The sequence below is a fragment of the Bacillus sp. AR8-1 genome (genome assembly GCF_008042345.1).
GTDB lineage: Bacteria > Bacillota > Bacilli > Bacillales > Bacillaceae_G > Bacillus_A > Bacillus_A cereus.
Genome location: NZ_QNUB01000009.1, coordinates 1 through 57671, shown reverse-complemented (window position 1 = coordinate 57671; position 57671 = coordinate 1). Strand labels below are relative to the sequence as shown.

The window sequence follows — 57671 nt, the reverse complement described above, 5'->3', positions numbered from 1 at the left end:
TAGCAGTATTCACCATGCGTTTATTTAGCTTTGTTGACTTAGATATAGGAGAATTCTATTTTAGTAATGTTGTTTTATTTGGAGCAGCGGCTCTCGCTATTGTGGCTGCATACTTAGTATCAATGAATCTTAAGCTTGCTAAAAATATTACACCATACATATCTAAAATTTTTAGTCCTCTCGTCCTGATCACGTTGCTTATCTATCTTATAACGGTAATTTGGGTCGGGAAAAATCCGTTCTTGGATCGCAATTTCCTAATGGCCTTCAACGGAATCCTCCTTGGTGTATTGGCTGTTACCATATTTTCTATCGTTGAAAGTGACTCGGACGAGAAAAAGAATATTTCAGATTATATAAATTTTTCCTTAATTGTTCTGGCGCTTATTATTGACACTGTCGCATTGTCAGCCATAGTATTTAGACTTTCTTCTTACGGGATTACACCTAATAGACTTGCTGTTTTAGGAGTAAACATACTGATTTGGGCAAATCTCATTTGGATTATGTTTGCCTATATGCGTTTCTTGCAAAATAAATCAGGACCAAAAGCTATCCAAGATGCCGTTACGAAGTATTTGCCAATATACGGACTTTGGGCAGCTTTCGTCATATTTACGTTTCCTATCATTTTTAATTAGAAAGGATCTGTTAATGCGGGAGTGGTGAGGGCTAATAATCATTGGGGGATGAACAAAACCCCCAATGATTAAAGTTTCACTTTATTACAATTGGTATTATTACGTTTGTAGTTTCGGTAATTTCATTTGTAATGATAAATAAGAAATAAGTGTTGTATGTAATCTTTCCATAATAAAAAACGTCCCAAAATGGGACGTTTTTTATTATGCGTATTGCCGTTTTTTCTTAATAAGCAACAAAACTTGTGACACACAAGCTAGTACCGGTAACTCAATCAATGGTCCAATAACGAGTGCAAGTGCGATAAGAGGTTCGTCTGGAAAAGCGGTTACAGCGATAGCGAGTGCAACAGGTGAGTTTCTTGCTAACGTTGTTAAGCTTAGACTTACTGTATCTTTGTAAGATAAATGCATCATGCGCCCGATAAATTGTCCTAGTAAAAAATTGATGATGAAGAACAATAGAACAGGAACGAGTAATAATAAAACAACATTCATATTTTGTAGTAAATATTTACCTTGTGATGCAAACATCGCTACTATTGCTAAACTTAAAAATACAATTTGAGCAGAGCTAAAAAACGGAATGAGTTTATTCTCGAGAGGTTCAGCTTTTTTCATTTTATTCATAATGAATTTTGTAGCGTGTGCAAGTATAAATGGTAAGACGATTACGATAACAATACTTTCTACTAAAACAGAAATCGCTACAGCTTTCATGACACCAGCAAATAAAAATAAATAAATTGGAAGGAGTAGTACTTGCAAAATTAAATTTACAGGTAAAATTGCAGTAGAAAGTGCTACATTTCCTTTCGCTATTTCAGTAAAGATTAAGTACCAATCTGTGCATGGAGTAACCATTAACATTATAAATCCAACCCAAAGTGCTGGATGATCTGAAAGAAATAGTGCTCCTAATCCCCAAGTGAGTAAAGGGGTCCATAAGAAGTTAATAGTAAGACTTGTTCCAGCAAATTTTAAATTGCGAAATCCGTTTTTTATTTCTTTTAATGGGATGCTGAGGAATAATCCATATAGCATGAAGAATAAGAAGGGGACAATAAATTTGTCTGAATACGTATGTATCATATTAAATTGTCCGAGTACGATGCCGCATGTAACAGCAAAAAGAATAATAAAAGTTTGAATCTTTTCTATAGTGCTCATGAATAAATCCTTTCTATATATGAATTTTCCTCTCTAAGTTTATTATACAAGTAATAAAGATGTATTTGGTGTTCAATTGTATCTCGCTTAATATTTTTAAGTCGAGATTTTATTTTTTATTAAAAGTTACTTGACTAAAGTAAGTGACTATATTACAATCACTTACATAAGGTAATTAAATAACAAAAAGTTGCAATGGCGTAACTTAAGGTATCTATTGGAACTTTTTCTTAGAATAAGAATTTTTATGATGATGAATAATGAATATGAAAAGAAAGATTAGGTGAAGAAAATGGGACTATTTAGCTCATTATTTGGTAAAAAAGAAGAAAATAAGAATGTAGAGGGGAATAAAAAAATGTCAAAAGTATTATTTGTAAAAGCAAACGATCGTCCAGCGGAGCAAGCAGTTAGTTCAAAAATGTATGAAACATTTGTAAGTACTTATAAAGAAGCAAATCCAAATACAGAAATTACGGAATTAGATTTATTTGCATTAGATCTTCCTTATTACGGAAATATCGCGATTTCAGGTGGATATAAACGTAGCCAAGGTATGGAGTTAACAGCTGAAGAGGAGAAGGCAGTTGCTACAGTAGCTCAATATTTAAATCAGTTTTTAGAAGCTGATAAGGTTGTATTTGCATTCCCATTATGGAACTTTACAGTACCAGCACCATTAATCACATATATTTCATACTTATCTCAAGCTGGAAAAACGTTTAAATATACAGCAAATGGCCCAGAAGGTTTAGTTGGTGGTAAGAAAGTAGTTGTGTTAGGTGCTCGTGGTTCAGATTACTCTTCAGAACAAATGGCTCCTATGGAAATGGCAGTTAATTACGTAACAACTGTACTTGGATTCTGGGGAATTACAAATCCAGAGACAGTTGTAATTGAAGGACACAATCAATATCCAGATCGTTCACAACAAATTGTTGAAGAAGGTCTAGAAAACGTTAAAAAAGTAGCAGCAAAATTTTAATTCATGATAGTAAATGGAAAAACCAACATGGATGACCATGTTGGTTTTTTAGTCTATTTTTCATGTTAAAAAATGTATATTTATAAAATAAAAGAAAAGTTCGAAAATAGTATTGCAAAATATTATATAGCAAACTATAATGAATTCAAGAATAGTTGATACTTAAATTAAATATTCAGAAAATTCAATTAGTTAAAATTGGAAAATGAGATAAGGAAACTTGAATGGGGGTTATATTATGGCGAATAAAGTACCGTTTTCGTTCATAGTAGTTATTGGATTAATGTTATTTGCACTATTTTTTGGAGCGGGAAATTTAATTTTTCCAGCGATGCTTGGTCAATCAGCTGGAGAGAATGTATGGATTGCTAACGCTGGATTTTTAGTAACTGGTGTTGGATTACCATTACTAGGTGTACTAGCATTTGGTTTTTCAGGTAAAGATGATTTGCAGTCGTTAGCTAGTCGTGCTCACCCAGTGTTCGGGATTGTATTTACAACAGTTTTATACTTAGCGATCGGTCCGTTATTTGCAATACCGAGAACAGGAAATGTATCTTATGAAATTGGTCTTAAGCCGTTTATGCCAGAGGGAGTAGGTTCTACACCTTTAATTCTTTTCACAATTATATTCTTTAGCATCACTTGTTTTTTTTCGCTAAATCCCGCGAAAATTGTCGATATTGTTGGAAAAATTTTAACGCCAATTAAGTTGACTTTCATCGGTATTTTAGTAATCGTTGCTTTTATACATCCGATTGGAGATATGCAAGCACCAGTGGAAGCTTATACATCACATGCATTCTTTAAAGGATTCCAAGAAGGATACTTAACGATGGATACGCTCGCATCATTCGTATTCGGGATTATCATCATCAATGCTATTAAAGAAAAAGGTGCGAAAACGAAAACACAAATTATGGTCGTTTGTGCAAAAGCGACAATAATTGCAGCATCTATTTTAGCAATTATCTATACAGCTCTTTCTTATATGGGTGCTTCAAGTGTTGCAAAGCTTGGACATTTAGAGAACGGCGGAGAAGTATTAGCGAAAGTTTCTAACTACTATTTCGGATCATATGGCGGAGTATTATTAGGATTAATGATTACAGTAGCTTGTTTAACAACTAGTGTGGGACTTGTATCAGCATGTTCTTCATTCTTCCATAAGTTATTCCCAAATGTTCCTTACAAAGCAATTGCAATCACACTATGTGTATTTAGTGCAATTGTTGCAAACGTAGGATTAACACAATTGATCGCAGTTTCTGTTCCAGTATTAACAGCAATTTATCCACTAGCAATCGTATTGATTTTCTTAACATTCTTCCATTCATTATTCAAAGGAAGAGCTGAAGTTTATCAAGTGAGCTTAATCGTAACATTTATCATCAGCTTATTCGATGGATTAAGTGCAGCTGGAGTTAACATTGAAGTAGTAAGCCAAGTGTTCACTAAATTCCTTCCGATGCAGGGAGTAGGATTAGGCTGGATCTTCCCAGCGATTATCGGTGGATTTATCGGATATGGCATTAGCGTTGTAAAAGCAAAAAATCAAGTTCAACCAGCTAGTGCGAATAAGAAAATAGGTTAAATAAAAAAGTTATAGAACTTGTTTCTATAACTTTTTTTGTTACTATTGATAAGGATAGAAAAAATAAAGTAGTAGGGGAAATAAAATGAAAAAAACAATTGATCATATCGGCATCGCAGTTCGAGATATAGATAGTACGATACGTTTTTATGAAAATGTGTTACTAGGAACTTTAATAGATCGTTACGTAAGTGAAGCTCCTGGTGTGGAAAGCGAAGTAGCCATTCTTGAAGTGGATGGAGATAGAATTGAATTACTTGCACCGACGAATAATACGACGTCGCCAATTGCCAGATTCATCAAACAAAAAGGTAAAGGTGTACATCATGTTGCATATCGAGTAGATGATTTAGATGTAGCTTTAGAAGAGTTAAAGGAGCAAGGCATTCGAACGTTAGAGCATACACTTCGAATTAATAAACACGGCAGAAGATTAATTTATCTTAACCCAGCGGATACTGAAGGAACGATTATCGAGTATTGTGATTATCCGGAAGAGAAATAGAATAGGGATATTTTTTTAAAGGTGTTACGTAATAACGTAATACCTTTTTATTTATGTATTTCACATTTTCTTCACAAATGATTCACGATAACTTTTCTTCTTTGATAACTTACATAAATATATTTTATGATATAATAACAATCGACTTTAAAAATGTAAGTTGTATCTATCGTGATAGTTACTATCATATTAGAAGTTTAAAGGTGGAAGAGAAATAAAGAGTTATACTTTCTAGAAGTTTATATTTAATCAGGTTAATATTTCGCCGGAGAATCAAACTTCGGAAGTTAAAGTAATGAAAATAGAGCGATGAGGAAGAAAGAAGTGAAATGAGTGTGAAAGTAATGAGAAGATTAGGGACATGGTTATTACTTGCGTGTGTGCTTATCATATTGATACCGAAAAGTGCATCTGCTCATGCGTATGTTGTGAAATCAAACCCTACGGAAAATGAAACGTTGAAGAGAGCACCATCTGTTGTGAAAATTGAATTCGATGAGGACATACAAGTTTCACGTTTTAATACATTGTATGTGAGAGATACATCAGGTAAAAGAGTCGATTTAAAAGATGCTCATATTGATAAAAAAAATAAAAAACTATTAGAAGCCGGATTAAAAGAAAATCTCAAAAATGGTCTCTACTCTATTCAGTGGAAAGCTATTTCAGCTGATGGGCATCCAATTCAAGGGGTTATTCCATTCCGTATTGGATTAGCGGAAGCGGGAACAGACGATGTACAAGTGGAAGAGATGGGGTATGTCCCGCAAATCGATATGATTATGGAACGTGGAATTTTATATACAAGTTTCTCGCTATTTTTAGGAGTTCTCTTCTTTAATCTTATTATGTATAAAGGGAATGCAACCTCGGTTCGATCAAGGAGTAAGAACATAATATGGATCTCCTTATTTGGGATATTTATTAGCTTGTTATTCAACCTACCATTGCAAGCGAAAATAAATGCCGATGTTTCGTGGCTAGAAGCATTCAACCCTTTACTATTAAAAGAAACATTACAGCTTTCTGTTTTTGGTTATGTATGGATTACTCAAATGGTTCTCATTAGTACGCTTATAATTGTTACGTATTTTGCGGTGAAGCATGAGAAGTTTTCGTCGTTTAAAGTATGGAGTATTCCAATACTATTGTTTATAGGGTTACTTGTTATGAAGGCCTTTAATAGTCACGCATACGGTTTAAAGTTTAAAGACATTGCTGTCGTTATGGATTTTCTACATTTATTCGCAGCTTCATTATGGGCTGGTGGTTTATCATCTATTATTCTTCTTTTACGTAATGAGGATAACAAGTGGCATATGTATTGGGATATGATTAAGCGTTTTTCACCGTGGGCAACAGGTGCTGTCATCGTGATTTTAATAACAGGTCTTTTTAACAGTACATTTTTTATTCCAACAATCCACTCGTTATTTGATACGAAGTATGGATTGGCTTTATTAACAAAGATACTTTTATTCATTTTCATGGGGATATTGGGAATTATTCATTATGTGAAAGGGAGAATGCGAGCACAGCAAGGATTAGGAGCTACGGTGAAAGTAGAGTTTGTCATTGGAATTATCATTTTCGTAATCGTAGCTTTTATGACAAACGTACAAACACCACCGATGCCTCCTACTGGACCATTTACAGAGAGTAAGCAATTAGATAATGGATATGAACTTACGCTAAATGTAAGTCCGAATAAGGTAGGTCAAAATAAATTCCATATTACACTAAAGGATGAAAAGGGACAGCCTATTACTGATATGGAACAAATGATATTGACGACTCAATCATTAGATATGAACATGGGAAACGGTTCATTTAAAGTTTCAGTAGTTTCACCGGGAGAATATGAAGCAGAAGGTATGTATATTAACATGACAGGAAACTGGAATATACATGTTCATGGATTAACAAAATCTCTTGATAGTTTCGATACAGATTTTAAATTTATTGTCGGTGGCAGATAAAAAGAAGCTATGTATGAAAAGGAGCTAATAGAAAATGAAACGTATAAAAAAATTAGGAACAACAATGATCGCAACAATTATTGCAATGGGGATTTTTTCGTTACCTGTTAGTGCTCACGTAACTGTGAAACCAGCAATTTCAGATGTTAACTCTTGGGAGACTTATACGATAAAAGTACCAGTTGAAAAAAATATGGCAACGACAAAAGTCACGCTGAAAATACCAGCTGGCGTCGAGTTTCAACAGTATGAACCAGTGCCAGGATGGAAAGTGGAAGAGAAAAAAGATACAGATGGAAAAGTTAAAACTGTAGTATGGGAAGCAACAGGAGAAGGGATTTTACCTGGTCAGTTTCAACGATTTACTTTCGTCGCTAAAAATCCAAATAAGGAACAAAAAATAGCTTGGGACGCATATCAACAATATAAAGATGGAGAAATTGTTGAATGGACAGGTGATGAAAAAGCTGAAAAACCGCATTCACTTACTACAATTGCAAAAGGTACGTCATTAACAGGAGAACATGGTGAAGTGTCTAGTGTAGAAAAGAATGAAGGTACTAGTAATATGCAATTGATAGCAATTGTCTTATCTATTTTGGCGATAGTATCGTCGGTAAGTGCGTGTGTTTTTGTAGTACGTCGTAAAAAGTAAAACGTAAGAAAGAGCCTACAAACAGTAGGCTCTTTCCCATATTTATTTCACTTCAACTTGCTGCCTTACAACAAGTGTTTTCGGTTTTATATTTACAAAACAAATACTCACAACAATAAATAATAGTCCGATGAATAAGCTAATGGTAATAGCCTCATGTAAGAAAATTGAACTTACAATAATAGCTATTAGTGGAATGAGGAATGTATAAGCCCCAACTTTACTTGCTTCACCAGCTCCAACAAGTGTGAAGTATGCAAGCCACCCCATTGCAATAACGAAGAACGAAATAAAGAGAAGTACGCTAACAAATGGTATACTCCAAGCGATACTAGACCAGCTTTCAAACTCTGAACCAAATCCAATTAAGCAAAGGCCACCAATAATAAGCTGAAGTGTTACCATCCAAATGGCATTAACACGGTGACCAGTCTTCTTAATAAATACTGTGCCAAGTGCCCAGCCGATAGCGCATCCTAACGCGAGAAGGATTCCAATAATAGAAATATGTCCTGTTAAACTGCTAGAGCTAATAACACCTACACCAATAAATCCGAGAACAAGCCCGAAAATTTTCAAGCCGTACATTGATTCTTCAAGCCATATCCACGAGAAAATACCGAGTAAAACTGGTTGTAGAAATACAATGGCGGAAAATAACCCAGCAGGCATATATTGAAGGCCGACAGTTTGTAATCCGTAAAATATAATGATGTTAAGTAAAGAAGAAATAACGTATAAATGCCACGTTTCTTTTAAATGTAACTCTTTGTATTTCGGTAATGCGAACAGGAGTAAAATGAATCCTCCAATTAAAGTTCGAACGCCTGCAAATAAAACAGGTGGTGTATAATGCAGGGCAAACTTTGATAAAGGCCAATTGATTCCCCACATGAAAACGAGAAAGGTAAGGATTATGGCCGTCTTAGTTCGAGAAAGCTGTGTCACTGAAAGACCTCCTTGTTGTTATTCATTTCACTATGATATGATATCGACTGTAATAAATAAAATGAATCTTTTTTATGAGGAGTATAAGTGATTAGTTATGACCATTACACAACTGCAAGTATTAATAAAAACTGTTGAGTTAGGTAGTTTTACGAAAGCTGCCAGGGTATTAAATATGACGCAGCCAGCTGTTAGTCATGCGATTTCAAGTATTGAGTCAGAGTTAGGCGTTACTATTCTTATACGTGATAAACGAAAAGGGCTCCTCGTTACGGATGTAGGAAACAGGATTCTTGTACATATTAGAGAGATTTTGAACGGTGTAGAGAAGATTGAACAAGAAGTTGCGATGGAGAAAGGACACGAAGTTGGGACGATTCGAATTGGTAGTTTTCCGAGTGCTTCTGCACATTTCTTACCCAAAATGATAAACCTTTTTAAGGAGAAGTATCCGAAATTAGAAGTGGTTCTTTGTGAAGGAACGATTAAAGAAGTTGAAGATTGGTTAGTATCGAGGGTTATTGATATAGGAATTGTTATTTTGCCTAATAAAGATATGGAGATTGTTCCATTAACGAAGGGGAAAATGGTTGCTATCTTAAGAGAGGATCATCCTCTCTGTAAGAAGGACTCTATTACAATTAGTGATTTAGAGAATGAACCGATCATATTATGTAAGGGCGGATACGAACCACCTATTATTGATATGTTTAAACAAGCAAACGTACCACTTCGGGCTGAGTATGTAATTTCGACAGTTACTACAGCTTTAAATATGATTCAAGAAGGATTAGGCATTGCAATATTAGCTGAATTATCTTTAACGAATTTACCAAAAAATGTGCAAACGAGAGAATTGGAACCACAAGTATGGAGAGAAATTGCTTTAGCTGTTCCTTCATTAAAGGATTCTTCAATCGCTGTGCAGCTATTTATTGAAGAATTTCAATCGCTATTTGCAGAATAAAAAGAGGTGTCTCATATATCATAATGGGACACTTTTTAATTTACTTATAAAAAATCTATGAAAAGGATTGACTTATTTTTTAGTTGTAACTATAATGATTACATCAAGGTGGTGATTACGATGAAAATTAGTAGCCGCTTTTCCATAGCTGTTCATATTTTATCTATTTTGAAAAACAATCCATCTTCACTTTGTACTTCAGACTATATGGCTGAGAGTGTCAATACAAATCCAGTAGTCATTCGTAAAATCATGTCGTACTTGAAACAAGCTGGCTTTGTTTACGTAAATCGTGGACCGGGTGGCGCGGGATTACTAAAGGATTTACATGAAATCACATTGTTAGATGTGTATCATGCAGTGAACGTAGTCGAAGAAGACAAGCTATTTCATATTCACGCCCAACCGAATCCAGATTGTCCAATTGGGGCGAACATTCAAGCGGTGTTAGAAATTATTTTAATTCAAGCACAATCCGCGATGGAAGAAGTTTTGAGAAATATTACGATGGGGCAGTTGTTTGAAACTTTGCAAGAAAAAATGAATGCTTAAATAATATTTATATTTTTTTATCACTAATGTAACTGATTTGATTACAACAATAAAGGTAAGGTGTAAAAGTTATGACTGTAAAAATGAAAGTATACTCAGATTTTATATGTCCGTTTTGTTTTTTAGCAAAAGGTCCATTAGATGAGGTAGCGAAAGAGAAAGATGTAGAGATTGAATGGATGCCATTTGAATTACGTCCAAGTCCATATTCAAAAATAGATCCATGGAATGAACCAGAAAAATTAGGTTCATGGGATGCTTTCATTCTTCCGACAGCGAAGAAGTTAGGAATTGATATGCGCTTGCCACGTGTTTCACCACATCCATATACACATTTAGCTTTCGAAGGATGTCAATTTGCGAAAGAACGTGGACTAGGTAATGAGTATCATCACCGCGTATTCACAGCATTTTTCCAAGAAGAGCAAAACATTGAAGATATTGATGTGTTAACAAAATTAGCGGTAGAAGTAGGACTTCCTGAGGCGGAATTTAAAGATGCTTTAGTAACTCGTAAATATAAAGAAAAGCATCAAGAAGCAATTCAGCACGCATATGATGAAGCGAATATTATGGCTGTTCCAACTGTCATGATTGGAGATGAAGTCATTCAAGGGCTTGCTAGTAAAGAAACACTAGAAAGGGTCATTGATAAAGAAATTGAAAAGGATAAAACAAATTCATTTGAAGGTATGCAATGTAATACCGATGGATATTGCTAATTCGCTTGTTATGAAATAACAAAATAAATTATAAAACAAACATTTGGAGGAATTAAAATGTCAGCAACTACAACAAACTTAAAAGAAGCAATCGTGAACCGCCGTTCAATTCGTAAAGTAGCAAAAAACGATGCAATTACGAAAGAAAGAATTGAAGAAGTGTTAAAAACAGCTTTACACGCACCAACATCTTTCAATATGCAAAGTGGTCGTATGGTTGTATTAATGGATGGAGAGCATGAAAAGTTTTGGGATATCATTAAAGAAACACTAAGAGCACGCGTACCAGCAGAAAACTTTGAAGCGACTGTAGAAAGACTAAAAGGCTTCCATGCAGGTGTAGGAACAGTTCTATTCTTTGAAGATCAAGCAACTGTAGAAAAAATGCAAGAAAATGCCCCATTATACAAAGATCAGTTCCCATTCTGGTCTCATCAAGGAAATGCGATGTTACAACATACTGTGTGGATGCTATTATCGGCTGAAGGAATTGGTGCATCATTACAACATTACAACCCAATCGTAGATGCTGAAGTGAAAGAAACTTGGAACATTCCAGCAGAGTGGAGCTTAGTAGGTCAAATGCCATTTGGTGAACCAAACGAACAACCAGCAGAAAGAACGTTCTTGCCTACTGAAGATGTAGTGAAATTTTATTAAGAAATACAATATGTAACGAGAAGGAAGCTGTGCTTAAAAACAGCTTCCTTTTTGTAGTGGTGTTAATTTATGCGCATTTAGGGAAGAAATATAAGAAATAATACGGTGAGAAGGGAATTAGAAAAATGAATGATGAGAAAAAATATACAGTGGTAGGTACTGATGTTGAGGAAGTAAAGCGTTTAAATAAAAATTCAGGATTAACGTATAATCAAGTGAAAGAAATGTTAGCAAAGCAAATGCAAAAAAAGAAGTAATTAGATTGAAATCTTTCATTTTTTCATTTAGCATTTTGATTGGAGAGAGTTAAGTAAAAGGTAACTCTCTTTTTTGTATAGCTAAGCATCTTATAGAGTGGAGGAAGCAACATGAAGAAATGGGTAAAGGTAACGCTGTCTATCACTGGAGGCATTGTCTTATTAGCGTGTGCCGGCGGATATTACGTGTATAAAAATTATTTTCCAAAGGAACCTGAGCGTATTGTATATGATAAAGAAAGAGTGCTACAACCGATACATAATCAGCTTAAAGGAATCAATATAGAAAATGTAAAGATAAAAGAAAAAGAAGTCGTAAATGCGACTGTAGATGAGCTTCAAAAAATGATTGATGACGGAAAGTTGTCATATGAAGAATTAACGAGCATTTATCTCTTTAGAATACAAGAACATGATCAAAATGGAATAACATTAAATTCTGTTACAGAGATAAATCCTAATGCGATGGAAGAAGCAAGAAAGTTAGATCAAGAGCGGGGTAGAAACAAAAATTCGAATTTATATGGTATTCCTGTCGTTGTAAAAGATAATGTACAGACGGAAAAAGTGATGCCGACTAGTGCAGGAACTTATGTATTAAAAGATTGGATTGCAGATCAAGACGCAACAATTGTGAAGCAGTTGAAAGAAGAAGGAGCATTTGTTTTAGGAAAAGCGAATATGTCTGAGTGGGCGAACTATTTATCTTTTACAATGCCAAGCGGGTATAGCGGGAAGAAAGGACAAAATTTAAACCCGTACGGTCCGATTACATTCGATACTTCAGGATCAAGTTCAGGATCTGCTACAGTAGTTGCGGCAGATTTTGCGCCGCTTGCAATTGGAACAGAAACGACGGGATCGATTGTTGCACCAGCGGCGCAGCAATCAGTAGTTGGGTTACGTCCATCTTTAGGTATGGTAAGTAGAACAGGAATTATTCCATTAGCTGAAACTCTTGATACAGCAGGACCTATAGCAAGAACAGTAAAAGATGCAGCAACGTTATTTAATGCAATGATAGGTTATGACGAAAAAGATGTTATGACAGAAAAAATGAAAGATAAAGAAAGAATTAATTATACAAAGGATTTATCAATAGATGGATTAAAAGGGAAAAAGATAGGGCTTCTTTTTTCTGTAGACCAACAAGATGAAAATAGAAAAACAGTAGCAGAAAAAATAAAAAAAGACCTTCAAGATGCAGGTGCAATATTGACTGATTATATTCAGTTAAACAATGGGGGTGTAGATAATTTGCAAACTTTAGAATATGAGTTCAAGCATAATGTAAACGACTATCTTTCACAGCAAAAGAATGTACCGGTAAAATCGTTAGAAGAGATTTTAGCGTTTAATAAAAAGGATAGTAAAAGACGAATAAAGTACGGACAAACATTAATTGAGGGGTCTGAAAAATCTGCTATAACGAAAGAAGAGTTCGAAAACGTAGTACAAACGAGTCAAGCAAATGCAAAAAAAGAGCTAGATAGGTATTTAGTAGAACAAGGTTTGGATGCTCTAGTTATGATTAATAACGATGAAGTTCTTCTATCAGCTGTAGCTGGTTATCCGGAATTAGCGGTTCCTGCTGGATATGATAAAAATGGAGAACCAATCGGTGTAGTGTTTGTAGGGAAACAGTTTGGTGAAAGAGAGCTTTTCAATATGGGATATGCGTATGAACAGCAGTCTAAAAATAGAAAATCACCTAGTTTATAAAAAGATTATATGAAAAATAACTGGAGTCCACCGAAATATGTTGGTGGATTCCAGTTAAACGAATCTAACAATATGAAAAGAAAAAAAGGATTCTTCTTAATTAGTAAGAAAGATTGTCTATAGGAGTTCATAAAATGTAATATATTCAATTTCCATCCATTGAAGGGGGAGGTTAATTTTTAATGAATGAAGTAAAGAGTTTTTTTCGAAGTAGAGGGTTTCAACGGTTTCTCGTTTTAATAATAGTAGCGCTTGTATTATATGCATTAAAAAGTATGATCAATTTAATATTAATTACGTTTATACTGACGTTTTTAATGGATCGATTTCAACGTTTTATTTCAAGAAAATTGAAAGTAAACCGGAAAATTGTTATTGCATGTTTGTATATAATACTAGTTTCCTTTATAGGCACAACGTTATATAAATATTTACCTGTGCTGACGATACAAATTTCACAATTAATTTATCAATTTAAACTGTTTTTTCAAAATCCACCTGATAATGAAATCGTTAAATATGTACTTTCGACAATTAATGGGATGGAAGTATCAAAATATATAGAACAAGGTGTAGATGTCATATATCAATCAATAGCAAATATAGGGAAGGTAAGTTTACAAATATTATTATCTCTAATTTTAAGCTTATTTTTCTTATTAGAAAAAGAGCGTATTATTACATTTACATCTAAGTTTAAAGATAGTAAGTTAAAAATCTTTTATGAGGAAATTGCATATTTTGGTGAAAGATTTGCAAGATCGTTCGGAAAAGTAATTGAAGCTCAGTTTTTAATTGCCGTTGTAAATTGTATTCTTACTGTCATTGCATTAATTGTTTTAGGATTTCCACAGCTACTTGTATTAGCTGTTATGGTTTTCTTACTAGGGTTGATTCCTGTTGCAGGTGTGATTATTTCTTTGTTTCCACTTTGTATCATTGCTTACAACGTAGGCGGAGTTATGTACGTAGTATACATACTTGTGTTCATAACAGTAATCCACGCTCTTGAAAGTTATTTTTTAAATCCGAAGTTTATGTCTGCAAAAACAAATTTACCAATCTTTTATACATTTATGATTCTCATCTTCTCAGAGCATTTCCTCGGAATATGGGGGCTTATTATCGGGATACCAATCTTTATCTTTTTATTAGATGTACTTGATATAAATAATGAGGATGCGACTAAAAAATAAGAAATGATAGAAAATCATTAAAAGGTCATAGGGGATAATTAAGATAAAAAAGCAATCCAAAATAAATTGGATTGCTTTTTTATCTTAATTAAAGAACCGGAGCCATTGTTTCTTTTAATACTTGAACAGAGTGATCGACTTTTAATTCTTCTTCTATGATAGAAAATCATTAAAAGGTCATAGGGGATAATTAAGATAAAAAAGCAATCCAAAATATTGCTTTTTTATCTTAATTAAAGAACCGGAGCCATTGTTTCTTTTAATACTTGAACAGAGTGATCGAATTTTAATTCTTCTTCTTCACTTAATTCAACCTCTAAAATTTCACGAACACCGCCGCGATTTAAAACAGCAGGCACCCCGATATAAACATCTTTTTGACCATATTGACCTTCTAAGTAAGCTGATACAGTTAATACACTATTTTCGTCGTTTAAAATTGCTTTTGTAACACGTAGAAGTGACATACCGATACCATAATAAGTTGCGCCTTTACGCTCAATAATATGGTAAGCTGCATCACGGACGTTTATGAAAATTTTGTCTAAATCTTCTTGATTATACGTGTTGTCTTTTTCAAGCAGTGTTTGTAGTTTTTGGATACCAACGGAAACATGACTCCAAACAGGAAGTTCAGTATCGCCGTGTTCTCCGATAATATAAGCGTGAATGTTGTGTGGACCAATATCGAAGTACTCACCTAACATATAGCGGAAACGAGCAGAATCAAGCGTTGTACCAGAACCGATTACACGTTCTTTCGGTAAACCAGATTCTTTCCAAGTTACGTAAGTTAAAATATCTACAGGGTTTGTTGCGATTAAGAAGATGCCATCAAATCCGCTATCCATAATACTGCGAACGATTTGTTTAAAGATTTTAGCGTTTTTCTCAACTACATCTAAACGTGTTTCGCCTGGCTTTTGTGGTAATCCAGCTGTAATAACTACAAGGTCAGCATCTTTACAATCTTCGTAGCTGCCTTTCCATACTCTAGTTGGAGCTGGTGCGAATGGAACAGCATGACTTAAATCCATTGCTTCCCCTTCAGCTTTTGCCTCATTTACATCGACTAAAACAAATTCTTCAGCTACGGCTTGGTTAATCATACAGTAAGCATAACTACATCCAACTGCTCCTGTTCCTACTAATACAACACGGTTAATACCTTTTTTCATTTCAAAATTCCTCGCAATTTCATTGATTTTATTATGTAAGATAATACGTCTTACTTCTATAGAGTCATATCTAGTTTATTACATTTTATAAAAGATATTCAAGTATTTGAAAATGTATCCGTGCAAATCCGCGAACAAAACATAGGAATTCAGTGAACCGAATATAATTCAGTAAAATCCTTTGTAAAAGGGGAAATGGTATGGGGAACCCATTAACAATGGAAGAAATGCTTCATATTATTCATGCAGGGCTTGTTAAAAAGAATAACCCAAAACGGATTACGATTGCAGGTGCAGGGATTTCTGGATTAGTTGCAGGTTCTTTATTAAAAGAGGCTGGGCACGAAGTAACGATTATAGAAGCAAATAACAGAATAGGTGGCAGAGTGTATACGATTCGGGAACCATTTAGTGTGGGTTTATATTTTAATGCGGGACCGATGAGAATCCCTGACACCCATAAGTTAACCTTAGCGTATATTCATAAATTTAAACTACCTTTAAACCTTTTTATAAATAAAACTTTTGCAGATATCATTTATACGAATAACATTCAAACGAGATTGAATGTGTTTGAAAATGATCCAAGTGTACTTGAATATCCGGTTTTGGATAAAGAAAAAGGAAAAACGGCAGAAGAGCTAATGATTGAAGTATTAGAACCAATACTAAATTATATTAAGAAGGATCCTGATAAAAACTGGCTTATCGTTGAAAAAAAGTATAAAACGTATTCGCTTGGTTCATTTTTAATGGAGTATTATTCAGATGGTGCAATAGATATGATTGGGGTACTTCTTGATATGGAAGCTTATATGGGAATGTCCTTAATTGAAGTATTACGTGAAATAATTTTCTTTACTTCAACAACGAAATATTATGAAATAACTGGTGGAATGGATAAGTTATCGAATGCATTCTTACCACAATTAAGGGAACATATTTTAATGCAGTATAAGGTTGATAAAATTATACAAGAAGATAATAAAGTAATGTTACAAGGAAATCATGAACAAACGTTAGAGCAATTTACAATAACAAGTGATTTTGCTATTATTACAATTCCATTTTCAGCGTTAAGATTTGTAGAAGTTCAGCCATACTATTTATTCTCTTATTTTAAAAAAAGAGCAATTCGTGAATTAAATTATATTGCTGCAACTAAAATTGCAATAGAGTTTAAAAGTAGATTTTGGGAGAAAGCGGGACAGTGTGGAGGTAAATCTATTACTGATTTACCGATACGGTTTACATACTATCCGAGTTATGGCATTCATACTCCAGGACCAGCTATCGTTATAGCAAGTTATACGTGGGCAGATGAGGCGTTAACATGGGATAGTCTCCCGCAAAGAGATCGTATTCGTTACGCATTAAAAAATTTAGCGGAAATATACGGTGACATCGTCTATAGTGAGTTTGTCACTGGAACATCTTTTAGCTGGAGTAAAAATCCGTATTCTTGCGGTGCATTTACAGCTTTCGAACCAGGCCAAGAGCTCGAGTTATTTCCGTATATTACACCACCATCTGGAAAAGTACACTTTGCAGGAGAGCATACGACATTAACACATGGGTGGATGCAAGGGGCAATTGAGTCTGGAGTTAGAGTTGCATATGAAGTAAATGAACAGTGAATCTCTTATATTTACAAATGGTCATTCTTTTAATAAAATGATAAATATAAATCGTAATTATTACGCTTTGAATACATTTGAAGTAAAGAAATGGATGGTCGGTTGAATGAATAAAGTGGAGATTCATATATTAGGTGGTTTTTTAGGTAGTGGAAAATCAACATTATTACAAAATTTATTGTTAGCAGAGAAAAAGAAGAATAGAAAAGTTGCAGTATTAATGAATGAAATTGGTGAATACTCGGTAGATACAGATATTATTGGAAAAGAGAATGTTTTAAGAGAACTTCTTAAAGGATGTATTTGTTGTACGTTAAAAGAAGAGCTTGAAATACAATTACATTCGTTATACCAACAAGAAAGACCAGATGTAATTTATATAGAAACGACAGGTGTTGCGCATCCAATTGAAGTGTTAGACGCGTGTGTCTCGCCAATTTTAGCTCCTTTTCTGGAAGTGAAATCAATTGTAGTCGTTTTAGATGCAGTAAGGTGGTTAAACCGAAGTATATTAAGTGCAAATGTACAACAGCTATTGCATGAGCAACTTAAATTTGGTAGTCACATTCTTGTTAATAAAGCAGATTTACTAACAGATGAAGATAAGAACACAGTATTTGAAGAAGTAAAGGCAATAAATGATCATGCGAAAATGTATGAGACAAAGTATTGTAATATATCTTTAAAAGATATAGAAGAAGCAGAATTTCCAAATGATGAGGAACATGAGACACTACATGTCAAACAGCATTTACATATACAAACGATGACATATCAATTTACGAAACCGATTGATCAAGACAAATTATATGAATGGCTTTCGAATTTACCAGATAGTATTTATCGAGTGAAAGGTTTTGTGAAATTCCGTGGAGATAAATACCCTCACCTATTCCAATATTCGTTCGGAGTACCAACTTTATTAGAACAAGACTTCGGTTTCCCGACAAACTTAGTAGTAATAGGAGAAGGACTAGATAAGAAACAATTGGCTGAAGGGTTAGAGAAAGTAGAACTTAACTCTAATTAAGGGGAAAAGACTAACTTAAAAATAAGTTAGTCTTTTTGTATGGTCATTGCTGAAATGAAACAGTATTTTCAATTGGATTGCAGAATATATATTGATTGTATGTCCGTTTCCATTACATAGGAAGGTGATTATATATTTGTGCCGAATGTAGAGGGTACTACAAGAGTTTTCCATTATCTATCGAATTAGTTAGTCATGATTACGGACAGGGGATTTTGGCGTGTTTGATTCTATCAGAAAGTAAAGTATGGGGAGGATCACAATGTCGATGAAAAAACGTAAGTGGCTAAAGACAATGTTTACTGGTTGTGTTTTAGGTTCGTTATTAATAACGGCAGCTTGTTCAGGAAAGAAAACAAGTACAGAGGATGAAAAAACGATTAAGGTAGGAGTCCTTGCTTCTTTAACAGGACCGCTAGAATCGTATGGAAAACAAACAGTGAACGGATTTGAATTAGGGTTAGATTATGCAACTGGTGGAACTGGGAAAGTAGATGGGAAAAAGATTAAGTTTGTTGTAGAAGATACAGAAACGAAAGCGGATGTAGCAGTTAAAAAAGCTACGAAGTTATTAGAAGAAGAGAAAGTTGATTTTTTAGTTGGATCGTCTAGTTCAAGTGATACGTTAGCGGTTTTACCACTGGCTGAAGAATATGAAAAGATTATGGTTGTAGAACCGGCAGTTGCGGATAGTATTACCGGGAAGAACTGGAATAAATATATTTTTAGAACTGGAAGAAGTTCCTCACAAGATGCGATTGCAGGAGCAGCAGCAATTGCGAAAAAAGATGTAAAGATTGCGACATTTGCCCCAGATAACGCTTTTGGTCGTGAAGGGATTGCTGCATTTAAAGCGGGTGCGAAAAAATTAGGTGCGAACATTGTGAATGAGCAATACGCGGATACAAATTCAACAGATTTTACAGCGAATATTCAAAATATCATTAGTTCAAAACCAGATTATTTATTTATCGTTTGGGCAGGGGCAAATTCACCTTGGAAACAGTTGAAAGATATGAATGTGGAAGCGCAAGGTATTAAAATTTCTACAGGTGCGCCAGATATACCAGCATTAAAAACAATGGATGCATTAGTAGGTATGCAAGGTTTTTCTGTATATTATCACACACTTCCAAAAAATAAAGTGAATGATTGGCTAGTTGAAGAGCATAAAAAACGTTTTAATGGTGCAGTGCCAGATTTGTTTACAGCGGGAGGAATGTCAGCAGCAATTTCTATTGTAGAAGCCTTAAAGAAAACAAAAGGTGATACAGATGTAGATACCTTGATTAAGAAAATGGAAGGAATGGAATTTGATACACCGAAAGGAAAGATGAAGTTTAGAGAGAAGGACCACCAAGCCATGCAGATACTGTATTCTATCACATTGAAAAAGCAAGACGGTGTTGATTATCCGGTGCCAGTGTTAGAGCGAGAATTAACGATGAAAGAAACAGAACCACCAGTTCAAAATAAATAGACTGAATTTTCTGTTGTTTTTGTATAAAGAGGGGGGACCCTCTTTATACATATTTCTTTCATACTCACGGCTTTAAAGGGAGGGATTTCGTGACACATTTGCTAGAGACGAAAAATCTTAGCGTATCTTTTGGTGAACATCATGTTATTAAAGATGTAAATTTAACTGTCCAAAAAGGAAAGCTCATTTCTATTATCGGGCCAAATGGTGCGGGGAAGACAACATTATTTAATTTACTAAGTGGACAGATTTCACCCACAACAGGTGAAGTGTATTTTAAAGGGCAAGATATTACAAAACTATCGATTTCAGATCGAACACGCTTAGGAATCGGTCGCTCTTTTCAGCTTACAAACATATTCCCAGAATTAACGGTACTTGAAAATGTCCGTTTAAGTGTTCAATCATTCGTACAAGATTACTATAGTTTTTTCCCGAGTTCAGCAAAATTAAAGCAACAAGTTGGAGAGGCGAGACGTTTCTTAAAAACAGTATTACTTCACGAGAAAGAGAACGTATTAGCGAAAGATTTGGCACATGGAGAGAAAAGAAAGCTAGAACTTGCGATGTTATTAGCTTTAAAAACGGATGTGTTATTACTTGATGAGCCGACGGCAGGTATTTCGGTTGAAGAGGTCCCTGCTATATTACAAGTGATTGAAAATATTAAGAAACATCCAGAGAGCACAATTGTACTTATCGAACACAAAATGGATATGATACTAGGTTTGTCAGATCATCTTATCGTTTTATTTCATGGAGAGTTATTGGCTGAAGGATTGCCAGAAGAAATTATGAAAGATGAGCGTGTACAAAGTGCTTATTTAGGGGGATTATATAGTGGCACTATTACAAGTGAATAATATAGAAACGTATTTAGATCAGTTTCATATTTTGCAAGGAGTATCTCTTACTGTTGAGAAAGGGACGATTACTGTACTGTTTGGTAGAAACGGGGCAGGGAAAACAACGACATTACGTTCAGTGATGGGGTTTCACCGCATTGCAGATGGTGAAATTTATTATGATAGTGCAAAAGTAAGTGGATTAGCTACACATTTAATTTCAAGGAAAGGAATAGGATATGTACCAGAAAATCAAGGTATTTTTCATGATTTGACAGTAGAAGAAACATTCGCTCTTGCTAGGGGGAAAGGTGAAGAAGTAGAAGGGAAAATAGAGTGGATGCTAGAACTATTTCCGGATTTAAAGCAGTTTTGGAATAAGAAAAGTGGGCTCTTGAGCGGAGGGCAAAAGCAAATGTTGGCTATTTCAAGAGCGTTTATTAATAGTGATGGATTATTACTTATTGATGAACCGAGCAAAGGGCTATCCCCGATAATGGTGGAGAAATTAATGGTAGCTATTTTGAAGATGAAAGAGAAAACAACAGTTTTACTTGTTGAGCAAAATTTTATGATGGCTAGTCAAATTGGCGATTATTTTTACATTATGGATAACGGACGAATTGTTCATAACGGTTTTATGAATGAATTAAAAAAGAATAAGGAAATGTGTCATAAATATTTAGGAATCTCTTAACATGAATCCGAGGTGAAAAGGATGGATGTGTTAATCAATTTATTTGTAAATGGGATTTCAACAGGGATGCTCATTTTTTTGTTAGCATCAGGGCTTTCACTTATTTTCGGTCTAATGAGCGTTTTAAACTTTGCACACGGTGGTTTATTTGCATGGGGAGCATTTACAGGTGTTTGGTTATTTAATATGACAGGAAGTTATATATTAGCTTTAGTTGGAGCAGTAGCCATGGGAATGTTCCTAGGATTTATTTTAGAAAGGTTTCTTATTAGACCGGTATATGGAAATCATGTTCGACAGCTGCTCGTTACGCTTGGAGGAATGCTCGTTCTTAGTGAGTGTATTAAAATATTTTGGGGGCCAAACCCTATTAGTGCAAAATTACCGTTATGGTTACAAGGAAGTTTTACATTCGGAGGTATTATATTAATTAAATATCGTCTATTTGTTATTTTGATTGGGATAATTATTTACATTGCACTACTACTATTACTCAAAAAGACGAAGATAGGTCTTATGATCCGTGCAGGTGTAATGGATAAAGAAATGGTTCAAGCGCTTGGTATTAATGTAAAAGCGATATTTTCTTTCGTCTTTTTATTAGGGGCAGGGATGGCAGCTTTGGGAGGATTCTTATTAGCACCGTATTCGGGCGTTATTTTCGCCGAGATGGGCATGCAGTATGCAATTTTAGCATTTATAGTAGTAATTATCGGTGGATTAGGAAGCGTACAAGGTTCAGCTATTGCTTCTTTAATTGTCGGATTAGCTGGTGCTTTTACAGCGTATTTTATACCAGATTTATCACTTGCAATTAATATGTTAATGTTACTATTTTTCTTAATAGTGAAGCCAACTGGACTTGTTGGTGAAAAGGGGTGAAATGGTGAACAACACATCGGACCGAATTAAAGTATACTTCGGAGTATGTATGCTCATTTGTTTAAGTGTATTTCCGTTCGTAAATGATTCACGGAGCCTGTTAATTTTGTTCACTCAAATCTTCATCTTTGCTATTTTTGCAATGAGTTTTGATGTATTGCTTGGGTATACAGGAATTGTATCGTTCGGTCATTGTATGTTCTTTGGGATAGGAGCATATGGGGTAGCGCTTTTATTTGATCGACAAGGCGTATCAATAACGAACTTTTTAATTGGAATAGTAGCTGCAATTATCGTTTCAGCAATCGTTAGTTATATAATTGGTTTGCTTTCTTTACGATTGAAAAGTCATTTTTATGCAATGTTAACACTTGCTATTTCACAGTTGTTTTTCGTACTTGCTGAAAAATGGCGTGGGCTTACTCACGGAGGAGATGGTTTTACATTTGGGGTACCAGAAATATTCCGTGATCGTTTTACTTTTTATTATGTATCACTTGTATGTTTATGCTTCATTTTTATTCTATTACGTCTTTTTACAAAGTCTTCTATTGGGAAAGTATTAAAGGCAATTTCACAAAATGAACAACGTGTTGAAGCACTTGGATATAAAGTCCTCCATTATAAAATAATCGCAAGTGTAGTCGCAGGAATAGTAGCTGCAATTAGCGGTGGTTTATTTGTTATTACATTGCGCTTTGTCAATACGACTGTATTTTCAATTGAAATGACACTAAATGCACTCTTAATGACAATGATTGGAGGAGTGGGAACATTAATTGGAGCTATTGCTGGGTCTGGGATTATTGAATCACTAAAATATTATTTATCAGAACTAGCGACGGAATATCCGATTTTTGAAAGATGGACGATTATTCTAGGTTTATTGTATATTATCGTGCTACTCGTTTTTCCGAAAGGATTGGTTGGGACGGTTAAGAAATTGAAGAGTTTTAAAAGGAATAAAAAGGAGAAAAGTACAGAAGTGGAGCAAAACGTGTGAAAAATCAATTGTATACAAAATAAAAATCCCTCTTTTATATTCGTTAAAGAGGGATTTTTATTTTGAAAAAAGTTTGTAATCAAAGTCATTTTATTAATCAAATAGTTCATCAGGGATATGCTTTATAAAGGTTTGATTCGTAAAAAAATGAACAGCTAAATTCTCAAGGGGAACATCTTCAATTATTACTAATGTATCATTTTTAATCGGTAAAAAAGCTATTCCTTTTCCATCAGCAATAAACTCTTCCATAAGCGAATAAGAATCCAACTGTTGAAGTTGTCGCTGAGATAGATTGTTTTCTTTTAGAAATTGTATTGTCTTATTCCTAAAAGGGCACTTTTTGTCATTGCTAACGAAGAAAATTTCTTTTGAATAATCAATGGTACATTTTTCTTTCGCTTTTAATAAGCCTACAGAAATTGAGGTTGTGAACACTTTTTTAAACGATGCGTCAGGATAATCCTCATAAGTTATGACCATATCAACTTTTTGTTGCTGCAGTAATTTTTGCAAATGACTACTACTTTCTACATATATTTGATAATTTCTGAAATTTACTTTAATACGCTTACTTAAATAATTTGTCAAAATAGATTGTGACGTCGCTATTATATAAGAAGAACCACTCGTTTTAATTTCATCTTTTACTTCTTCTAATAGAGTTAATATTTTATTCGTGTAATCTAATAAAATGTCACCAGCAGGTAACAAGGAAACACCTTTGTTATCTCGATGTAGTAAAGGCGTTTCTAATTCTTGTTCTAATTTTTTGATTCGCTCAGTTACGTTCGGTTGAACATATCCTAACTCTTTAGCAGCTTTACTAATAGAACCCTCACTGGCCACAGTTTTGAATATAATAAGATCATTTATTTCCATGTATCTCAGCCCCTTATGCACTATCATTATAAATGATACCAAATATAATTTATACCTATTTTACGTTAGCTACTTATCGATTTATCATAATGTATATAAGATTGAAAGCGAGTGATAAACATGATTGGAATGCAATATAAGGTCATTTTGCCAAAGGATTATAATATAAAGATTATTAGGAATAGGGTAAAGGATAATGGGCATAAAACTGATGGTTTTCAAGACCTGAATTTTAAAGCTTATTTAATTACTGAGGTAGGTAAGGACGGGAATTTCTATAACTGTTATGCACCTTTATATATTTGGAATGGCCATGAAGGAATGAACAAATTTATCTTTGAAGGATATTATGATAATATTTTACAATCTTTTGGATGGCAACAAATACATATAGGTGTTCCATTAGTTGTTAATCTAAGTGATGGATTTAAGAAAAGTAGATATGTTGTTGAATATGCGGGAAGTATTTCTCAAAGTAAAACGCTGGTTGGGACTCAATTAAACACGATGAATGAAAATGTACAAAACAATGAAAAGTGTTTAGGGGATGTAATCGTTTATAATCCGGATAAATGGAGATATAGTAGGTTTGAGTTTTATGAAGAGAAACCTGATATTGTAGTGAATAAAGGTGTTACAGTATATGAGATTTTACACATTTCACGATGAAATTTTGTTGTATATTAAAAATAAGAAAAGGAATGAAAGTCTATGCCTTTTGTGAAGATTTATTATTCTGAAAACATATTAAATGAAGAAGAGTTGGAAAAAATGGGTGAATGTATCCATCTTTCATTAATTGAACATTTTAACATCCCTGAAAATGATTATTTTCAAATGTTCCTACCTTACCAACAAAACAAATTTTTATATAATCCATATTATTTGTTGGAAAGAGGAGAAAAGAGAACAGAGAATATGATTTATGTTTCTATTACATGTGGACCGGGAAGAACGGTGCAACAGAAAAAAGATTTGTATCAATCCGTATCCTTAAAAATTACGGAATATTCCGATTTTAAAACTTCGGATATTTTTATTACACTAAATGAGACAGCTGCTGAAAACTGGTCATTTGGTCAAGGAATAGCACAAATGGTGAAAATAAAGGGAGAAAAAAATGAAAAACGAACTTATTGAAGTACATATTAAAAAGAAAATGAGAGAAATGTCACCTGCATTTGCTCATTATAGTGAAAAGATATTATTTGAGGAAGTGTGGCGGGATGCCACTTTAACATTAAGAGAAAGAAGCTTGTGTACTGTGTCAGCACTAATCAGTCTCGGTAATACAGAACAATTACAATTTCATCTGAAGCTAGCTAAACAAAATGGGGTTATGGAGAATGAATTGGTTGCATTAATAACACATATGGCTTTTTACGTTGGTTGGCCAAAAGCTATGGCAGCTTTAAATATAGTAATGAATGAAATGAAAAGTTAAGAATAATGATAAGTAAGAATTCATGTTTATATGAATTCTTACTTATCATTATTTATACAATACTCTATCGCTATATTTATTACCTTTTTTCTTTGGTTGGCCAAAAGCTATGGCAGCTTTAAATATAGTAATGAATGAAATGAAAAGTTAAGAATAATGATAAGTAAGAATTCATGTAATTCTTACTTATCATTATTTATACAATACTCTATCGCTATATTTATTACATTTTCTCTTGCTTTTTTATCACTTGCGTAGTAAAGTGATAGTAAGATTCACGATAGGAAGTGATCAAACATGCGTGATAATACGATAGGATCATTAATATGGTTACGTTTAATACGATTTACGAACCAAAGTAATCAAATGTCAAATGAGTTTTTAAAACGTTTTGATTTAACGACAGCTCAATTTGATGTGCTTTTGCAAATACGTACGTATCAACCACTAACACAAATGGAGTTAGCTGAAAAGGTAACTGTTACACAAGGTGGCATTTCTCGAATGTTAACTCGTCTTGAAAAAGAAGGATATATTGTACGAAAACAAGATTGGAAAACGAAAACAATTAGTCTTACAGAGCAAGGGGAATCGGCCTTAGAGAAAGCATTGCCAGAGCAACTTGCATTTCAATCTTCGTTTTTTGATGATGTATTAAATGAAGAAGAGCAGAAAATATTATACGAGCTAATGACGAAAGTTCATAAGCATAGTGAAAAAAAAGAATTACCGCAAGAGTAATTTTTTTTACACTATCAATTGACTAATCAAGTGAAGGTATAGGTAATACGGAGATATACTTGACTTACCAACGTTTTTAGAAAAAAACTAATACTACTTTATTAAAGAGGAGAGTAACTATGGAAAAATACCGTATAGATATAAGAAAAGGAATTGAGTTTGGATTATATTCAATTGGTGATCATGTTTTAAATCCACATAATGGGGAGAAAATTACGCCAGAAAAAAGAATTCACGAACTAATTGAAACAGCTAAGTTAGCAGATGAGGCAGGGCTTGATGTGTTTGCTGTCGGCGAAAGTCATCAAACGCATTTTACAACACAAGCTCATACAGTTATTTTAGGAGCTATTGCACAAGCTACGAAAAATATAAAAATTGCAAGTTCCGCAACGATATTAAGTACATCTGACCCAGTTCGAGTATATGAGGATTTCGCTACCATTGACTTGATTTCTAATGGACGTGCAGAAATTGTGGCTGGTCGTGGATCTCGTATTGGAGGATATAGTTTACTTGGTTATGACGTGAATGATTATGAAGAATTATTTGAAGAGAAGATGGATCTTTTATTAAAAATTAATAACGAGGAACATGTAACATGGAATGGACAGTTCAGAGCACCGCTCGCACATGCATCGGTTATTCCGAGAGCGAAAAATAATAACTTACCAATTTGGCGTGCAGTTGGAGGTCCACCAGCTAGTGCAATTAAAGCGGGACGTGCAGGTGTGCCAATGATGATAACAACACTTGGTGGTCCAGCAATTAACTTTAAAGTGTCAGTAGATGCTTACCGCGAGGCTGCTGTACAAAGTGGATTTGATCCAGCTAGTTTACCAGTTGCGACAACGAGTTTATTTTATACGGCAAAAAATTCACAAGATGCACTTAGTGAATATTACCCTCACATTAATGCTGGTATGCTTACACTGCGCGGTGGTGGGTATCCGAAACAGCAATTTACAAATGCAATAGATTACCGTGATGCTTTAATGGTTGGTAGCCCACAACAAATCATTGAGAAAATGCTTTACCAATATGAATTATTTGGCCAACAACGCTTTATGGCACAAATTGATTTTGGCGGTGTACCATTTGATAAAATTGAGAAAAATATTGAATTAATTGCTACTGAAATTTTACCAGCCGTTAGAAAACATACAGCAAAATAAATAAAAAACTGAGAGTCTAATCGACTTTCAGTTTTTTTTATTTATTCTGGAAAAATGACAAAAAAATGAACTTTTAGTCGAGGAAGAGGGAAGTTATTTTCTATTTTTGAATAACATTATTTCGAGTTTGAATTTTGAAAATACATTTTTCTCTTGACAAAAAACAAGCATTTATCGAGGGTAGTTTCGAGGACATTTTTTCGGGTGAAAGTCAAGTGTATGAAGAGAAAAACGATTGTTTTATAGATATAAAAGTAAGAAGTATATTGAAAAAACACATTTTTCTAATGAGAAAAATCTGATTCAAAAAAATGACAAAAGACATATTTCAGACAAAATGATGTCAATAATACGTCAAAAATAACCTGAATTTACTATGCAGGTATATTATACAATTCGATTAACGAATAAAACACTACAGAAATAGTGAAAAGGTAAAAAATAGCATTACAATAGTTTGAAAAACTGAAACTTCATATTTTTCGACAATACATACAAAATGTTTTTGTCTTTTCGTATTTCTTAATAATTGAGTTTGATAAGATTGCTCAATTAACTTTTATTATAAAAACTATGAAGGAAGTGATTTTAGTATGGAAACGCTCGAATTGGCACGAATACAGTTCGCATCAACAACGATTTTCCATTACTTTTTTGTTCCGCTGTCAATTGGTTTAGCTTTTATTATTGCGATCATGCAAACGTTGTATGTGGTAAAAGGGCAAGAATTATATAAGAAGATGGCAAAGTTTTGGACGCAATTATTCCTTATTAACTTTGCAGTAGGTGTAGTAACAGGTATTTTACAAGAATTCCAGTTTGGTATGAACTGGTCAACGTATTCACGTTTTGTAGGTGATGTATTTGGTCCATCACTTGCGATTGAAGGATTACTGGCATTTTTCATTGAGTCTACATTCCTGGGTTTATGGGTATTCGGTGAGGATAAATTACCGAAGCGAATTCACTTAATGTGTATTTGGCTCCTTTCAATTGGAACGATGTTATCAGCATTCTGGATTTTAACTGCAAGTGCATTTATGCAGTCACCTGTCGGGTATGAAATGGCAGCTGATGGTCGTGCGCAAATGAATGATTTCTTAGCCATTATTCAAAACCCACAACTATGGGTACAATTCCCGCATACAATTACAGCGGCAATTGCAACAGGTGCATTCTTTATTGCTGGTGTAAGTGCATGGAAAATTACAAAAGGACAAGAAACTGTAGTATTTAAAAAATCTTTCCGAATTTCTATCATTGTTGGAACAATTACAACGGCGCTTGTATTATTCTTCGGTCATGCACAAGCGCAACAATTAATTAAGACACATCCAATGAAGATGGCGGCAGCCGAAGCGCTATGGAATACAAGTGAGGATCCAGCACCATTTACAGTATTTTCGAAAATTGATACAGAGAAGAAAGAAAATTCGTTTGAAATTCAAATCCCTTATATGCTAAGTCTATTATCGTATGATAAGTTTAGCGGTCAAGTTGAAGGGATGAATCAAATTCAAAAACAATATGAGGAAAAATATGGACCTGGAGATTATATTCCTCCAGTGCATACAATGTTTTGGAGTTTTAGAGCGATGGTAATGAGTGGAACATTCATGCTTCTTCTAGGAGCTTACGGATGGTTCTTATCAAGAAAAGATCGTTTAGCGGAAAAAACGTGGTATTTAAAATTAATGGTGTATGCAATTTCTCTTCCATTCATCGGTAATACAGTAGGATGGATTATGACTGAAATGGGTCGTCAACCTTGGGTTGTATTTGGTGTAATGAAAACAGAAGATGCTGTATCACCAAATGTAACATTCGGTGAAGTATTATTCTCACTTATTTCATTCACATCAATGTATTTAATTATGGGTGGAATTTGTGTGTACTTATTTGTTCGTACCATTAAGGGCCACAAGAATAAGAAAACGAAAAAGGATTATCAAAGCCATGATCCATTTGATAAGGAGGAAGAGTATGTTATCTCTTAATGAGTTATGGTTTTTAGTTATTGCAATCTTATTTGTTGGATTCTTTGTACTGGAAGGTTTCGACTTTGGGGTAGGAATGGTTTCGAGGTTTTTAGGAAAGAATGATTTTGAAAAACGAGTTTACTTAAATACAATAGGACCGTTCTGGCACGCGAATGAAGTATGGCTTGTTTGTGCTGGCGGAGCGATGTTTGCAGCATTTCCGCACTGGTATGCAACTTTATTTAGTGGTTTTTATATTCCATTTGTATTTATGCTTCTTGCTTTAATTTTAAGAGGTGTTTCTTTTAAATTTCGCGCGAAAATAGATAATCATAAATGGAAGAGTGCATGGGATTGGGGGATGTTTATTGGAAGTATGTTACCTCCTATCCTTTGGGGAGTTGCGATTGCAAACTTTATGGTAGGTGTACCTATTGATGAGAGTAAAAATGTTGTAGGTGGATTCTTGCAATTACTTCATCCATTTGCGTTACTTGGAGGAGTAATGTTTCTCCTGCTATGTATTGTTCACGGATTACAATTTCTTACGATACGTACAACTGGTAAATTGAGAGAACGTGCACGAATTGCTGCAATAAAAATTGCACCATTTTCATTAATTACACTTCTTGTTTTTGCTGGTGTGGGGTTATGGAAAACCGACATTTTCACTGCTCATGGAACAGAATGGATTATGGTGCCAATCGGAGCTTTTGTAGCACTATTAGTGTCCACTTTATTAAATAAAAGAAGAAGAGATGGTTGGGCTTTCTTTATGACGAGTTTAACAATCATTTTACTAAGTGCGAGTGTATTTATCGGTATGTTCCCACGTGTTATGATTAGCTCTTTAGGAGCAATGAATGATTTGACAATTTACAACGCAGCATCAGGAGCTTATGCATTAAAACTTATGACTTACTTTGCGATTGCTATTTTGCCTTTCGTTATCGGAAGTCAAATATGGAGTTATTATGTATTTAGACAACCTGTTAAGTCAGACAACGATTTGGAGTACTAATGAAAAGAAAAAGAGGACTTCCGTCTTATCCCGGTAGCCGTATTTTATATGTAGCGTTAACGATTATTAGTATTTTAGAAGCTTTTAGTATTATTGCGCAAACAATCTTTTTAGCACGAGCTATTACGTTTTTATTTCATGGAGAGACAGTACAAACAATATTAAGTGAAATTGTTTATTTTGGTATCGCGTTTGCAGCGCGTCACATAGTAGTTCGAACATCACAAATATTAGTGGAACGTTTTGCTGAAAAAACAGGGTCGTTACTAAGAAAACAACTAATAGAGGCATATTTCACATTAGGTCCAAGGTATGTTCAAACTGTTGGAACTGGTCATCTGGTTACCTTATCAATTGAAGGGATTGAGAAATTTAAATCATATATTGAATTAACGATTCCTAAAATGATTAGAAGTAGCATCGTTCCAGGTCTAATTGCACTATACGTTTTTACGCTAGATATTGAGTCTGGAATCATTTTAGTTGTAACGATTCCTATCGTGATCATATTTATGATTCTTCTCGGATTAGCAGCGCAAAAAATGGCAGATAGTCAGTACGAGATATATCGTGTACTTTCGAACCATTTTGTAGATACGTTAAAAGGTTTAGAAACATTAAAGTATTTAGGGAAAAGTGAACAGCACGAAGGAAAGATTGAAAAAGTAAGTAAAAGGTATAGAAAAGCAACGATGCGTACTTTGCGAGTTGCTTTTCTTTCTTCTTTTGCATTAGATTTCTTTACGAGTTTATCAATCGCGTTTGTGGCAGTTGGATTAGGGATACGTTTAATAGATGGAACGATTATACTATTACCAGCCCTTACAATTTTGATTTTAGCTCCGGAATATTTTCTGCCGATTAAACAAGTGGGAGCAAATTATCATGCGACATTAGATGGACAAATTGCGATGGAGCAAATAGAAGAGATTTTGCAACAACAAAAAGGAATACAAAAGAAAGATTTAAACGAAGACATAGTATGGAATGCCTCTAGTAGCTTGAAATTACAAGATATCAAAGTTAATAATACTGAATCTGAAAAGGCTATATTAGAAAGGATTAATTTTACTTGGGAAGGTAACGGTGCTATTGGTGTTATTGGTGAAAGTGGTGCAGGCAAATCGACGTTAATCGACGTATTAGCAGGTTTTTTATCTCCTTCGAGTGGAAAGATGTTAGTAAATGGTCTAGAAGTTGATGGATCTACTCGTGAAGATTGGCAAAAAAATATCGCTTATATTCCGCAGCAACCTTATATTTTTCCGCTTTCATTAAAGGATAACATTCGTTTTTATGAAACAAATGCAACAGATGAAGAAGTTGAAAGAGTTATTAATGAAGTCGGCCTTCGTTCACTCGTTACATCACTTCCAAATGGGATGCACGAAAGAATTGGGGAAGGTGGACGTATGCTAAGTGGCGGACAAGAACAGCGTGTTGCTATGGCGCGTGCGCTTTTAAGTAAAAAACCAATCATTTTATTAGATGAGCCTACGGCACATCTTGATATTGAAACCGAATTTGAAATAAAGCAAGCGATGTTACGTCTATTTAATGGAAAGTTAGTATTTTTAGCAACCCACCGTCTACATTGGATGAAACAAATGGACCATATTCTTATTTTAAATAAAGGGGAAATGAAAGAAAGTGGGACGTATGAAGAACTTTTAGAGAATGAGACATTACATTTTCATAGGGAAGAGAGGGGAGAGAAATGAGTAACTGGGTTAAACCTTATATAAAACAAAATAAAGGTAGAATGACTTTAACTATTTTCCTTGGTCTTCTTGGAGTTAGTTCAGGAGCGATGTTACTTTTTATTTCAGGTTATTTGATCTCAAAATCTGCCCTTAGACCAGAAAATGTAATGGCTGTATATGTTCCTATTGTTGCAACAAGAGCGTTTAGTATAGGGCAAGCTGTATTTCATTATATAGAGCGCTTAGTTGGACATGATGTCGTACTACGTATATTAGAAAAAATGAGAACGAGGCTATATAGAATAGTAGAACCACAGGCGTTATTTTTCCGTTCTCGATTTCAAACGGGTGATATGTTAGGAGTGTTATCCGAAGATATAGAGCATTTGCAAAACCTATATTTACGTACAATATTTCCTAGCATATTAGCGCTAGTTGTTTATAGTATCTTCGTACTTGTTATCGGTGCATTTGATTTTGTTTTTGCACTTATTGTAGGTTGTATGTTAGCTATTATCGTTTTTCTTCTTCCGTTTGTATCATTACTTTTGATGAAGAAACATCATGTTACTTTAAAGCAAGGAAGAAACCGTTTGTATCAACAACTGACAGATGCTGTTTTTGGATTATCTGATTGGCAAGCAAGTGGTCGTAAAGATGAATTTATTAATGAGTATGTAAAACAAAATGATCAGTTGTTAAAAATCGAAAAGAGAGTGAAACGCTGGTATCATATTCGGGACAGTATCATTCAATTAGTAGTAGGTATTGTAGTTATTTCGATGATCATATGGACTGGTAATGAAGCGGCAAGTGAACAAATTGCTCCTACAGTTATCGCAGCTTTCGTATTAATGACTTTATCTGTAACGAACGCGCTTATTCCTATTGCAGATGCCATCGATCGAATACCGTCGTATGTAGAATCTACCCATCGTCTTAATGGCGTAGAAAGTGATAGTGTTTTACATGATGAAACGGATTTGCATGGAGAGAAAGATTATATTGAACCAAAACATGTAGATATTGAACTGAATCACGTATCGTATAGTTATCCAGATAGTAATGAGATTGTATTAAAAGATGTATCATTACAAATAAAAGCAGGGAAGAAAATTGCTGTTTTAGGGAGAAGTGGCACAGGGAAATCTACTTTACTAAAATTGTTAACAGGGGCGTTAAGCCCAGTAAATGGCCAAGTTGTACTAAATGGTGAACGAGCTCATACGAATCTTTTATCTAAATATATTTCTGTATTAAATCAAAAGCCCCATTTGTTTGATACGACAATTGGAAATAATGTACGAATTGGCAAACCAGAGGCGACGGATGAAGAGATATGGAAAGCTTTAGAGAAAGCACAATTAGCTTCACATGTTACTTCTCTTCCAGACGGATTACAAACAAAAATGCATGAAATGGGAAAGCGGTTTTCTGGTGGGGAAAGACAAAGGGTTGCTTTTGCTAGAACTCTTATGCAAGAAACACCAATTATGGTACTTGATGAACCGACTATCGGTTTAGATCCAAAAACAGAATTGTCTTTAATTGAAACAATGTTTTCTGCAACGGAAGAAAAGACGGTTATTTGGATTACGCACCATCTTGTAGGAATAGAACATGTAGACGAAGTTATATTCCTTGATCGTGGCCAAATTGTCATGCAAGGTAGTCATAAACAACTTCTGAAAGAAAATGAAAAGTATCGTAAACTTTATGAGTTAGATAAAGGAATATAATTTGAATAAGCAATAATTGTAAAAATAGCTACGCCTAATGGTGGAGCTATTTTTTTTGTTAGATTGCAGGTGTATATGATTGTTACGAATTAAAAATGAATTTCATATTATACATATAATGGAGGGGATGTACATGAAGGAGCAATATAAAATCATTGTTTTAAGTGATGAATTATCAGGGGATAGGATTCGAAATACGTTAGACAAAAATAAATGTAAAACAATAGTTCATGTTGTGGACGTTTCAGATGTTGTTCGTCTAGAAAGTTCTTTTCAATATATAGTCATTTGGAGAGGGGACGCAGAAAAACTTACAAATGATTTGATAAATAGGGGCGTGCAAAGTTCAAAAATTATTAATTTAACAAAATACATGTATGAATGGAAGGATAAATTAATTTCTATCTATCAAATAAATCCGGATCTTATGTCTTTATACATTTCTATGAAAAAAGCAAAGAGTGATCCGACGTATGAATTGTTTGCTACCGGTTTGTCTTATCCACATTGTGGCATAAGTACGGAGCTTCTCTCAAAAAAGTCAATAAAATTAACACTTCCATCGCAAGATCTATACTATGATTATTTAATAGCGTCACAACTTTTATCAAACAATCATTCATTTCAATATTGTTTAATAGGAATAGCCTATTTCTCGTTTTACTTTGATATGTCGTTATCATCTGAATCATATAGAATTCACAAAGTATATTATCCATTGTTTCAAGATGGTCATCATACTGTAGTTCACTCTCCTCTACCCACTGATGGATTCTCCCATCTAAATACTCCGAAACCACTTCTTTCTATTTTTAATTTGCATTTTGAATATATTTTATTAGATGAACTAAAAGATGAATCATTGATACTGCCTTGGATAAATGCTGAATGGAATACTACTCCTCTTCATATTCCTTTTGAAGAACACGGGAAAATAAGAGCAGCTTCACATGCTAAATTGGCGTATCCTCAAACTTTAGTTGAAAATAAAATAATTTTTAAAAAATATTTAGAATTACTGTTAAAAAATGATATAAAACCATTAATTGTTGTATTCCCAGTTACTTCACATTATTTCAATTGTAGTAGTAAGAAATTAAAAGAAGATTTTTATAAAGTTATAAATGATTTTCAAACTCAATATTCATTTCAAATTATAGATCTATTTGATTCACCATTATTTTGTGATGATGATTTTTATGATAGTGATCATATGAATAAAAAAGGTGCAAATAAAATGTCCGCATTATTAAATATGTTTATTCAGGAACGAAAAGTATGATAATTTGTTTCATGTTTGCATAAAAGTATATAGGCTCCATACAGTTAAAGTAATGTGATTTTTGTGTCGCGTATATAAATAATATGCGAAGAGGTGAGAGAGTTAAAATGAGAACTCGTATTGAAAGAACTGAAGAGGTGGTAGAGCAACTTCCGTTGGTAAGTGTATTAATTCCTACGTATAATCGTCCTCGTTACTTTGAAAAGGCGCTATGTAGTGTGTTAGAACAAACGTACCCTAATATAGAAATTATAGTTGGAGATGACAGCACGAATGATGAAACAGAAAAAGTGTTACAAAAATACTTATGTGATCATTCAAATATTATTTATATAAAAAATAGATCAACTCTCGGACAATTTGAAAATGCGCTAATGTTATTTAATGAAGCGAACGGTGAATATATAAATTTTTTAATGGATGATGATGTATTTCATGTGAATAAAATTGAAAAAATGATGAAGTATTTTTTCGATGATTTAGATAATGAAATTAAGCTTGTAACATCTCATCGTCAAGTCATTGATGATAAAGGGAAAGAGCTACGACATATTTATTCGACTGTCCGTTTATTTGAAGAGGATACCATTATAGCGGGAACAGAATTAGGAAATAAGGTAATTGTGGATCAAAAAAATTATATTGGAGAACCGACAACAGTTTTATTTCGTAAAAATGATTTACAAGAACCATATGGGATTTTTGATAAGAGGCGGTATTTATGTAACGTAGATATAGCTTCATGGTTATCTTTATTAAGTAAAGGAAAAGCAGTATATATAGCAGAGACACTTAGTTACTTTCGATTACATCCAGATCAACAGTTAAATGAATCTAATAAAATGATGGATGGGTTAGAAGATTTTTCACACAGTATTATAGCAGGCGAAAAATATGGTTTCTTATCCACTGAAAAAGAGTTAGACAAAGCAATAACTAATTTTCTAGATTATGCAAGAAGGATAGTTCCATCATCGATATTATATACATTAGACTATTACCAAAAAATTAGAGCGAAGAAAATAAACATAGAAAAGAAAAAACAACATATAAATAATAATTCTTCTTTACCGAAAGTAAGTATACTTATTCCTGCGTACAATAGACCTTATTACTTAGAATTAGCACTCAACAGCGCTCTCAATCAAACATATGAAAATATTGAAATTATTATTTCTGACGACAGTACAAATAATGAAGTCAATGCTATGATTCAACCGTACTTACGTGAATATGAGTGTATTACATATGTTAAAAATGAAACGCCGTTAGTTGCCGAAAACTTTAATAAGTGTGTAGAACTTGCGAATGGGGACTATATAAACTTTTTATTAGATGATGATTTATTTCATCATGAAAAGATCGAGAGAATGATGAAATACTTTTTGACGTTAGAAAATATTTCATTTGTGACGTCATATCGTGAACTGATTGATGAGAATGGAGAGATATTACCACCTTCAACATTAAATATGAAAATCGCGAAAGAAACTACACTTTTTGAAGGAAAAGAATTAGGGAATTATATGTTAAAAAACTTGAAAAATGTAGTTGGTGAGCCGACAACTGTTTTGTTTAATCGGAATTTGTTTGACGGGAAGTTTGGATATTTTAAAGGAAAGGCTTATTCTGCTATTAATGACATTGCAACTTGGCTAGATATGATGAGGAAAGGAAAAGTAGTTTATATACAAGAACCTCTTAGTTATTTTAGACAACATAGTGGACAAAATCAAAAACAAATGCATTTTATTTTAATGACAATTGAAGAGTGGATTGAATTAATTATAGATGCATATAATAGTGGATTTTTAAGTTCCGAAAGTGAGTATAAAGAGAGTTTATCTTATTGTTTAGAAAATGCGGGATTTATAGTTAAGGATGCAGTAAGAAATGGCGAACTAGATCAAATTTATAATGAAAAGATAAAAAAAGGATTAAACAAGTTAGTTGCTCATATGTTCGAGAAAGAATCTTGTTATTGTCAATATTGCAATAAACAATTTGAAAAATTTTCACCTTGGCCAGCACATTATGATTTTCCGAAATATAAATTTGAGATGTGGAATAAAGATACAGGGATATGTCCAGTTTGTAATTCGATGGATCGTGAAAGATTGTATCGTGCGTACATTGAAACGGAAACGGACTTGTTAAATAGAAACTATACAATGCTTCATATTGCACCTGAAGCGAAGTTAAGAGATTGGTTTAACGTGTATAAAAATATTACGTATGTATGTGGTGACTTAGAACCAAAGGATCCATTAATGAAGGAAATTGATGTTACAAGGATTACATATGATAGTAATACTTTTGATGTAATATTATGTAGCCATGTGTTAGAACACGTTCCTGATGATGACAAAGCAATGCGAGAGTTATATAGAGTATTAAAGCCAAATGGATGGGGAATTATTCAAGTACCAATCGTAATGAATGTAGATTTTATTGTAGAGAATGAATTAATTGTAACACCACAATTGAGGAAACTAGCTTTTGGTCAAGAAGATCATGTGAGAATTTATAATCAATCGGGATTTATTCAAAGATTAATGAATGCAGGATTTAAGGTGGAATTATATAACATAGCGGAAAAACAAGGAATGAAAAGTGCTAGGAAATTTGGATTATCTGAAACAGATATGCTCTATATTGTCCGAAAATGATAGGAAGGAATAGATAGATATGGAGAATATTCCTTTTTTACGTGCTTCAACTGTACCTGTAAGTGAGTATTTGGACGAATTGAAGGAAATTGATACATCTCACATATATACGAATTATGGACCTATAAATCAACGTTTTGAGGAAACAATTATGTCGTCATTTTTTCAAAACAGGGGAGCTGTTACAACAGTAGCAAACGCAACGTTAGGGTTAATGGCGGCTATTCAACTAAAGAAAAGAAGAAAGGGAAAGTATGCTCTCATGCCTAGCTTTACATTCCCTGCGACTCCCTTAGCCGCTATTTGGTGTGGATTGGAACCTTACTTTATTGATATTTCAATAGATGATTGGTATATGGATAAAACGGTACTTTTGGATAAGATAGAAGAATTAAAAGAAGAGGTTGCGATTGTTGTCCCGTACGCCACCTTTGGATCATGGATGAACTTAGAAGAATATGAAGAATTAGAGAAGAAGGGGATTCCGGTTGTCGTAGATGCGGCGCCGGGATTTGGATTAATGAATGGAGGGATGCATTACGGTCAAGATTTTAGTGGAATGATCGTATATAGCTTTCATGCAACAAAGCCGTTCGGAATTGGTGAAGGAGGGCTCATATATAGTAAAAACGAAGAAGATATACAACGTATTAAAAGAATGGGTAATTTCGGATTTGATAAAAATCGTGAATGCACGATGATGGGGTTTAATTGTAAAATGTCTGAATACGTAGCAGCTATTGGGATTGCGACTATAAAAAAGTGGGATCAAAAATTAAAAGAACGCACCCGTATTTCTGAATGGTATAAACAGTTGTTACAAAATACTGGGTTAATGAAAAAAGGGTGGAAAGTCCAAAAGACAGAAGCAGTTATTCACCAATTTATGCCTATCATTTGTCCAGAAGAAGTTCGCAACATACAAGTAATAGAAGAAATGAAAAAACAGAAAATAGAAGCTAGATTATACTTTTCACCATCTTGCCACCAACAAGTTCTTTTTAAAAACTATAAGTCTACAGATTTAACAAAAACGAATAAAATAGCAAAACGAATCGTAAGTTTACCTTTATGGGAAGGAATGACGAAAGAACTAGTAGAGCAAATTGTAATCTGTTTAGAGCAGAAGGTGGTGTCGGTAGATGAATAGTTTTTATAGTCAAGAAGAACTAAAGAAAATTGGATTTTTATCTGTTGGGAAAAATGTATTGGTTAGTAAAAAAGCAAGTATATATAATCCGAGTGCTATATCAGTTGGCAATCATGTAAGAATTGATGATTTTTGCATTTTAAGTGGTAAAATCACAATTGGAAGTTATTCGCACATCTCGGCGTATACAGCGTTATATGGAGGGGAAATTGGGATTGAAATGCATGACTTTGCAAACATTTCAGCTAAAACAATCGTATATGCAGTACTTGATGATTTCAGTGGAAATACATTAATGGGGCCAACCGTCCCGAATCAATATAGGAATGTGAAAGTAGGAAAAGTTATTTTTAAAAAACATGTGATTATTGGTGCTAATTCTATTATTTTTCCAAATGTAACTGTAGGAGAAGGTACGGCAGTCGGCGCGATGAGTATGGTAAAAGAGAGTTTAGATGATTGGTATATTTACGCTGGAGTTCCCGTAAGGAAAGTAAAACCTCGTCAAAAAAAGATGCTAGAGTTGGAAATTGATTTTTTAAAAAGCATTCATTCTTAATAAAAAAGAATGAATGCTTTTTATTTTTATCTCGCTATTTGCCGGGCAGTAAGACTTCACCTCAAAATTCAGCGAAAGCAAAGAAATTAGGTGGGAGCTGATTAAAGTTTCACTTTATGATAGAGCAGAGTGTATCTTAACTTATTATGTTTTAAATTTTGCTGACCAAGGCAATACTGAGCCATAGTGAATGTAAAGTTGGAGGGCGAGCGTATATGTTTGATGAGGATGGGATTGTTTTAATTATGGAACCAGCTGATGAAAGAAACTTGAGGAGATTTATTTTTTCAGTGCCACAGTCAGTGTATGAAAAGAAGGGGATTACATTACACTATGGAGCAGCTATAGGACAAGGATATATGGATATAATTGAAGATATTATAAGCGTACATATAGAAATAGATGTTGTAACAATAATAGGGCATGTAAGAGTATAAATAGCTATTTGAAAAAAGGTTGTAAGCAATTTAGCTAGAAGTTATGATAGAGAAAATTATAGACAATTATAAAGACGAAGGGAGTCTGAAATGAAAATAAAATCAATTTTATTAGTATTTATAGTTTCAATTGGTTTAATGGGATGTTCAATAGTGGAGGAAGGAAAGAACTCTATAGATTATGCTCAAAAGGCGACAGACTATGTAAATGAAATAAGCGCATTTGCAAATGAAGCACCGGCATTAGCAGAGAAAGCTATTAACGATGGGACAGCTCGAAAAGAATTAGAAACGAAGCTGAATGAAATTAAACAAGATATACCAGCTTTCAATGAATTAACGCCACCAGATGTAGCGAAGGATCTTCATCAACAAATTGTTGGATATAATGAAAAGCTAAATTCGTTAATTGATACGTCTATGAAAAAGATAGAGGAAGGAAAAATGGACGTAGAGCAATTTAAAAACTCAGAGCTCATGCAGACGATAGATCAAGTTCGTGATTTGAAAGATAAGGTGCAAAATTTAGGTCAATAACAAAAAGCTCCGTTTGTTACAAACGGAGCTTTTTGTTATTGGATACAATAAACGATTACACCAACGATAATAATCATGTTGCCGATGAGTTTACGTTTCGTTATTTTTTCCCCTAGGAAATACCAACCGAAAATTAATATGATGATATAACTTAAGGATTCTAATGCTGATGCTTGTTTTAATTCCATGCCCTTCATGGCGATTACATTTAATCCAGCATTAAGTACAAATAAAGAGTAACCGATAATAACATAAGGATTCACATATTCTTTTATTCTAGAATCGTATTGTTGTAAAGTAGCTTTTTTTAATAATATTTGTGAGTAATTTGCTAAAATTATCCCGAAAATAAACAATAGCATATAACTATTCATCTTTTGTCACCACCACAATTCCGACGATAATAATAGCTGCACCAAGTAAATGATTCCACTGAATTGTATCTCCAAATAGAAATACTGACCAAAGCATTGACCATAGTATAATAATCCCTCGATGTGAATATGCTTTTGAAATTTCGAAATGTTTAATTACTTGTTGCCATAAAATTGCATATCCGAATAAAAGTATAACTAGTCCGAAATAAGCAACAAAAAATGAGATTGAAGCAATTGGAAATTGAGCTGCCCATTTCATGTAAACCATAATGATAGAATATATCAAAAAAGCTACATGTAAAAATACATAATTTTTAATAGTTGGTTTCATTTATTCACTCTCTTTTACATATAAATATCTATTTATACCTGTTTTTTTAATGATAGATATAGAAATATATTTTGTTTAATCTTTCACATTCCAAATTATATAGTATCATGGCTTTTATTGTAAAACAATAGAAGCCATGCATTCATTTTTTCCAAGATTCTACAATATGTATCGTTTTATTTGTTGCATCCAACTCTACTTGAACACCGAAAGGTATAGTAATCATTGGATGTGTATGACAACAATCGAAGTCAGCTAGAAAAGGAATTTTTTGATTTTGAAGTACTTCCAACAGTATTTCAAAAGGTTTTCGATTTGTACCACAATCATCAAATTGCTCATGTTTTCCAAGAATGATACCTGAAATTTTATCAAATACACCGTTAATTTTAAGGAATGAAAAGCTTCTTTCGATAGTAGCTGCATCTTTTGAACTGTCCTCAATAAAGAGAATATCGCCTTCTTGAATATGTGGCATATAGGGGCTAGCCCAAATTCCTTGTATCGTGTTTAAATTCCCGCCAATAATACGCCCAGTAGCTTTTCCTTCAATTACTGAAATCCAATTGTTTGGTCGAAGTTCTTTCTCCTTCGTCTTTTCTTCCCAATTAATAAATTCATCTGACCAAAATAATGGTTGTTTTATATGATAAGGAAGAGATTGATCATGTAGTAAAGTTTCTGCAAAATATTTGTATGTGCAGTTAACAAAAGGTTCAAATTCGCCAAAGGAAGGGACGAGAGCGGGCCCATAAAATGTAGGGATTCCTGTTTTAGCATAAATTCCTAGTAATAAAGCAGTTGCATCTGAATATCCAATCATTATTTTAGGGTTATTTAGAAAAGCGTCATAATCAATATAAGGTAATATTGAATTTGAATTCATCCCACCAATTGTTGACATAATACAAGAAATATTAGGGTTTCTTATCAAGGCATTTAGTTCATCAGCACGCTCTTGTATACTACCAGAACGATAAAAATCATATCGACCTGTTAATGAACCTTCTAATATACGAAACCCTTTCTGTTGTAAGTAAGATTTTGCTCGTTCAAATCTTTTTGGAGAAGTGTAGGTTACTGGTGAAGAAGGGGAGTAGATCCCAATTGTGTCTCCATATTTTAATGATTTTGGAAGTAGCATTTGTATGAATCCCTTCTATTAAATAGTTTATTTACAAGATTTTATTGTTGAATATTCTTATATTTCAGTATTATAAGTGTAACATAAACAAATTAAAATAATAATTCCTGTATATGAATAAATATACTTTTTACCTTGACTGTATAAAGGAATTGTTGTTAAGGTTAAATGTGAGTGTATAAAAGGTTTGCTAAAGGAGTTTTGAAATGAATCGGTTAAAATGGGGAAGGATGACAGTCCTATTAGTCATTATTTTAGGGATATGTTGGTTCTTATTCCAAGGAAATCAAAAGAGCGTAGCGAATGTAGAAGGACAACCTTTGCAAGTGGCAGAACTACCTAAAGCAGGATTTACTGAAAAAGTAGTCCCGCCAAAGTACATCCCACCAGAAATTAACGCAAAAGCGGCTATGATTATCGATGCGAGTGATGGAGATATTATTTATCAATATAATGAAAATGAAGCTTTTGCACCGGCTAGTATGTCTAAGATGATGACAGCGTATCTCCTACTAGAGAGTATACATAACGGGAAAGTTCGCTGGGAAGATCCAGTTAAAATGAGTGCGAAGGCGGCACAAACAGAGGGAGCGAGAATCCCAGTACAAGTTAATGACACATTAACTGTTAAAGATTTATATCATGCATTAATGATTGAGTCAGCTAATAATTCAGCTGTGGCTTTAGCAGAACATATGGCAAAATCGGAGAAAGATTTCGTTCAGCTTATGGATGCAAAAGCGAAACAGTTAAAAATGTCGGAACATGCTAAATTTGCAAATGCTTCTGGATTACAAGAGCCAGATGGAAGTGAAACAAAAATGACGGCTGCTGATGTAGCACAATTGGCGTATCATCTTATAAAAGATTATCCGGAAATATTAGAAGTGACTCACTTGCGTCAAAGTCACCTAGCATTTAATAATATTAATGTTATAAGCACAAACGACATGTTAAACAAAAATAATAAAAGTTTATATATAGAAGGAATGGACGGACTAAAAACAGGATTTACAGATAGTGCAGGATATTGTTTTACTGGGACTGCCAAGCAAGGTGATAACAGAATTATTACAGTAGTCATGGGGACATCAAGTAAAACAAAACGTTTTACAGAGACAAATAAGTTAATGTCGTATGCATTTGGATTAGTTAATTAAGTAAGTAAGTAAGTAAAATACGAATCTAGATCGCTACATAAGTAAGACTGTTTGTTGTTACTAATTTTAGATAACAACAAACGGTCTTTTTATTTTAACTTTAAAAAGGAAAAAGATTCTAAATACAAGTGTTATCATTTGAGTTTATTTGTTGCTGTGATATTATAAAGTTATAAGCTTATTAATAATAAGTTTGAGGGGCGTAATATGACATATACATATGAAATAGCCTCAATTGAAAATTGGAGGGAATTATGATGGCAAAAGATTTTTACTCAGCAATTGAAGACAGAAGATCTATTTATGCAATTAGTAAAGAGCAAGTAGTTTCTGATGAAAAAATTCAAGAAGTGATTTATCATGCTGTAAAACATACACCTTCAGCTTTTAATTCTCAAAGTGCTCGCGTTGTTGTTTTATTAGGAGAACAACATGATAAATTATGGGATATTACGAAAGAAACATTAAGAAAAATTGTACCTGAAAATAACTTTGCACCTACTGAAGAAAAAATGAATGCATTTAAAAGTGGTTATGGAACGGTTTTATATTTTGAAGACAGTGAAGTTGTGGAAGGCCTTCAAGCAAACTTTGCATTATATAAAGATAATTTCCCAACTTGGTCTCAGCAATCATCAGGAATGTTACAATTTGCAATTTGGACAGCTTTAGAAATTGAAGGGTTTGGTGCTACGTTGCAGCATTACAATCCGCTAATTGATGAAGAAGTGAGAAAAGAGTGGGATGTTCCAGCAAATTGGAAGCTCACTGCGCAAATGCCATTTGGTAAACCGGTAGTACATGCTGGTGAAAAAGAATTCCAACCGTTAGAAAACCGTGTGAAAATTTATAAATAAAATAATTTGATAAAAGGTGAACAGGAATATAACCTGTTCACCTTTTTTATACGTAATAAGGGTTTTTTTGTCCAGCATTTTTCATCTGATTTTTTAATTCATTTTTACGTATTTCAATAGCTGATACTTTTTGTAATGTTATCATTGAAACGAATTGAATAAAAGCATAGTATGGCTCTATATTTTTTTGTATTGGATCATCTATTATATTTCTCACAAATATGCCTCCTCTTTTTATTCCAATAAAATTCCGCATTAATGGGTAGCCCGAGTAGTGAGGGTTAATAATTAGCGGGGGGATAAAACCTTTACTAATTAAAGTTTTATTATGATATATAATACTATGATTATCCTATAAATTCCATTATCGGAAAAGAAAACAGTTGGTATAGTGTGTGTTTTCTGTAAAGGAGAAATGGTTTTTATGAAATAAATCTTACAATTCGTCAAATTATTTCAAAATTGTAGATAGTATAGAAATTTAGTTTTCTAAAAATATTATACTATTGATAAATAGAGTGATTTTTGTCATGATGAAAGTATACTTCATGTAAGGAGCTTTATAAGGAAATACATAATGTGGTTTGTATTAGGTTAATAGAATTTTTTATAGAAGATAGAAAAGCGATGTTTTATATTGAGATATTAAATGAAATGTCGAATTTTCATGCGATATATAAGAAATTTGAAAAAATCATTGCAAAAACACTATAATTAATGATAAAGTTCACATGAAGTTCACACGGATTTCACTTTGTTCATTTAAAATGAACTCTGTGTGAAAAATAAAACTCTTGCTAAAAAATGGAACTGGATGAATATTTTACTTTGATAATATTGTAAAGTATTAAAGTTTTAAGTTTTTTTTAAGAGGATAGTAGGGAAAGGAAGTAAAGACAACTTATGAAAAAAGTAATTGCAGGTTTAGCAGCAGCTTCTGTAGCTGGCGTTGCAGTTCCAGGAATGGATTCTGCTCATGCACAAGTTTCAAATGAAGCGCTAAAAGAAATTAATGGACAAACTCAAACTCAAACTCAAACGACTGTAACTGAAACAAAAACTGTAGAAACAACTTCTGAATTAAAATACACAGTAACTGCTGATGTATTAAATGTTCGTTCAGGTGCTGGTACAGGACATAACGTTATTTCTAAAGTGAAATCAGGTCAAGTGCTACAAGTAGTTGGACAAGAAAACGGTTGGTTCAAAGTAAACGTAAATGGTCAAACAGGTTATGTAAGTGGTGACTTCGTAACGACTGGTGGCAAAACAGGAACGACTGTTCAACAAGGAACAGGTACTTACACAGTAAACGTTTCTTCACTTAACGTACGTACAGGCCCAAGTACATCTCATACAGTATTAGGTTCTGTAAACAAAGGTAAAACAGTACAAGTTGTAGGTGAAGTACAAGATTGGTTTAAAATCAACTTCAATGGTGGAACTGGATACGTAAGCAAAGACTTCGTAACAAAAGGTGGTTCTGCTGTATCTAACGAAACACAACAACCAACTACAAACAACAATACTACAACAGTTCAAACTGGTGGTTCTTATGTTGTTAACACTGGTGCTTTAAAAGTACGTACAGGCCCAGCTACATACAACGCTGTAATCGGTGGAGTAACAAATGGTAAAGTACTAAACGTTACTGGCGCTGAAAATGGTTGGTACAAAATTAACCATAACGGCCGCACGGGTTACGTAAGTGCAGACTTCGTTAAGTTTGTAAAAGGCGGAGTAAACAACGTTACAAATAACAATAACAATAACGTTACAAATAACGTTCAACAACCAGGTAAAGACGTACAAAAACCAACAACAGGTGGAGATACATCTTCAATCGCTGGATTCGCTAGATCTTTAAATGGTTCACCATACAGAAATGCTGGTACAACACCTGCTGGTTTTGACTGCAGTGGATTCATTCACTACGTATTAAATCAAACTGGTCATAAAGGCGCTCGTCAAACAGTTGCTGGATACTGGAGCTCTAAAACAAAAACTAGCAATCCACAACCAGGTGATTTAGTATACTTCCAAAATACTTATAAATCAGGTCCTTCTCACATGGGTGTTTACTTAGGAAACGGTCAGTTCATTAGTGCAGAAACAGATGCAACTGGTGTACGTATTAGTTCTGTAAGTAACTCTTACTGGAGCAAGCACCTATTAGGTTACACAAAAGCATACTAAGAAAAAGTAGTTTTATATACTTTTCGTATAGAGAAAAGGCTTTCCAAGGAAACTTGGGAAGCCTTTTTATAATTGTATAAATTGGAAGTTTAATAGTTTTTATTTTAAATTTCCATTTAAAAATCGATCATATAAGTCATGGAAATAGTTAGGACGAAATAAGTTCGCTGCATGTCCTGCTAAAGGTATTTCCTTATATAGAACGTTAGGTAAAATAGATTTCAAATCAAATAGACAAGATTTATAGAGATGATCATGCTCTCCCATTACCCATAGTATAGGGTGAGGAAGTGATTCTAATTTAGACTTTAAATCGAATTCTAACCGATGTCGTAATGACTGGGCAATAATGGATGAATGTAATTGTAATCCGAAACGGTAGTAAATATTTCTTGAAATGACTGCAAACGGATTTGCTTTTAGTATACCACTTGGAAAAATAGTATTTGCGTATTGAGAGAGCCATTTAGAGTATTCATCCCCTCGCTTCTCCCAAAAATTTTGGAATACGCTATATAAGCGAGAAGGGTTATTGTAATGTCCTCCAATATGACAAATACTTAATACTTTTTCTGGATGCATTTGTGCAAAAATTGTAGAGATGTAACAGCCGTAACTTAGCGCACAAATATGAGCTTTTTTAATACCTTCTTGTTCATATAAGTTTAATAATTGATCTACGAGACGCTGTAATGAAAAGTCGATTGCTTCTCCTTTATCATCACCGTGACCTAATAAGTCATAAGTTATAATGTTGTAGGAGGCAGAAAATCGTTTTTGCTCCTTTTTGAAGGCGCGACGATTGCCAACTAATCCATGAATAAAAATAATTGTTTCCTTTTCAGAATGTATATTTGTTTGCAAAAAGGATACTCCTTTCACTAGCTGGAGATTTATATCGTGTTGTAAATTATTTATCTATAATTTACATAGAATAATATTAAGTACCAGGTAATAATATCAGATGTTTATATCTGTTGTAAAGATGAGTTTTTATGTATATTTTGTAAAAATAGAAAAAGTGTGTTTACATTCAGTTTACATTTGTATCGTATTCTAATTTTAGAAAGAACAGTTTGGTTTAACACGAGGAGATGAACAGGAATGGAAGTTAGAAATGAAATGAAGAAAAAAGGGAGCTGGAGGCAGTTTTTACGCCTTATTCAAGATACAAATCCTCCGAAAGGAATTTTAGTTTTTGCGTTATTAATGAGTTTGCTTTCTACGGGAGCGAGTTTATTTATTCCTATGCTAACAAAAGGATTAGTAGATAATTTTTCGCTTTCTTCAATTAGTGCAGGACAAATTGTTGGGTTAGTTGCTTTCTTTGTAATGCAAACTATTGCGGCAGGATTGTCTATATATTTACTAAATTATATTGGGCAGAAGATTGTAGCGGGACTAAGAGAACGTTTGTGGAAAAAGGTACTTATCTTGCCGGTATCTTATTACGATCAAAATAGAACAGGTGATACCATTAGCCGTATGACGAATGATACAGGTGTTGTGAAAACGTTAATTTCTGAGCATTTGTCAAACTTATTAACAGGTGGTATTTCAATTGTTGGATCGTTAATTGTATTATTTGTGTTAGATTGGAAAATGACTGCGTTACTTTTAACGGTTATTCCGTTGTCTGTATTAATTTTAGTTCCACTTGGACGAAAAATGTATAAGATTTCAAAAGCGCTTCAAGATGAAACGGCATCTTTTACAAGTGTGTTAACGCAAGTGTTATCAGAAATTCGTTTAGTGAAATCTTCAAATACAGAAAAAAGAGAATATGAAACGGGTAATACAGGTATACAAAAGTTATTACAATTTGGTTTGAAAGAAGGGAAAGTGCAAGCATTAATTTCGCCAGTTATGTCGTTTGTTTTAATGGCACTACTTGTTATTATCGTAGGATATGGCGGGATGAGAGTTTCTAGCGGTGCATTAACAACTGGTGAACTTGTAGCGTTTATTTTGTATTTAGTTCAAATTGTAATGCCGATGAGTCAATTATCTATGTTCTTTACACAATTCCAAAAGGCAATTGGTGCAACGGAAAGAATTAGTACGATTTTAGAATATAAAGTAGAAGATCATGAAACTGGTGTGAAAGTGACAAATGCTAAGCAACCGATCGTTCTTGAAAATGTACATTTTGAGTATAACGAAGAAGAGCAAGTTTTGAGAAATATTGATTTCACAATTGAATCTGGAAAAGTGACAGCGATTGTAGGACCAAGTGGTAGTGGGAAAACAACGTTATTCTCATTACTGGAACGTTTTTATGAGCCAACTAGTGGTGCCGTTAAATTAGGAAAAGAATCAATTACGAGTTATTCATTACAGTCATGGCGACGTCAAATCGGTTACGTATCACAAGATAGTCCGTTAATCGATGGAACGATTCGTGATAATATTTGTTACGGCGTTGAAGGCGAAGTAACGGATGAAGAAATTGAAAAAGTAGCAGCAATGGCATATGTTGATGCATTTATTCATGACTTACCAAACGGTTATGCAACAGAAGTTGGAGAACGCGGTGTGAAGCTTTCTGGTGGACAAAGACAGCGAATTGCCATTGCCCGAGCGTTACTTCGAAATCCGCAAATTCTTATGCTCGATGAGGCAACTTCAAGCTTAGATAGTAAATCTGAGTCTGTCGTTCAAAAAGCGTTAAATAACTTAATGAAAGGCAGAACAACGTTAGTGATTGCGCATAGACTTTCTACTGTTGTAGATGCAGATAAAATTATCTTTATTGAAAAAGGGAATCTTACAGGTAGTGGTACGCATGATGAATTATTACAGACGCATGATATGTATCGTGAGTTTGCAACACAACAATTGAAAATTAAAGAGGGTGCATTTTAAAAAAATATATTAGATGCTAAGTAGAAAGGAAATGGTTCCTTTGATACCTAAAATTTTAATAGTAGACGACGATCCACACATTAGGGAACTCGTTTCTGTATTTTTAGAACGAGAAGGTTTTCAAACGTATGAGGCAATTGATGGAATAGATGCACTTCAGAAAATGGACGAAGTAAAAGTCGATATGGTTATTCTTGATATTATGATGCCGAATATGGATGGGTTTGATGTATGTTTTGAATTAAGAAAATACTATGATATCCCGATTCTGATGCTAACTGCCAAAGGGGAAACATCACAAAAAGTAAAAGGATTTCACCTTGGAACAGATGATTATCTTGTAAAGCCCTTTGATCCTATAGAACTAGTAGTGAGAGTAAAGGCATTATTGAAACGTTACCAAATTACAGTTTCACAATCGATTCAAGTTGGAAATGTATTATTAAATCGTAAAACATTCGAAGTTACATCTGGAGAACAAACGGTTATGTTACCGTTAAAAGAATTTGAGCTGCTTTTTACTTTAGGGTCTAAATCGGGAAGAACTTGTTCGAGAGAGCAATTAATTGAAGAAATATGGGGATATGATTTTGAAGGGAATGAACGTACACTAGACGTTCATATTAATCGGTTACGTGAGAAGTTTCAAGAAGAGCAGTCGAAATTTAGTATTAAAACAATAAGAGGATTAGGGTATCGCTTAGAGGTAAGTAAATGAGAAAAAGAAAACGAATGAGTAAGTTGAAGATGCTGAAAGTATTTGGAGCGGTATTAGCGCTCTTTTCTTTTCTTACTATCATTTGGTCTATCGCATTTTATGTAGCAACTAGTATATTGAATGCTTTTGACGTAAACGTATCGCCATTTGTTGCCTTTCTAATTAGTGATATGGTCGGTTTTGTATTTATTATTCTTATTTGGACATTAATTGGAATATTAATGAGGCCAAAACGAGAGGCAATGATTTGGACTATTATTGAACCGATACAAAAAATTGCAAAAGGAGACTTCTCCGTAAAAATACGAAATGAAGAAAAGTATGATGGAGAAATTGGTGTGCTCGTAAAAAGTATAAATGATATGACAGATGAACTGAATACGATGGAGAAAATGAGACAAGAATTTGTATCGAATGTTTCTCATGAAATACAGTCACCATTAACTTCTATAAAAGGGTTTGCTAGAGCACTACAAGACGATAATCTTTCTGAGGAAAAAAGAAAACATTATCTTACCATTATTGAAACTGAAACAACGAGATTATCTAAACTAAGTCAAAACTTATTGAAGCTAACTCTTTTAGAATCAGAAGAGTATATACCAGAAAGAGTGAGTTATCGATTAGATCAGCAGTTAAAGCAAATTGTGTTAAATAGTGAACCGCTCTGGGCTGAAAAAGAAATCGAGTTAGAACTAGATTTAGAAAAAGTACATGTTATTGCTGACCAAGAAAGTATGAGTCAAGTGTGGATTAATTTAATTCATAATAGTATTAAATTTACTTCAAGCGGTGGCACGATTACTATCCAGTTAAAGGAACATGAAACAGTAGTGGAAGTGCGCATCCATGATTCGGGAATCGGTATATCAGAAGAACAGAAACAACATATTTTTGAGCGTTTTTATAAAGCGGATTCTTCACGAAATCGTGCCTATGGAGGAAGTGGCTTAGGTTTAGCTATTGTAAAGAAAGTACTCGACCTTCATCAAGGAGAGATAAAAGTAGAGAGTGAAGAAGGAAATGGAACAGAATTTATTGTGTGTATTCCTAATTATGAAGAAAAATAGTGTTAGAAGGAGAGCCTTCTAACACTATTTTTCTTTAAAAATGCATTTACCGTTACTGCAATTATATTGATAAGCTTTTCCTTCGCTATTCATACGGTATGAGTAATCAGATTCTTTATCTTTCTTAAAGTCAACGTATGCTTCTGCACCGTTTTTATCGTCATCTATATCAATGAATTGAACGTTTCGTATAGAATAATCTTTCTTTTCTCTTAAACCTCTTCCTTGCAAGTTTGTATGAATACCATCTACTAACTGGTTAAACAACGACCAGTTTAAATTAAGATGTTCAAATGACTCAGTATGTCTTCCTAAAATACCGTTGTCTTGTATTATTTTTTTATTATCATCGTATGTATAAGAGTATGTAAAATATGGTTCGTCTTTATATACTACTGTTGCATAATAGCCAATATTATAAATGGGAGTATATTTTCCGGTTATGTCTTGCATTTCTTCTTGCTTATAACCTTTTTTAATATGGAGATAATTGCTAGTATCTTTTTCTATTACTTTATAATTTAGTGGATTACCAAATATAAAGTACAGGGCAAACAAAATGATAAATAGTCCGACTGCAGTTAGTAACAAGACCCATTTTTTTCTTTTCATACACATACACTCTCCTATGCTGGATTTGTTTTTATTTTACATGAATAATGGTAAAAACATGAAACTTATAAACAAAACCTTTCTATAGTTACCTACAAGTAACCTACGCACATGAAAGTGCATCATTGCCTTTTTACATAAACATAGATACAATTTTAATATAATACATAACTGAGATGATTAAGGAGTGTTATACTTGGCAGAATTATTACAAGGTAAAAATGCTTTAATTACAGGAGCAGGTAGAGGGATTGGTCGCGCTGTAGCAATCGCATTAGCGAAAGAAGGCGTAAATGTAGGCTTATTAGCTCGTTCAGAAGAAAACTTAAAAGCTGTAGCGAAAGAAGTAGAAGCAGAAGGTGTAAAAGCTGTTATTGCCACTGCTGATGTTTCTTCATACGAAGAAGTCACAACTGCGATTGAAACGTTAAAAAATGGTTTAGGATCTATCGATATTTTAATTAATAACGCTGGTATTTCTAAATTCGGTAAGTTTTTAGAACTAGACGTTGCTGATTGGGAAAAAATCATTCAAGTAAACTTAATGGGTGTATACTATGCAACTCGTGCAGCTTTACCGAGCATGATTGAACAACAATCTGGTGATATCATTAACATTTCATCTACAGCAGGGCAAAAAGGTGCACCTGTAACAAGTGCATATAGTGCTTCTAAATTTGGTGTCCTTGGCTTAACAGAATCGTTAGCGATGGAAGTTCGCAAACATAACATTCGTGTAACAGCTTTAACTCCAAGTACAGTAGCAACTGATATGGCTGTTGATTTAGGATTAACTGATGGAAACCCTGATAAAGTAATGCAAGCAGAAGATATTGCAGAATTTATCGTAGCGCAGCTGAAATTAAATAAACGTACATTTATTAAATCTGCTGGGCTTTGGTCTACTAATCCATAGGAAGTAAATTTAACTTTAAAAGAAGGGATATCTATTCTATAAGGGGTAGATGTCCCTTCTTTATTTTTTGTATTCGAGACAGAATTATCGGTATAATTAAAAGTGAATGGTAGAAAGCATTGGGAAATTGAAAGGGATGGTATTTGCATGAGTGAAATTGAGAAATGGACGGCTGTTGATCAATATATGAGTGATGTATTAATACCGAAAGATTCTACATTAGAAGGGGTTCTTCAAACTAATGCTGCAGCTAATTTGCCAGCACATGATGTATCACCAACGCAAGGGAAGTTTTTACAATTATTAGTACAAATTCAAGGGGCTCGTAATGTTTTAGAAATTGGCACGCTAGGCGGGTATAGCACGATATGGCTTGCTAGAGCATTGCCATCTGGAGGCCGAGTTGTTACATTGGAAGCAAGTGAAAAACATGCTGAAATTGCACGTAGCAATATTGAGCGTGCTAATTTGACTGATAAAATTGAAATACGAACAGGATTAGCGTTAGATTCTTTACAACAAATAGAAAACGAGAAGTATGAACCGTTTGATTTTATTTTTATAGATGCTGATAAACAAAATAACCCTGCTTATTTTGAATGGGCACTAAAACTATCACGACCGGGTACTGTAATTATTGGGGATAACGTAGTACGTGAAGGAGAAGTTATTGACAATACTAGTACCGATCCTCGTGTACAAGGGATACGTCGTTTCTATGAATTAATAGCTGCTGAGCCACGTGTTAGTGCTACAGCGCTTCAAACTGTCGGAAGTAAGGGATACGATGGATTTGTAATGGCAATCGTAAAAGAATGAGGTAAGGAGATAGATAGAATGAAAAAGATGTTTGAAAAATTATAACATGTATCTTGTATAACGAGATTAGCTCGTGGGCCTCCGACATACATAACACTATATTATATATCAAAAAATTGGAGGCTATAAGTAGATGAGAACTGAAAAAGAAATGCTAGACTTAATTATTAATACAGCAAAAGAGGATGGAAGAATTCGAGCAGTTATCATGAATGGATCGCGTGTAAATCCAAATGTGAAAAGAGATTGTTTTCAAGACTATGATATTATGTATGTTGTAAATGATATACAATCTTTTACGTCTAATCATAATTGGGTTCATAGATTTGGAGAAATAATGATAGTACAAATGCCAGAAGAAATGTCGTTAGTTCAACCAGATGAAGATGGGAAGTTTCCGTATTTGATGCAGTTCATGGATGGGAATCGGATTGATTTAACGCTAGTTCCAGTTGAGTTAATAAAAAAGTTCGTTGGACAAGATAGTTTAAGTAAATTACTTCTCGATAAAGATAATTGTATGGAAGGATTCCCGCCAGCAAGCGATAAAGATTACTTAATAAAAAAGCCTACAGAAAAAGAGTTTTTGGATTGTTGTAATGAATTTTGGTGGTGTAGTACGAATGTGGCAAAAGGGCTATGGAGAGAAAAGCTTTCTTATGCAAAAGGAATGCTTGAGGGACCAGTGCGAGATATGTTCATCGTAATGCTAGAATGGTATATTGGTATGAAAACAGATTTTACAGTTAATGCAGGGAAGTTTGGAAAGCATTTCGAGCAATATATTGAAAAAGATATGTGGGTGCAATTTAAAAGAACATTTTCTAATGCAGAATATGAAAACATATGGGAGTCATTCTTTGTCATGGGTGATTTATTTAGGGAAGTGGCGAACGAAATCGCTAACACATATGAATATCAATATCCGCAAGATGATGATGATAAAGTGACGAACTATTTAAAACATGTGAAAGCTTTGCCAAAAGATAGTACATCGATTTATTAATAATAGTAAGCAGTAAGACTGTCCTAATTAAGGACAGTCTTATTTTTGTTTATGAATAACAATTTCTCTAACAAAGTGCAGATGAATCACATATGAAAATTTAGGGAGGTTTTTTATCATGTATTATTTTTATTCGCCAGAAATGTTTGCTCCATATCAATGGGGACTAGAACGAGATGTTTCGTATGCTTATATGCCATATAACTCATTTTATTATGGAGACTATATAAGCGCATTGCCATACGCATATATCCCTCAAAGCTATGAAGTACAAATGAAAGCAGATGATCGTGGATCGTGGACACCATTTACATGGGTTGAAAAATATGCGTACGCATTTTCAGGACCGTATAATAAAGCGGAAGTAGCTCTTACATTTGATGATGGACCAGATTCAGAATTCACGCCAAAAATATTAGATAAGTTAAAACAACATAATGTAAAAGCTACTTTTTTCTTACTTGGTGAAAACGCAGAAAAATTTCCGAATGTAGTAAAGCGTATTGCAAATGAAGGGCATGTAATTGGTAATCATACGTACAGTCATCCGAATTTAGCGAAAGTAAATGACGCTGAGTACCGTAATCAAATTATAAAAACGGAAGAAATATTAAAACGTTTAGCCGGCTATGCTCCTAAATTTATACGTCCACCGTATGGTGAAATACTTGAAAATCAATTGAATTGGGCAACTGAGCAAAATTTTATGATTGTACAGTGGAGTGTTGATACAGTTGATTGGAAAGGTGTAAGTGCCGATACGATTACAAATAATGTGTTAGGGAATTCATTTCCAGGTAGTGTCATACTGCAGCATTCTACTCCAGGTGGGCATTTACAAGGATCTGTTGATGCACTAGACAAAATCATTCCGCAGTTAAAAACGAAAGGGGCACGTTTTGTAACACTTCCAAGTATGTTCCAGACATCGAAAGAAAGAAAGTGAATGTGTTATAAATTGGAAAAATAAGGGGTGTGTCGTATAATGAAAGTGTAAGTTAGGGGGGGATATAATTGATTGATGCACTAGTAAACATAGGAATAAGCATATTGATTGGTATTATTTTTATACTTGCGGCAATTATTCTTCAAAAAAATCCACCGACCGATATTAATGCGGCATATGGTTATCGTACGAAACGATCTATGAAAAATAAGGAATTATGGGATGCGGGTAACAGGTATAGTGCAGAAGTGATGAAGCAAAACGGATTTATCATGATGTTAATTGGAAGTGTTATTAGTATACTGTTTAGATATCCACATACAATAATAGCGATTATAGTGGTTATGCTGTTATTAATCATTCGTTTATTTATACAAGTAGAGAGTAGATTAAAAATACTTGAACAATAATAAAAAATAGGACTCTACGCAATATTATGCTAGGAGTCCTATTTTATTTATAAACTATTATTTTTTAATAATTCTTTTCCTTGCTCTATAACAAATTCATAGTATGCAAGGTCATACGGATAAATATCTTCAAATGTTATCGTAATCGGTGTATTGTTTAAGACTGAAATAGTCGTTAAAGATGAAATCTCTCCTTTTAATAGTTGTAGAAAAGAAGTTGCATGTACTTTCATCACATCGTCTACTTCTTCACCTGGTGCGAATGGAAGTGGATTGATGACGTTGTGAAAATACATATGACAAAACTCGCGATCAGTAAGATTTGAAATTTCATAATCTATTTTAAAGATTCCCTTGTATGTTAAATCATTAGTTTGAAAGGAAAGCCCTAATTCTTCCTCAATTTCACGAAGACCACCAATTTGTACATCTTCATCATGCATAATATGTCCAGCTGAAGTAATATCCCATATACATGGAGCTTCTTTTTTATTTTTAGAGCGTAATTGGAAATATAAAAACATATCTTCATTATCTTTTTCTACAAACCAACAATGAAATGTTTCGTGCCAATCACCGTCACGATGCACTTCATCACGTAATTTCTTCCCAAGTGTATTTCTTTCAGGATCAAATATTGTTAACCACTCTGTCATTTTAATTCCCCTTTCTGCAAATTTCATTATACAATATTTGTATTGAATTCTGGGAAAATAAAGAAAAAGGAGTGGTTATAAGTGGGGATAGAGCGTGCGGAAATAAAATCGATTATTTCAACAGAGGAAGAGTTACGGAAAATATTGGGGCAACCAAGTGAGCGAGCGTTAAAGAAAGTTATTTCATCATTAGACCACCATTGCGTAGATTTTCTGTCTAAATCTCCTTTTCTAGTATTATCTACTGCAAATAAATCAGGAGAGTGTGATGCTTCGCCGAGAGGAGATGCACCTGGATTTGTATACGTATTAAATAATAATAAAATTATCATTCCAGAAAGACCGGGCAATCGTCGTATAGACTCCATTTTGAATATTATTTCAAATCCACATGTAGGACTAATCTTTTTTATTCCAGGTCTTGGGGAGACACTCAGAATAAATGGCCGAGCGTATATTACAAACGACGAAGAAATTTTGAAAGAAATGCAGGCGAATGGACGCAATCCGTTGCTTGGAATTGTTGTTGAAATAGAAGAGTGTTATATTCATTGTGCAAAAGCGTTTATTCGTTCTAAGATGTGGGATCCAGAATCTTGGTTAAATAAAAAAGAGTTACCATCAGCAGCAAAAATGTTGCTGGAGCATGCGAAAGTGAATACTTCAGAAGAAGATGTTGCACGTTCTTTAGAAGAAAGTTATACAAAAAGATTGTATTAAAAATTTTATTAATATAGTTTTATAGAGCGGATATGTACGGGTTTTAGAATGGGGAATTTATATGTGAACCGTTGATTTATAAACTGGAGAAATAACAAAATAGGTAAATTGAGTGGCGGTTGCATAATGATATTGTGAAATATAATAAAAAAAATTCTTGAAAATAGTTAGTAAAAATAGGCTTGCTTTTTAAAAAGTTGATAACTATAATAAATTAACAAATAGACATGAACGAAAAAGTAACG

The 57671-nt window shown here is 33.8% G+C and carries 58 protein-coding genes (1 of these 58 running past the window's edge); 47 read left to right on the top strand and 11 right to left on the bottom strand.

Translation table 11 applies throughout. The features are described from left to right. Positions 1 to 641: the 3' portion of a DUF4153 domain-containing protein gene (locus DN400_RS05760; RefSeq protein ID WP_001024718.1), read on the top strand. 607 nt of this gene lie to the left of the window's left edge; only the last 641 of its 1248 coding nucleotides appear in the window; the start codon falls outside the window, past its left edge; it ends in the stop codon at positions 639 to 641. A gap of 204 nt (positions 642 to 845) precedes the next feature. Here DN400_RS05760 and DN400_RS05755 read toward each other — a convergent pair whose 3' ends face one another. Next, positions 846 to 1811 carry an arsenic resistance protein gene (locus DN400_RS05755; protein ID WP_071714431.1) on the bottom strand — a complete coding sequence of 322 codons (966 nt, stop codon included), beginning with the start codon at positions 1809 to 1811 and terminating at the stop codon, positions 846 to 848. Between the two features lie 292 nt (positions 1812 to 2103). Between DN400_RS05755 and DN400_RS05750 the strand changes: the two genes are divergently transcribed. The 5 genes from DN400_RS05750 to DN400_RS05730 all read left to right on the top strand — a co-directional run bounded on the left by DN400_RS05750 (position 2104) and on the right by DN400_RS05730 (position 7529). Then, a complete protein-coding gene (locus DN400_RS05750; RefSeq protein ID WP_147801573.1) occupies positions 2104 to 2796 on the top strand; it encodes an FMN-dependent NADH-azoreductase in 693 nt (230 codons plus the stop codon). 238 nt (positions 2797 to 3034) lie between these two features. Continuing rightward, positions 3035 to 4390, top strand: a complete 1356-nt coding sequence (gene brnQ / locus DN400_RS05745; protein ID WP_071714430.1) for a branched-chain amino acid transport system II carrier protein — start codon at positions 3035 to 3037, stop codon at positions 4388 to 4390. A gap of 85 nt (positions 4391 to 4475) precedes the next feature. Next, positions 4476 to 4895 carry a VOC family protein gene (locus tag DN400_RS05740; protein ID WP_000750850.1) on the top strand — a complete coding sequence of 140 codons (420 nt, stop codon included), beginning with the start codon at positions 4476 to 4478 and terminating at the stop codon, positions 4893 to 4895. 329 nt (positions 4896 to 5224) lie between these two features. Then, a complete protein-coding gene (locus DN400_RS05735) occupies positions 5225 to 6874 on the top strand; it encodes a copper resistance CopC/CopD family protein (RefSeq protein WP_071714429.1) in 1650 nt (549 codons plus the stop codon). Positions 6875 to 6908: 34 nt separating this feature from the next. Beyond that, positions 6909 to 7529 carry a YcnI family copper-binding membrane protein gene (locus DN400_RS05730; RefSeq protein WP_071714428.1) on the top strand — a complete coding sequence of 207 codons (621 nt, stop codon included), beginning with the start codon at positions 6909 to 6911 and terminating at the stop codon, positions 7527 to 7529. 42 nt (positions 7530 to 7571) lie between these two features. On the opposite strand, the gene DN400_RS05725 is transcribed toward DN400_RS05730, so the two are convergent. Continuing rightward, the gene (locus DN400_RS05725) at positions 7572 to 8477 is read right to left on the bottom strand and encodes a DMT family transporter (RefSeq protein WP_071714427.1); all 906 of its coding nucleotides are present in this window, start codon (positions 8475 to 8477) and stop codon (positions 7572 to 7574) included. A 97-nt stretch (positions 8478 to 8574) separates the two neighbouring features. On the opposite strand from DN400_RS05725, the gene DN400_RS05720 reads away from it, so the two are divergent. The 7 genes from DN400_RS05720 to DN400_RS05695 all read left to right on the top strand — a co-directional run bounded on the left by DN400_RS05720 (position 8575) and on the right by DN400_RS05695 (position 14553). Beyond that, the gene (locus tag DN400_RS05720; RefSeq protein ID WP_000156771.1) at positions 8575 to 9444 is read left to right on the top strand and encodes a LysR family transcriptional regulator; all 870 of its coding nucleotides are present in this window, start codon (positions 8575 to 8577) and stop codon (positions 9442 to 9444) included. Positions 9445 to 9564: 120 nt separating this feature from the next. Continuing rightward, positions 9565 to 9996, top strand: a complete 432-nt coding sequence (locus DN400_RS05715) for an Rrf2 family transcriptional regulator (RefSeq protein WP_071714426.1) — start codon at positions 9565 to 9567, stop codon at positions 9994 to 9996. A gap of 71 nt (positions 9997 to 10067) precedes the next feature. Continuing rightward, a complete protein-coding gene (locus tag DN400_RS05710) occupies positions 10068 to 10718 on the top strand; it encodes a DsbA family oxidoreductase (RefSeq protein ID WP_000216673.1) in 651 nt (216 codons plus the stop codon). 57 nt (positions 10719 to 10775) lie between these two features. Further along, positions 10776 to 11378: a nitroreductase family protein gene (locus DN400_RS05705; protein ID WP_071714425.1), complete on the top strand. Its 603-nt coding sequence runs from the start codon at positions 10776 to 10778 to the stop codon at positions 11376 to 11378. Between the two features lie 125 nt (positions 11379 to 11503). Continuing rightward, complete coding sequence (locus DN400_RS29775) at positions 11504 to 11635, top strand: hypothetical protein (protein WP_000997344.1); 132 nt, start codon at positions 11504 to 11506, stop codon at positions 11633 to 11635. A 111-nt stretch (positions 11636 to 11746) separates the two neighbouring features. Beyond that, the gene (locus DN400_RS05700; protein ID WP_098237060.1) at positions 11747 to 13357 is read left to right on the top strand and encodes an amidase family protein; all 1611 of its coding nucleotides are present in this window, start codon (positions 11747 to 11749) and stop codon (positions 13355 to 13357) included. A 182-nt stretch (positions 13358 to 13539) separates the two neighbouring features. Beyond that, positions 13540 to 14553: an AI-2E family transporter gene (locus DN400_RS05695; protein ID WP_001006602.1), complete on the top strand. Its 1014-nt coding sequence runs from the start codon at positions 13540 to 13542 to the stop codon at positions 14551 to 14553. Positions 14554 to 14786: 233 nt separating this feature from the next. Here the strand turns inward: DN400_RS05695 and DN400_RS05690 are convergent, their stop codons facing one another. Further along, positions 14787 to 15731, bottom strand: coding sequence for an L-lactate dehydrogenase (locus DN400_RS05690; RefSeq protein ID WP_147801572.1), 945 nt, complete (start codon positions 15729 to 15731; stop codon positions 14787 to 14789). Positions 15732 to 15931: 200 nt separating this feature from the next. Here DN400_RS05690 and DN400_RS05685 point away from each other — a divergent pair, with 200 nt between their 5' ends. From DN400_RS05685 to DN400_RS05650, 7 genes are all read left to right on the top strand, one after another. Further along, positions 15932 to 17368, top strand: coding sequence for a flavin monoamine oxidase family protein (locus DN400_RS05685; protein WP_098255539.1), 1437 nt, complete (start codon positions 15932 to 15934; stop codon positions 17366 to 17368). A gap of 106 nt (positions 17369 to 17474) precedes the next feature. After that, positions 17475 to 18398, top strand: coding sequence for a CobW family GTP-binding protein (locus tag DN400_RS05675; protein WP_001044941.1), 924 nt, complete (start codon positions 17475 to 17477; stop codon positions 18396 to 18398). A gap of 262 nt (positions 18399 to 18660) precedes the next feature. Further along, complete coding sequence (locus DN400_RS05670) at positions 18661 to 19878, top strand: substrate-binding domain-containing protein (protein ID WP_000061994.1); 1218 nt, start codon at positions 18661 to 18663, stop codon at positions 19876 to 19878. 89 nt (positions 19879 to 19967) lie between these two features. Beyond that, positions 19968 to 20741, top strand: a complete 774-nt coding sequence (locus DN400_RS05665) for an ABC transporter ATP-binding protein (RefSeq protein ID WP_000149328.1) — start codon at positions 19968 to 19970, stop codon at positions 20739 to 20741. Beyond that, entirely contained in the window at positions 20719 to 21420 is a 702-nt protein-coding gene (locus DN400_RS05660) for an ABC transporter ATP-binding protein (RefSeq protein WP_001196708.1), read from the top strand. The genes DN400_RS05665 and DN400_RS05660 overlap by 23 nt, the downstream gene beginning before the upstream one ends. A gap of 21 nt (positions 21421 to 21441) precedes the next feature. Then, positions 21442 to 22302 (top strand): branched-chain amino acid ABC transporter permease, encoded by an 861-nt coding sequence (locus DN400_RS05655; protein WP_000382787.1) that lies wholly within the window; start codon positions 21442 to 21444, stop codon positions 22300 to 22302. Positions 22303 to 22351: 49 nt separating this feature from the next. Further along, positions 22352 to 23305 carry a branched-chain amino acid ABC transporter permease gene (locus DN400_RS05650; RefSeq protein ID WP_002083259.1) on the top strand — a complete coding sequence of 318 codons (954 nt, stop codon included), beginning with the start codon at positions 22352 to 22354 and terminating at the stop codon, positions 23303 to 23305. A 93-nt stretch (positions 23306 to 23398) separates the two neighbouring features. Here DN400_RS05650 and DN400_RS05645 read toward each other — a convergent pair whose 3' ends face one another. Next, positions 23399 to 24187, bottom strand: a complete 789-nt coding sequence (locus DN400_RS05645) for a LysR family transcriptional regulator (RefSeq protein WP_000404994.1) — start codon at positions 24185 to 24187, stop codon at positions 23399 to 23401. A gap of 120 nt (positions 24188 to 24307) precedes the next feature. Between DN400_RS05645 and DN400_RS05640 the strand changes: the two genes are divergently transcribed. From DN400_RS05640 to DN400_RS05570, 15 genes are all read left to right on the top strand, one after another. Further along, on the top strand, positions 24308 to 24856 hold the full coding sequence (locus DN400_RS05640) for a DUF4865 family protein (protein ID WP_065228657.1): 549 nt from the start codon (positions 24308 to 24310) through the stop codon (positions 24854 to 24856). A gap of 42 nt (positions 24857 to 24898) precedes the next feature. Beyond that, positions 24899 to 25327, top strand: a complete 429-nt coding sequence (locus DN400_RS05635) for a tautomerase family protein (RefSeq protein ID WP_044795745.1) — start codon at positions 24899 to 24901, stop codon at positions 25325 to 25327. Further along, positions 25308 to 25631 (top strand): carboxymuconolactone decarboxylase family protein, encoded by a 324-nt coding sequence (locus tag DN400_RS05630; protein WP_000787201.1) that lies wholly within the window; start codon positions 25308 to 25310, stop codon positions 25629 to 25631. The genes DN400_RS05635 and DN400_RS05630 overlap by 20 nt, the downstream gene beginning before the upstream one ends. A gap of 297 nt (positions 25632 to 25928) precedes the next feature. Continuing rightward, on the top strand, positions 25929 to 26372 hold the full coding sequence (locus DN400_RS05625) for a MarR family winged helix-turn-helix transcriptional regulator (RefSeq protein ID WP_001205528.1): 444 nt from the start codon (positions 25929 to 25931) through the stop codon (positions 26370 to 26372). 119 nt (positions 26373 to 26491) lie between these two features. After that, the gene (locus tag DN400_RS05620) at positions 26492 to 27547 is read left to right on the top strand and encodes an LLM class flavin-dependent oxidoreductase (protein ID WP_000417537.1); all 1056 of its coding nucleotides are present in this window, start codon (positions 26492 to 26494) and stop codon (positions 27545 to 27547) included. Positions 27548 to 28140: 593 nt separating this feature from the next. Continuing rightward, the gene (cydA, locus tag DN400_RS05615) at positions 28141 to 29544 is read left to right on the top strand and encodes a cytochrome ubiquinol oxidase subunit I (RefSeq protein WP_065228658.1); all 1404 of its coding nucleotides are present in this window, start codon (positions 28141 to 28143) and stop codon (positions 29542 to 29544) included. Further along, positions 29531 to 30547 carry a cytochrome d ubiquinol oxidase subunit II gene (gene cydB, locus DN400_RS05610; protein ID WP_000950083.1) on the top strand — a complete coding sequence of 339 codons (1017 nt, stop codon included), beginning with the start codon at positions 29531 to 29533 and terminating at the stop codon, positions 30545 to 30547. The genes cydA and cydB overlap by 14 nt, the downstream gene beginning before the upstream one ends. Next, the gene (cydD, locus tag DN400_RS05605; RefSeq protein ID WP_098255540.1) at positions 30547 to 32268 is read left to right on the top strand and encodes a thiol reductant ABC exporter subunit CydD; all 1722 of its coding nucleotides are present in this window, start codon (positions 30547 to 30549) and stop codon (positions 32266 to 32268) included. Before cydB ends, cydD begins: the two co-directional genes overlap by 1 nt. Further along, on the top strand, positions 32265 to 33989 hold the full coding sequence (cydC, locus tag DN400_RS05600) for a thiol reductant ABC exporter subunit CydC (protein WP_098255541.1): 1725 nt from the start codon (positions 32265 to 32267) through the stop codon (positions 33987 to 33989). The genes cydD and cydC overlap by 4 nt, the downstream gene beginning before the upstream one ends. A gap of 133 nt (positions 33990 to 34122) precedes the next feature. Next, positions 34123 to 35271: a hypothetical protein gene (locus DN400_RS05595; RefSeq protein ID WP_061139432.1), complete on the top strand. Its 1149-nt coding sequence runs from the start codon at positions 34123 to 34125 to the stop codon at positions 35269 to 35271. Between the two features lie 107 nt (positions 35272 to 35378). Beyond that, positions 35379 to 37940 (top strand): glycosyltransferase, encoded by a 2562-nt coding sequence (locus tag DN400_RS05590; RefSeq protein ID WP_065228662.1) that lies wholly within the window; start codon positions 35379 to 35381, stop codon positions 37938 to 37940. A gap of 19 nt (positions 37941 to 37959) precedes the next feature. Beyond that, entirely contained in the window at positions 37960 to 39090 is a 1131-nt protein-coding gene (locus tag DN400_RS05585) for an aminotransferase class I/II-fold pyridoxal phosphate-dependent enzyme (protein WP_098255543.1), read from the top strand. Next, positions 39083 to 39649, top strand: a complete 567-nt coding sequence (locus DN400_RS05580) for an acyltransferase (protein ID WP_001084183.1) — start codon at positions 39083 to 39085, stop codon at positions 39647 to 39649. The genes DN400_RS05585 and DN400_RS05580 overlap by 8 nt, the downstream gene beginning before the upstream one ends. A 215-nt stretch (positions 39650 to 39864) precedes the next feature. Then, a complete protein-coding gene (locus DN400_RS05575) occupies positions 39865 to 40086 on the top strand; it encodes a hypothetical protein (RefSeq protein WP_000459105.1) in 222 nt (73 codons plus the stop codon). 90 nt (positions 40087 to 40176) lie between these two features. Next, positions 40177 to 40623, top strand: coding sequence for a DUF6376 family protein (locus tag DN400_RS05570; RefSeq protein WP_000695205.1), 447 nt, complete (start codon positions 40177 to 40179; stop codon positions 40621 to 40623). A gap of 35 nt (positions 40624 to 40658) precedes the next feature. Here the strand turns inward: DN400_RS05570 and DN400_RS05565 are convergent, their stop codons facing one another. The 3 genes from DN400_RS05565 to DN400_RS05555 all read right to left on the bottom strand — a co-directional run bounded on the left by DN400_RS05565 (position 40659) and on the right by DN400_RS05555 (position 42475). Further along, complete coding sequence (locus DN400_RS05565; protein WP_001089874.1) at positions 40659 to 40997, bottom strand: EamA family transporter; 339 nt, start codon at positions 40995 to 40997, stop codon at positions 40659 to 40661. Continuing rightward, positions 40990 to 41331 (bottom strand): EamA family transporter, encoded by a 342-nt coding sequence (locus tag DN400_RS05560; RefSeq protein ID WP_000805130.1) that lies wholly within the window; start codon positions 41329 to 41331, stop codon positions 40990 to 40992. Before DN400_RS05560 ends, DN400_RS05565 begins: the two co-directional genes overlap by 8 nt. A gap of 142 nt (positions 41332 to 41473) precedes the next feature. Then, complete coding sequence (locus tag DN400_RS05555; protein WP_023521717.1) at positions 41474 to 42475, bottom strand: S66 family peptidase; 1002 nt, start codon at positions 42473 to 42475, stop codon at positions 41474 to 41476. Positions 42476 to 42681: 206 nt separating this feature from the next. On the opposite strand from DN400_RS05555, the gene DN400_RS05550 reads away from it, so the two are divergent. After that, complete coding sequence (locus DN400_RS05550; RefSeq protein WP_098255544.1) at positions 42682 to 43635, top strand: D-alanyl-D-alanine carboxypeptidase family protein; 954 nt, start codon at positions 42682 to 42684, stop codon at positions 43633 to 43635. Between the two features lie 254 nt (positions 43636 to 43889). Further along, entirely contained in the window at positions 43890 to 44492 is a 603-nt protein-coding gene (locus tag DN400_RS05545; protein ID WP_002093949.1) for a nitroreductase family protein, read from the top strand. Between the two features lie 46 nt (positions 44493 to 44538). Here DN400_RS05545 and DN400_RS05540 read toward each other — a convergent pair whose 3' ends face one another. Beyond that, a complete protein-coding gene (locus DN400_RS05540) occupies positions 44539 to 44709 on the bottom strand; it encodes a hypothetical protein (protein ID WP_001244281.1) in 171 nt (56 codons plus the stop codon). Between the two features lie 686 nt (positions 44710 to 45395). On the opposite strand from DN400_RS05540, the gene entFM reads away from it, so the two are divergent. Then, complete coding sequence (entFM, locus tag DN400_RS05535) at positions 45396 to 46688, top strand: enterotoxin EntFM (RefSeq protein WP_000755510.1); 1293 nt, start codon at positions 45396 to 45398, stop codon at positions 46686 to 46688. A gap of 99 nt (positions 46689 to 46787) precedes the next feature. Here the strand turns inward: entFM and DN400_RS05530 are convergent, their stop codons facing one another. Further along, positions 46788 to 47552 (bottom strand): alpha/beta fold hydrolase, encoded by a 765-nt coding sequence (locus tag DN400_RS05530; RefSeq protein ID WP_065228667.1) that lies wholly within the window; start codon positions 47550 to 47552, stop codon positions 46788 to 46790. 240 nt (positions 47553 to 47792) lie between these two features. On the opposite strand from DN400_RS05530, the gene DN400_RS05525 reads away from it, so the two are divergent. The 3 genes from DN400_RS05525 to hitS are packed head-to-tail and all read left to right on the top strand — an operon-like array spanning position 47793 to position 51341. Next, on the top strand, positions 47793 to 49553 hold the full coding sequence (locus DN400_RS05525) for an ABC transporter ATP-binding protein (RefSeq protein ID WP_065228668.1): 1761 nt from the start codon (positions 47793 to 47795) through the stop codon (positions 49551 to 49553). A gap of 40 nt (positions 49554 to 49593) precedes the next feature. Further along, positions 49594 to 50271, top strand: a complete 678-nt coding sequence (gene hitR, locus DN400_RS05520; RefSeq protein WP_071714450.1) for an envelope stress response regulator transcription factor HitR — start codon at positions 49594 to 49596, stop codon at positions 50269 to 50271. Then, on the top strand, positions 50268 to 51341 hold the full coding sequence (gene hitS / locus DN400_RS05515) for an envelope stress sensor histidine kinase HitS (RefSeq protein WP_071714416.1): 1074 nt from the start codon (positions 50268 to 50270) through the stop codon (positions 51339 to 51341). The genes hitR and hitS overlap by 4 nt, the downstream gene beginning before the upstream one ends. A gap of 24 nt (positions 51342 to 51365) precedes the next feature. Here the strand turns inward: hitS and DN400_RS05510 are convergent, their stop codons facing one another. After that, positions 51366 to 51959, bottom strand: a complete 594-nt coding sequence (locus DN400_RS05510; protein ID WP_002093951.1) for a DUF3139 domain-containing protein — start codon at positions 51957 to 51959, stop codon at positions 51366 to 51368. Between the two features lie 190 nt (positions 51960 to 52149). Between DN400_RS05510 and DN400_RS05505 the strand changes: the two genes are divergently transcribed. The 5 genes from DN400_RS05505 to DN400_RS05485 all read left to right on the top strand — a co-directional run bounded on the left by DN400_RS05505 (position 52150) and on the right by DN400_RS05485 (position 56050). Further along, positions 52150 to 52869, top strand: a complete 720-nt coding sequence (locus tag DN400_RS05505; protein WP_000818985.1) for a 3-ketoacyl-ACP reductase — start codon at positions 52150 to 52152, stop codon at positions 52867 to 52869. A 147-nt stretch (positions 52870 to 53016) separates the two neighbouring features. Continuing rightward, on the top strand, positions 53017 to 53688 hold the full coding sequence (locus DN400_RS05500) for an O-methyltransferase (RefSeq protein ID WP_071714413.1): 672 nt from the start codon (positions 53017 to 53019) through the stop codon (positions 53686 to 53688). A 133-nt stretch (positions 53689 to 53821) separates the two neighbouring features. Continuing rightward, positions 53822 to 54694 (top strand): aminoglycoside 6-adenylyltransferase, encoded by an 873-nt coding sequence (locus DN400_RS05495; RefSeq protein ID WP_098255546.1) that lies wholly within the window; start codon positions 53822 to 53824, stop codon positions 54692 to 54694. A 118-nt stretch (positions 54695 to 54812) separates the two neighbouring features. After that, complete coding sequence (locus tag DN400_RS05490) at positions 54813 to 55640, top strand: peptidoglycan-N-acetylglucosamine deacetylase (protein WP_000291203.1); 828 nt, start codon at positions 54813 to 54815, stop codon at positions 55638 to 55640. A gap of 71 nt (positions 55641 to 55711) precedes the next feature. Continuing rightward, the gene (locus DN400_RS05485; protein ID WP_025118474.1) at positions 55712 to 56050 is read left to right on the top strand and encodes an SdpI family protein; all 339 of its coding nucleotides are present in this window, start codon (positions 55712 to 55714) and stop codon (positions 56048 to 56050) included. A 47-nt stretch (positions 56051 to 56097) separates the two neighbouring features. On the opposite strand, the gene DN400_RS05480 is transcribed toward DN400_RS05485, so the two are convergent. Then, positions 56098 to 56706: an NUDIX hydrolase gene (locus tag DN400_RS05480; RefSeq protein WP_000141352.1), complete on the bottom strand. Its 609-nt coding sequence runs from the start codon at positions 56704 to 56706 to the stop codon at positions 56098 to 56100. 81 nt (positions 56707 to 56787) lie between these two features. Here DN400_RS05480 and DN400_RS05475 point away from each other — a divergent pair, with 81 nt between their 5' ends. Beyond that, positions 56788 to 57426 (top strand): pyridoxamine 5'-phosphate oxidase family protein, encoded by a 639-nt coding sequence (locus tag DN400_RS05475; protein WP_098256281.1) that lies wholly within the window; start codon positions 56788 to 56790, stop codon positions 57424 to 57426. The last annotated feature ends 245 nt before the right edge of the window (positions 57427 to 57671 follow it).

Bases quoted from the DNA above. Each gene is read 5' to 3' on its own strand.
- DN400_RS05755 (WP_071714431.1), bottom strand. From the start codon at position 1,811: ATGAGCACTATAGAAAAGATTCAAACTTTTATTATTCTTTTTGCTGTT.
- DN400_RS05750 (WP_147801573.1), top strand. From the start codon at position 2,104: ATGGGACTATTTAGCTCATTATTTGGTAAAAAAGAAGAAAATAAGAAT.
- brnQ (WP_071714430.1), top strand. From the start codon at position 3,035: ATGGCGAATAAAGTACCGTTTTCGTTCATAGTAGTTATTGGATTAATG.
- DN400_RS05740 (WP_000750850.1), top strand. From the start codon at position 4,476: ATGAAAAAAACAATTGATCATATCGGCATCGCAGTTCGAGATATAGAT.
- DN400_RS05735 (WP_071714429.1), top strand. From the start codon at position 5,225: ATGAGTGTGAAAGTAATGAGAAGATTAGGGACATGGTTATTACTTGCG.
- DN400_RS05730 (WP_071714428.1), top strand. From the start codon at position 6,909: ATGAAACGTATAAAAAAATTAGGAACAACAATGATCGCAACAATTATT.
- DN400_RS05720 (WP_000156771.1), top strand. From the start codon at position 8,575: ATGACCATTACACAACTGCAAGTATTAATAAAAACTGTTGAGTTAGGT.
- DN400_RS05715 (WP_071714426.1), top strand. From the start codon at position 9,565: ATGAAAATTAGTAGCCGCTTTTCCATAGCTGTTCATATTTTATCTATT.
- DN400_RS05710 (WP_000216673.1), top strand. From the start codon at position 10,068: ATGACTGTAAAAATGAAAGTATACTCAGATTTTATATGTCCGTTTTGT.
- DN400_RS05705 (WP_071714425.1), top strand. From the start codon at position 10,776: ATGTCAGCAACTACAACAAACTTAAAAGAAGCAATCGTGAACCGCCGT.
- DN400_RS29775 (WP_000997344.1), top strand. From the start codon at position 11,504: ATGAATGATGAGAAAAAATATACAGTGGTAGGTACTGATGTTGAGGAA.
- DN400_RS05700 (WP_098237060.1), top strand. From the start codon at position 11,747: ATGAAGAAATGGGTAAAGGTAACGCTGTCTATCACTGGAGGCATTGTC.
- DN400_RS05695 (WP_001006602.1), top strand. From the start codon at position 13,540: ATGAATGAAGTAAAGAGTTTTTTTCGAAGTAGAGGGTTTCAACGGTTT.
- DN400_RS05690 (WP_147801572.1), bottom strand. From the start codon at position 15,731: ATGAAAAAAGGTATTAACCGTGTTGTATTAGTAGGAACAGGAGCAGTT.
- DN400_RS05685 (WP_098255539.1), top strand. From the start codon at position 15,932: ATGGGGAACCCATTAACAATGGAAGAAATGCTTCATATTATTCATGCA.
- DN400_RS05675 (WP_001044941.1), top strand. From the start codon at position 17,475: ATGAATAAAGTGGAGATTCATATATTAGGTGGTTTTTTAGGTAGTGGA.
- DN400_RS05670 (WP_000061994.1), top strand. From the start codon at position 18,661: ATGTCGATGAAAAAACGTAAGTGGCTAAAGACAATGTTTACTGGTTGT.
- DN400_RS05655 (WP_000382787.1), top strand. From the start codon at position 21,442: ATGGATGTGTTAATCAATTTATTTGTAAATGGGATTTCAACAGGGATG.
- DN400_RS05650 (WP_002083259.1), top strand. From the start codon at position 22,352: ATGCTCATTTGTTTAAGTGTATTTCCGTTCGTAAATGATTCACGGAGC.
- DN400_RS05645 (WP_000404994.1), bottom strand. From the start codon at position 24,187: ATGGAAATAAATGATCTTATTATATTCAAAACTGTGGCCAGTGAGGGT.
- DN400_RS05640 (WP_065228657.1), top strand. From the start codon at position 24,308: ATGATTGGAATGCAATATAAGGTCATTTTGCCAAAGGATTATAATATA.
- DN400_RS05635 (WP_044795745.1), top strand. From the start codon at position 24,899: ATGCCTTTTGTGAAGATTTATTATTCTGAAAACATATTAAATGAAGAA.
- DN400_RS05630 (WP_000787201.1), top strand. From the start codon at position 25,308: ATGAAAAACGAACTTATTGAAGTACATATTAAAAAGAAAATGAGAGAA.
- DN400_RS05625 (WP_001205528.1), top strand. From the start codon at position 25,929: ATGCGTGATAATACGATAGGATCATTAATATGGTTACGTTTAATACGA.
- DN400_RS05620 (WP_000417537.1), top strand. From the start codon at position 26,492: ATGGAAAAATACCGTATAGATATAAGAAAAGGAATTGAGTTTGGATTA.
- cydA (WP_065228658.1), top strand. From the start codon at position 28,141: ATGGAAACGCTCGAATTGGCACGAATACAGTTCGCATCAACAACGATT.
- cydB (WP_000950083.1), top strand. From the start codon at position 29,531: ATGTTATCTCTTAATGAGTTATGGTTTTTAGTTATTGCAATCTTATTT.
- cydD (WP_098255540.1), top strand. From the start codon at position 30,547: ATGAAAAGAAAAAGAGGACTTCCGTCTTATCCCGGTAGCCGTATTTTA.
- cydC (WP_098255541.1), top strand. From the start codon at position 32,265: ATGAGTAACTGGGTTAAACCTTATATAAAACAAAATAAAGGTAGAATG.
- DN400_RS05595 (WP_061139432.1), top strand. From the start codon at position 34,123: ATGAAGGAGCAATATAAAATCATTGTTTTAAGTGATGAATTATCAGGG.
- DN400_RS05590 (WP_065228662.1), top strand. From the start codon at position 35,379: ATGAGAACTCGTATTGAAAGAACTGAAGAGGTGGTAGAGCAACTTCCG.
- DN400_RS05585 (WP_098255543.1), top strand. From the start codon at position 37,960: ATGGAGAATATTCCTTTTTTACGTGCTTCAACTGTACCTGTAAGTGAG.
- DN400_RS05580 (WP_001084183.1), top strand. From the start codon at position 39,083: ATGAATAGTTTTTATAGTCAAGAAGAACTAAAGAAAATTGGATTTTTA.
- DN400_RS05575 (WP_000459105.1), top strand. From the start codon at position 39,865: ATGTTTGATGAGGATGGGATTGTTTTAATTATGGAACCAGCTGATGAA.
- DN400_RS05570 (WP_000695205.1), top strand. From the start codon at position 40,177: ATGAAAATAAAATCAATTTTATTAGTATTTATAGTTTCAATTGGTTTA.
- DN400_RS05565 (WP_001089874.1), bottom strand. From the start codon at position 40,997: ATGAATAGTTATATGCTATTGTTTATTTTCGGGATAATTTTAGCAAAT.
- DN400_RS05560 (WP_000805130.1), bottom strand. From the start codon at position 41,331: ATGAAACCAACTATTAAAAATTATGTATTTTTACATGTAGCTTTTTTG.
- DN400_RS05555 (WP_023521717.1), bottom strand. From the start codon at position 42,475: ATGCTACTTCCAAAATCATTAAAATATGGAGACACAATTGGGATCTAC.
- DN400_RS05550 (WP_098255544.1), top strand. From the start codon at position 42,682: ATGAATCGGTTAAAATGGGGAAGGATGACAGTCCTATTAGTCATTATT.
- DN400_RS05545 (WP_002093949.1), top strand. From the start codon at position 43,890: ATGATGGCAAAAGATTTTTACTCAGCAATTGAAGACAGAAGATCTATT.
- entFM (WP_000755510.1), top strand. From the start codon at position 45,396: ATGAAAAAAGTAATTGCAGGTTTAGCAGCAGCTTCTGTAGCTGGCGTT.
- DN400_RS05525 (WP_065228668.1), top strand. From the start codon at position 47,793: ATGGAAGTTAGAAATGAAATGAAGAAAAAAGGGAGCTGGAGGCAGTTT.
- hitS (WP_071714416.1), top strand. From the start codon at position 50,268: ATGAGAAAAAGAAAACGAATGAGTAAGTTGAAGATGCTGAAAGTATTT.
- DN400_RS05510 (WP_002093951.1), bottom strand. From the start codon at position 51,959: ATGTGTATGAAAAGAAAAAAATGGGTCTTGTTACTAACTGCAGTCGGA.
- DN400_RS05500 (WP_071714413.1), top strand. From the start codon at position 53,017: ATGAGTGAAATTGAGAAATGGACGGCTGTTGATCAATATATGAGTGAT.
- DN400_RS05495 (WP_098255546.1), top strand. From the start codon at position 53,822: ATGAGAACTGAAAAAGAAATGCTAGACTTAATTATTAATACAGCAAAA.
- DN400_RS05490 (WP_000291203.1), top strand. From the start codon at position 54,813: ATGTATTATTTTTATTCGCCAGAAATGTTTGCTCCATATCAATGGGGA.
- DN400_RS05480 (WP_000141352.1), bottom strand. From the start codon at position 56,706: ATGACAGAGTGGTTAACAATATTTGATCCTGAAAGAAATACACTTGGG.